Annotated in this window: 61 protein-coding genes and 1 pseudogene (2 of these 62 only partly in view); 35 read left to right on the top strand and 27 right to left on the bottom strand. The window is 72.6% G+C overall.

Annotated features, from left to right (window positions below):
- A protein-coding gene (locus M1D46_RS01280; protein WP_456286344.1) for a membrane protein crosses the window boundary here: on the bottom strand, nucleotides 1–642 show its 5' portion. It extends 153 nt beyond the left edge of the window; only the first 642 of its 795 coding nucleotides appear in the window; it begins with the start codon at nucleotides 640–642; its stop codon lies beyond the left edge, outside the window.
- A 341-nt stretch (nucleotides 643–983) separates the two neighbouring features.
- Here M1D46_RS01280 and rpsF point away from each other — a divergent pair, with 341 nt between their 5' ends.
- The 5 genes from rpsF to dnaB all read left to right on the top strand — a co-directional run bounded on the left by rpsF (nucleotide 984) and on the right by dnaB (nucleotide 4,460).
- Nucleotides 984–1,346 (top strand): 30S ribosomal protein S6, encoded by a 363-nt coding sequence (rpsF, locus tag M1D46_RS01275; RefSeq protein WP_271174091.1) that lies wholly within the window; start codon nucleotides 984–986, stop codon nucleotides 1,344–1,346.
- A 6-nt stretch (nucleotides 1,347–1,352) separates the two neighbouring features.
- The gene (locus tag M1D46_RS01270) at nucleotides 1,353–1,913 is read left to right on the top strand and encodes a single-stranded DNA-binding protein (protein WP_271174090.1); all 561 of its coding nucleotides are present in this window, start codon (nucleotides 1,353–1,355) and stop codon (nucleotides 1,911–1,913) included.
- A 30-nt stretch (nucleotides 1,914–1,943) separates the two neighbouring features.
- Complete coding sequence (gene rpsR / locus M1D46_RS01265; protein WP_029146075.1) at nucleotides 1,944–2,198, top strand: 30S ribosomal protein S18; 255 nt, start codon at nucleotides 1,944–1,946, stop codon at nucleotides 2,196–2,198.
- Between the two features lie 9 nt (nucleotides 2,199–2,207).
- Nucleotides 2,208–2,663, top strand: coding sequence for a 50S ribosomal protein L9 (gene rplI, locus M1D46_RS01260; RefSeq protein ID WP_271174089.1), 456 nt, complete (start codon nucleotides 2,208–2,210; stop codon nucleotides 2,661–2,663).
- A 414-nt stretch (nucleotides 2,664–3,077) separates the two neighbouring features.
- Complete coding sequence (gene dnaB / locus M1D46_RS01255) at nucleotides 3,078–4,460, top strand: replicative DNA helicase (protein ID WP_271174088.1); 1,383 nt, start codon at nucleotides 3,078–3,080, stop codon at nucleotides 4,458–4,460.
- Nucleotides 4,461–4,481: 21 nt separating this feature from the next.
- On the opposite strand, the gene M1D46_RS01250 is transcribed toward dnaB, so the two are convergent.
- From M1D46_RS01250 to M1D46_RS01235, 4 genes are all read right to left on the bottom strand, one after another.
- Nucleotides 4,482–4,775 (bottom strand): hypothetical protein, encoded by a 294-nt coding sequence (locus M1D46_RS01250; RefSeq protein WP_456286343.1) that lies wholly within the window; start codon nucleotides 4,773–4,775, stop codon nucleotides 4,482–4,484.
- Nucleotides 4,776–4,848: 73 nt separating this feature from the next.
- Complete coding sequence (locus tag M1D46_RS01245; RefSeq protein ID WP_271174087.1) at nucleotides 4,849–5,052, bottom strand: hypothetical protein; 204 nt, start codon at nucleotides 5,050–5,052, stop codon at nucleotides 4,849–4,851.
- A gap of 73 nt (nucleotides 5,053–5,125) precedes the next feature.
- On the bottom strand, nucleotides 5,126–6,010 hold the full coding sequence (locus tag M1D46_RS01240; RefSeq protein ID WP_456286342.1) for a J domain-containing protein: 885 nt from the start codon (nucleotides 6,008–6,010) through the stop codon (nucleotides 5,126–5,128).
- A gap of 28 nt (nucleotides 6,011–6,038) precedes the next feature.
- The gene (locus M1D46_RS01235; RefSeq protein ID WP_456284086.1) at nucleotides 6,039–6,563 is read right to left on the bottom strand and encodes a hypothetical protein; all 525 of its coding nucleotides are present in this window, start codon (nucleotides 6,561–6,563) and stop codon (nucleotides 6,039–6,041) included.
- Between the two features lie 106 nt (nucleotides 6,564–6,669).
- On the opposite strand from M1D46_RS01235, the gene M1D46_RS01230 reads away from it, so the two are divergent.
- Nucleotides 6,670–7,563 (top strand): hypothetical protein, encoded by an 894-nt coding sequence (locus M1D46_RS01230; RefSeq protein ID WP_456286341.1) that lies wholly within the window; start codon nucleotides 6,670–6,672, stop codon nucleotides 7,561–7,563.
- Here M1D46_RS01230 and M1D46_RS01225 read toward each other — a convergent pair.
- From M1D46_RS01225 to M1D46_RS01205, 5 genes and pseudogenes are all read right to left on the bottom strand, one after another.
- Nucleotides 7,458–9,218, bottom strand: coding sequence for a DUF222 domain-containing protein (locus M1D46_RS01225; RefSeq protein ID WP_456286340.1), 1,761 nt, complete (start codon nucleotides 9,216–9,218; stop codon nucleotides 7,458–7,460). The genes M1D46_RS01230 and M1D46_RS01225 overlap by 106 nt on opposite strands.
- Before the next feature lie 378 nt (nucleotides 9,219–9,596).
- Nucleotides 9,597–9,923 (bottom strand): annotated as a pseudogene (locus M1D46_RS01220) (substrate-binding domain-containing protein); the annotation flags it as partial.
- A gap of 216 nt (nucleotides 9,924–10,139) precedes the next feature.
- On the bottom strand, nucleotides 10,140–10,571 hold the full coding sequence (locus tag M1D46_RS01215; RefSeq protein WP_456286339.1) for an iron chaperone: 432 nt from the start codon (nucleotides 10,569–10,571) through the stop codon (nucleotides 10,140–10,142).
- A 99-nt stretch (nucleotides 10,572–10,670) separates the two neighbouring features.
- A complete protein-coding gene (locus M1D46_RS01210) occupies nucleotides 10,671–11,330 on the bottom strand; it encodes a FadR/GntR family transcriptional regulator (RefSeq protein WP_456286338.1) in 660 nt (219 codons plus the stop codon).
- Nucleotides 11,327–12,055: an SDR family oxidoreductase gene (locus M1D46_RS01205; RefSeq protein WP_456286337.1), complete on the bottom strand. Its 729-nt coding sequence runs from the start codon at nucleotides 12,053–12,055 to the stop codon at nucleotides 11,327–11,329. The genes M1D46_RS01210 and M1D46_RS01205 overlap by 4 nt, the downstream gene beginning before the upstream one ends.
- Nucleotides 12,056–12,083: 28 nt before the next feature.
- On the opposite strand from M1D46_RS01205, the gene M1D46_RS01200 reads away from it, so the two are divergent.
- The 6 genes from M1D46_RS01200 to M1D46_RS01175 all read left to right on the top strand — a co-directional run bounded on the left by M1D46_RS01200 (nucleotide 12,084) and on the right by M1D46_RS01175 (nucleotide 20,392).
- On the top strand, nucleotides 12,084–12,836 hold the full coding sequence (locus tag M1D46_RS01200; protein WP_456286336.1) for an SDR family NAD(P)-dependent oxidoreductase: 753 nt from the start codon (nucleotides 12,084–12,086) through the stop codon (nucleotides 12,834–12,836).
- Between the two features lie 68 nt (nucleotides 12,837–12,904).
- Nucleotides 12,905–14,113, top strand: coding sequence for a glycosyltransferase family protein (locus M1D46_RS01195; RefSeq protein ID WP_456286335.1), 1,209 nt, complete (start codon nucleotides 12,905–12,907; stop codon nucleotides 14,111–14,113).
- On the top strand, nucleotides 14,103–15,326 hold the full coding sequence (locus tag M1D46_RS01190) for a glycosyltransferase family 4 protein (RefSeq protein ID WP_456286334.1): 1,224 nt from the start codon (nucleotides 14,103–14,105) through the stop codon (nucleotides 15,324–15,326). The genes M1D46_RS01195 and M1D46_RS01190 overlap by 11 nt, the downstream gene beginning before the upstream one ends.
- On the top strand, nucleotides 15,326–16,519 hold the full coding sequence (locus tag M1D46_RS01185) for a glycosyltransferase family 4 protein (RefSeq protein ID WP_456286333.1): 1,194 nt from the start codon (nucleotides 15,326–15,328) through the stop codon (nucleotides 16,517–16,519). The genes M1D46_RS01190 and M1D46_RS01185 overlap by 1 nt, the downstream gene beginning before the upstream one ends.
- Nucleotides 16,516–18,294, top strand: coding sequence for an ABC transporter ATP-binding protein (locus tag M1D46_RS01180; protein WP_456286332.1), 1,779 nt, complete (start codon nucleotides 16,516–16,518; stop codon nucleotides 18,292–18,294). The genes M1D46_RS01185 and M1D46_RS01180 overlap by 4 nt, the downstream gene beginning before the upstream one ends.
- The gene (locus M1D46_RS01175; protein ID WP_456286331.1) at nucleotides 18,287–20,392 is read left to right on the top strand and encodes a phosphotransferase; all 2,106 of its coding nucleotides are present in this window, start codon (nucleotides 18,287–18,289) and stop codon (nucleotides 20,390–20,392) included. Before M1D46_RS01180 ends, M1D46_RS01175 begins: the two co-directional genes overlap by 8 nt.
- 60 nt (nucleotides 20,393–20,452) lie before the next feature.
- Here the strand turns inward: M1D46_RS01175 and M1D46_RS01170 are convergent, their stop codons facing one another.
- Nucleotides 20,453–20,830, bottom strand: coding sequence for a hypothetical protein (locus M1D46_RS01170; protein WP_456286330.1), 378 nt, complete (start codon nucleotides 20,828–20,830; stop codon nucleotides 20,453–20,455).
- A 127-nt stretch (nucleotides 20,831–20,957) separates the two neighbouring features.
- On the opposite strand from M1D46_RS01170, the gene M1D46_RS01165 reads away from it, so the two are divergent.
- Entirely contained in the window at nucleotides 20,958–22,451 is a 1,494-nt protein-coding gene (locus M1D46_RS01165) for a HAMP domain-containing sensor histidine kinase (RefSeq protein WP_456286329.1), read from the top strand.
- Nucleotides 22,426–23,091, top strand: coding sequence for a response regulator transcription factor (locus M1D46_RS01160; protein ID WP_271173050.1), 666 nt, complete (start codon nucleotides 22,426–22,428; stop codon nucleotides 23,089–23,091). The genes M1D46_RS01165 and M1D46_RS01160 overlap by 26 nt, the downstream gene beginning before the upstream one ends.
- A gap of 4 nt (nucleotides 23,092–23,095) precedes the next feature.
- Here the strand turns inward: M1D46_RS01160 and M1D46_RS01155 are convergent, their stop codons facing one another.
- The 3 genes from M1D46_RS01155 to M1D46_RS01145 all read right to left on the bottom strand — a co-directional run bounded on the left by M1D46_RS01155 (nucleotide 23,096) and on the right by M1D46_RS01145 (nucleotide 25,434).
- Nucleotides 23,096–24,352, bottom strand: coding sequence for a glycosyltransferase (locus M1D46_RS01155; RefSeq protein ID WP_456286328.1), 1,257 nt, complete (start codon nucleotides 24,350–24,352; stop codon nucleotides 23,096–23,098).
- A gap of 93 nt (nucleotides 24,353–24,445) precedes the next feature.
- Complete coding sequence (locus tag M1D46_RS01150) at nucleotides 24,446–25,105, bottom strand: cation transporter (RefSeq protein ID WP_324013597.1); 660 nt, start codon at nucleotides 25,103–25,105, stop codon at nucleotides 24,446–24,448.
- Nucleotides 25,105–25,434 carry an ArsR/SmtB family transcription factor gene (locus M1D46_RS01145; protein WP_324013598.1) on the bottom strand — a complete coding sequence of 110 codons (330 nt, stop codon included), beginning with the start codon at nucleotides 25,432–25,434 and terminating at the stop codon, nucleotides 25,105–25,107. The genes M1D46_RS01150 and M1D46_RS01145 overlap by 1 nt, the downstream gene beginning before the upstream one ends.
- A gap of 141 nt (nucleotides 25,435–25,575) precedes the next feature.
- On the opposite strand from M1D46_RS01145, the gene M1D46_RS01140 reads away from it, so the two are divergent.
- On the top strand, nucleotides 25,576–25,719 hold the full coding sequence (locus M1D46_RS01140; RefSeq protein ID WP_271173049.1) for a hypothetical protein: 144 nt from the start codon (nucleotides 25,576–25,578) through the stop codon (nucleotides 25,717–25,719).
- 17 nt (nucleotides 25,720–25,736) lie between these two features.
- Here the strand turns inward: M1D46_RS01140 and M1D46_RS01135 are convergent, their stop codons facing one another.
- A complete protein-coding gene (locus M1D46_RS01135) occupies nucleotides 25,737–26,363 on the bottom strand; it encodes an HD domain-containing protein (RefSeq protein ID WP_456286327.1) in 627 nt (208 codons plus the stop codon).
- A gap of 154 nt (nucleotides 26,364–26,517) precedes the next feature.
- On the opposite strand from M1D46_RS01135, the gene M1D46_RS01130 reads away from it, so the two are divergent.
- The 6 genes from M1D46_RS01130 to M1D46_RS01105 all read left to right on the top strand — a co-directional run bounded on the left by M1D46_RS01130 (nucleotide 26,518) and on the right by M1D46_RS01105 (nucleotide 33,658).
- A complete protein-coding gene (locus M1D46_RS01130) occupies nucleotides 26,518–27,267 on the top strand; it encodes a DeoR/GlpR family DNA-binding transcription regulator (RefSeq protein ID WP_421075083.1) in 750 nt (249 codons plus the stop codon).
- Between the two features lie 180 nt (nucleotides 27,268–27,447).
- Nucleotides 27,448–28,980, top strand: coding sequence for a sugar ABC transporter ATP-binding protein (locus M1D46_RS01125; protein WP_456286326.1), 1,533 nt, complete (start codon nucleotides 27,448–27,450; stop codon nucleotides 28,978–28,980).
- Complete coding sequence (locus tag M1D46_RS01120) at nucleotides 28,977–29,975, top strand: ABC transporter permease (protein WP_456286325.1); 999 nt, start codon at nucleotides 28,977–28,979, stop codon at nucleotides 29,973–29,975. The genes M1D46_RS01125 and M1D46_RS01120 overlap by 4 nt, the downstream gene beginning before the upstream one ends.
- Before the next feature lie 81 nt (nucleotides 29,976–30,056).
- Nucleotides 30,057–31,052, top strand: a complete 996-nt coding sequence (locus M1D46_RS01115) for a sugar ABC transporter substrate-binding protein (protein WP_456286324.1) — start codon at nucleotides 30,057–30,059, stop codon at nucleotides 31,050–31,052.
- A gap of 96 nt (nucleotides 31,053–31,148) precedes the next feature.
- A complete protein-coding gene (locus M1D46_RS01110; RefSeq protein WP_456286323.1) occupies nucleotides 31,149–32,213 on the top strand; it encodes a 2-hydroxyacid dehydrogenase in 1,065 nt (354 codons plus the stop codon).
- Nucleotides 32,210–33,658 carry a xylulokinase gene (locus M1D46_RS01105; protein WP_456286322.1) on the top strand — a complete coding sequence of 483 codons (1,449 nt, stop codon included), beginning with the start codon at nucleotides 32,210–32,212 and terminating at the stop codon, nucleotides 33,656–33,658. The genes M1D46_RS01110 and M1D46_RS01105 overlap by 4 nt, the downstream gene beginning before the upstream one ends.
- Here the strand turns inward: M1D46_RS01105 and M1D46_RS01100 are convergent, their stop codons facing one another.
- A complete protein-coding gene (locus tag M1D46_RS01100) occupies nucleotides 33,659–33,859 on the bottom strand; it encodes a hypothetical protein (RefSeq protein WP_282978900.1) in 201 nt (66 codons plus the stop codon).
- 248 nt (nucleotides 33,860–34,107) lie between these two features.
- Here M1D46_RS01100 and M1D46_RS01095 point away from each other — a divergent pair, with 248 nt between their 5' ends.
- Genes M1D46_RS01095 through M1D46_RS01085 form a run of 3 tightly spaced genes read left to right on the top strand, consistent with a single transcriptional unit; the run spans nucleotide 34,108 to nucleotide 35,205 of the window.
- Nucleotides 34,108–34,320, top strand: coding sequence for a multidrug transporter (locus M1D46_RS01095; RefSeq protein ID WP_456286321.1), 213 nt, complete (start codon nucleotides 34,108–34,110; stop codon nucleotides 34,318–34,320).
- 10 nt (nucleotides 34,321–34,330) lie between these two features.
- Nucleotides 34,331–34,825, top strand: a complete 495-nt coding sequence (locus tag M1D46_RS01090) for a SixA phosphatase family protein (RefSeq protein WP_456286320.1) — start codon at nucleotides 34,331–34,333, stop codon at nucleotides 34,823–34,825.
- Entirely contained in the window at nucleotides 34,825–35,205 is a 381-nt protein-coding gene (locus M1D46_RS01085) for a YciI family protein (RefSeq protein ID WP_324013606.1), read from the top strand. Before M1D46_RS01090 ends, M1D46_RS01085 begins: the two co-directional genes overlap by 1 nt.
- Nucleotides 35,206–35,209: 4 nt before the next feature.
- Here the strand turns inward: M1D46_RS01085 and M1D46_RS01080 are convergent, their stop codons facing one another.
- Both M1D46_RS01080 and M1D46_RS01075 read right to left on the bottom strand, forming a co-directional pair.
- Complete coding sequence (locus M1D46_RS01080) at nucleotides 35,210–35,764, bottom strand: Dps family protein (RefSeq protein ID WP_456286319.1); 555 nt, start codon at nucleotides 35,762–35,764, stop codon at nucleotides 35,210–35,212.
- Between the two features lie 98 nt (nucleotides 35,765–35,862).
- The gene (locus M1D46_RS01075; protein ID WP_282978894.1) at nucleotides 35,863–36,198 is read right to left on the bottom strand and encodes a winged helix-turn-helix transcriptional regulator; all 336 of its coding nucleotides are present in this window, start codon (nucleotides 36,196–36,198) and stop codon (nucleotides 35,863–35,865) included.
- A gap of 79 nt (nucleotides 36,199–36,277) precedes the next feature.
- On the opposite strand from M1D46_RS01075, the gene M1D46_RS01070 reads away from it, so the two are divergent.
- Complete coding sequence (locus M1D46_RS01070) at nucleotides 36,278–36,928, top strand: FMN-dependent NADH-azoreductase (protein WP_456286318.1); 651 nt, start codon at nucleotides 36,278–36,280, stop codon at nucleotides 36,926–36,928.
- Nucleotides 36,929–36,970: 42 nt separating this feature from the next.
- Here the strand turns inward: M1D46_RS01070 and M1D46_RS01065 are convergent, their stop codons facing one another.
- Nucleotides 36,971–37,855: a LysR family transcriptional regulator gene (locus M1D46_RS01065; RefSeq protein WP_456286317.1), complete on the bottom strand. Its 885-nt coding sequence runs from the start codon at nucleotides 37,853–37,855 to the stop codon at nucleotides 36,971–36,973.
- A gap of 113 nt (nucleotides 37,856–37,968) precedes the next feature.
- Between M1D46_RS01065 and M1D46_RS01060 the strand changes: the two genes are divergently transcribed.
- Nucleotides 37,969–38,904, top strand: coding sequence for an aldo/keto reductase (locus tag M1D46_RS01060; protein WP_456286316.1), 936 nt, complete (start codon nucleotides 37,969–37,971; stop codon nucleotides 38,902–38,904).
- A gap of 229 nt (nucleotides 38,905–39,133) precedes the next feature.
- Here M1D46_RS01060 and M1D46_RS01055 read toward each other — a convergent pair whose 3' ends face one another.
- The 4 genes from M1D46_RS01055 to M1D46_RS01040 form a co-directional block, all read right to left on the bottom strand.
- On the bottom strand, nucleotides 39,134–39,742 hold the full coding sequence (locus M1D46_RS01055; protein ID WP_456286315.1) for an ATP-binding cassette domain-containing protein: 609 nt from the start codon (nucleotides 39,740–39,742) through the stop codon (nucleotides 39,134–39,136).
- 113 nt (nucleotides 39,743–39,855) lie between these two features.
- The gene (locus tag M1D46_RS01050; RefSeq protein ID WP_456286314.1) at nucleotides 39,856–40,767 is read right to left on the bottom strand and encodes an ABC transporter permease; all 912 of its coding nucleotides are present in this window, start codon (nucleotides 40,765–40,767) and stop codon (nucleotides 39,856–39,858) included.
- A 3-nt stretch (nucleotides 40,768–40,770) separates the two neighbouring features.
- Nucleotides 40,771–41,520, bottom strand: coding sequence for a molybdate ABC transporter substrate-binding protein (modA, locus tag M1D46_RS01045; protein WP_456286313.1), 750 nt, complete (start codon nucleotides 41,518–41,520; stop codon nucleotides 40,771–40,773).
- Nucleotides 41,517–41,909 carry a TOBE domain-containing protein gene (locus M1D46_RS01040; protein ID WP_456286312.1) on the bottom strand — a complete coding sequence of 131 codons (393 nt, stop codon included), beginning with the start codon at nucleotides 41,907–41,909 and terminating at the stop codon, nucleotides 41,517–41,519. The genes modA and M1D46_RS01040 overlap by 4 nt, the downstream gene beginning before the upstream one ends.
- A gap of 95 nt (nucleotides 41,910–42,004) precedes the next feature.
- Here M1D46_RS01040 and M1D46_RS01035 point away from each other — a divergent pair, with 95 nt between their 5' ends.
- The 3 genes from M1D46_RS01035 (at nucleotide 42,005) to M1D46_RS01025 (ending at nucleotide 44,072) form a co-directional block, all read left to right on the top strand.
- Nucleotides 42,005–42,370: a hypothetical protein gene (locus M1D46_RS01035; protein ID WP_282978882.1), complete on the top strand. Its 366-nt coding sequence runs from the start codon at nucleotides 42,005–42,007 to the stop codon at nucleotides 42,368–42,370.
- Between the two features lie 69 nt (nucleotides 42,371–42,439).
- Complete coding sequence (locus M1D46_RS01030) at nucleotides 42,440–43,006, top strand: NYN domain-containing protein (protein WP_416383284.1); 567 nt, start codon at nucleotides 42,440–42,442, stop codon at nucleotides 43,004–43,006.
- 49 nt (nucleotides 43,007–43,055) lie between these two features.
- A complete protein-coding gene (locus M1D46_RS01025; RefSeq protein ID WP_456286311.1) occupies nucleotides 43,056–44,072 on the top strand; it encodes a glycoside hydrolase family 43 protein in 1,017 nt (338 codons plus the stop codon).
- Here M1D46_RS01025 and M1D46_RS01020 read toward each other — a convergent pair.
- Entirely contained in the window at nucleotides 44,059–44,976 is a 918-nt protein-coding gene (locus M1D46_RS01020; RefSeq protein WP_456286310.1) for an EamA family transporter, read from the bottom strand. The genes M1D46_RS01025 and M1D46_RS01020 overlap by 14 nt on opposite strands.
- Nucleotides 44,977–45,049: 73 nt before the next feature.
- Between M1D46_RS01020 and M1D46_RS01015 the strand changes: the two genes are divergently transcribed.
- Entirely contained in the window at nucleotides 45,050–45,985 is a 936-nt protein-coding gene (locus tag M1D46_RS01015; protein ID WP_456286309.1) for a LysR family transcriptional regulator, read from the top strand.
- A gap of 9 nt (nucleotides 45,986–45,994) precedes the next feature.
- Here the strand turns inward: M1D46_RS01015 and M1D46_RS01010 are convergent, their stop codons facing one another.
- Nucleotides 45,995–48,196 (bottom strand): beta-L-arabinofuranosidase domain-containing protein, encoded by a 2,202-nt coding sequence (locus M1D46_RS01010; protein WP_456286308.1) that lies wholly within the window; start codon nucleotides 48,194–48,196, stop codon nucleotides 45,995–45,997.
- Between the two features lie 139 nt (nucleotides 48,197–48,335).
- Here M1D46_RS01010 and M1D46_RS01005 point away from each other — a divergent pair, with 139 nt between their 5' ends.
- Nucleotides 48,336–49,346, top strand: coding sequence for a DNA topoisomerase IB (locus tag M1D46_RS01005; protein WP_456286307.1), 1,011 nt, complete (start codon nucleotides 48,336–48,338; stop codon nucleotides 49,344–49,346).
- Here M1D46_RS01005 and M1D46_RS01000 read toward each other — a convergent pair.
- The gene (locus M1D46_RS01000; RefSeq protein WP_456286306.1) at nucleotides 49,333–49,644 is read right to left on the bottom strand and encodes a hypothetical protein; all 312 of its coding nucleotides are present in this window, start codon (nucleotides 49,642–49,644) and stop codon (nucleotides 49,333–49,335) included. The genes M1D46_RS01005 and M1D46_RS01000 overlap by 14 nt on opposite strands.
- Before the next feature lie 89 nt (nucleotides 49,645–49,733).
- Between M1D46_RS01000 and M1D46_RS00995 the strand changes: the two genes are divergently transcribed.
- The 4 genes from M1D46_RS00995 (at nucleotide 49,734) to M1D46_RS00980 (ending at nucleotide 52,527) form a co-directional block, all read left to right on the top strand.
- Nucleotides 49,734–50,324, top strand: a complete 591-nt coding sequence (locus M1D46_RS00995; protein ID WP_456286305.1) for a TetR/AcrR family transcriptional regulator — start codon at nucleotides 49,734–49,736, stop codon at nucleotides 50,322–50,324.
- A 121-nt stretch (nucleotides 50,325–50,445) separates the two neighbouring features.
- Nucleotides 50,446–50,775 (top strand): hypothetical protein, encoded by a 330-nt coding sequence (locus tag M1D46_RS00990; RefSeq protein WP_456286304.1) that lies wholly within the window; start codon nucleotides 50,446–50,448, stop codon nucleotides 50,773–50,775.
- Nucleotides 50,772–51,290, top strand: a complete 519-nt coding sequence (locus M1D46_RS00985; protein ID WP_456286303.1) for a DUF1697 domain-containing protein — start codon at nucleotides 50,772–50,774, stop codon at nucleotides 51,288–51,290. The genes M1D46_RS00990 and M1D46_RS00985 overlap by 4 nt, the downstream gene beginning before the upstream one ends.
- 241 nt (nucleotides 51,291–51,531) lie before the next feature.
- On the top strand, nucleotides 51,532–52,527 hold the full coding sequence (locus tag M1D46_RS00980) for a PHP domain-containing protein (RefSeq protein ID WP_456286302.1): 996 nt from the start codon (nucleotides 51,532–51,534) through the stop codon (nucleotides 52,525–52,527).
- 7 nt (nucleotides 52,528–52,534) lie between these two features.
- Here M1D46_RS00980 and M1D46_RS00975 read toward each other — a convergent pair whose 3' ends face one another.
- Nucleotides 52,535–52,778 carry the final stretch of a GlxA family transcriptional regulator gene (locus M1D46_RS00975; RefSeq protein WP_374727777.1) on the bottom strand. 683 nt of this gene lie beyond the right edge of the window, so the window shows 244 of its 927 coding nt (coding positions 684–927); its start codon lies off the right edge, out of view; the stop codon is at nucleotides 52,535–52,537.

The raw sequence follows: 52,778 nt of genomic DNA, 5'->3' as shown, positions 1-52,778 counted from the left end.
GAGCCACTTCTCCCAGCGCGAGCGCATCGGGGCGATGAGCCCGCCGCCGATGCCGACGATCGCGATGCCGACGATGGCGGCGAGCACGGCGACGAGGATGGGCATGGTCACCGTGACGGCGATGCCGATCTGGTTGAGCGCGGCGATGACGCCCATGGCGATGATCGAGATGACGACGATCTTCGTGAGGATCGACCCGAAGCGGAACCTCGCGAGCGCGGGTCGCATGAGGTCGCCGACGAAGTTCGCGATCGCGGCGACGACGATGACGATCACGACCGCGACGAGCACGCGAGGCAGCCAGCTGATGATCTCGGTGACGATCCCGGACACGGGGTTGTCAGGGCCGAACGCGCCCAGCGCGAGCAGCAGCGCGATGAGGAGCACGAAGTAGTACACGAGCTTGACGACGAGCGTCAGCGGGTCGATGCCCGTCGGCGCGAGCAGCTTCGTGATGCCGGCCTTGTCGAGCAGCCGCTGGAATCCGATCCTCTTGAAGAGGTACTCGAGCGCCTTGGCGATGCTCTTCGCGATGAGCCATCCGATCAGCAGGATGACGAGGAAAACGATGAGCTGCAGGATGAAGCTCCCGACACCGGCGAGCATGTCGCCGATCCCTGCGGTGATTCCGGACCAGTCCATGGTCTGTACCTCCCCCTTCGTCGGCCCGAGCGAGACGATCCCGGACGGGCGTTCTGCCTCCGGTCTAGCGACGGGGCGCGCGCGGCGTCAACGGATGCCGTGGCATCCAGCGGTGTATCGAGCTCCTTCCCCGGGGCGAAGAGGCGGGAGTTCGCGGGAGGAAGTGCCCGGGGAGCGCGTCGGCGCAGGAAGGGGGCTTGGGTCTTCGCCCTCGGATCGGGTACGCTATGAAGGTTGTGCGACGGCAGCCCTGTCTGCGATCACGTCCGCACAACGTGCAACACACCCTCCTGGTGCCGGGAAATGCCCGGCATCCGTTCAAGTCCGAAGGAGGTGGGTAAGTGACGCACCAGTACGAACTCATGGTGATCATCCAGCCTGAGGTCGACGAGCGCCAGGTCCCCGCACACCTCGACAAGTTCCTGTCGGTCATCACCGAGCGCGGTGGATCGATCGAGAACGTCGACATCTGGGGCAAGCGCCGTCTGGCATACGAGATCCAGAAGAAGAACGAGGGCATCTACGCCGTCGTCAACTTCACCGCGACGAGCGAGGCGACGGTCGAGCTCGACCGCCAGCTCAAGCTCAACGAGCTGATCATGCGCACCAAGGTGCTGCGCGCCGAGGAGGCCATCGCCCTGGTGGCTGCCGAGGCGAAGCGCGCCGAGGAGAAGGCGGCTCGCAAGACGGCGGCGAAGGCCTAACGCACCATGGCTGGCGAAACCGTCATCACCGTCGTGGGGAACCTCACGGCTGACCCCGAGCTGCGCTACACGCAGAACGGCCTGCCCGTGGCGAACTTCACGATCGCCTCGACGCCGCGCAACTTCGATCGCGCGTCCGGCGAGTGGAAGGACGGCGAAGCCCTGTTCCTCCGTGCCAGCGTGTGGCGCGAGTTCGCCGAGCACGTCGCCGGATCGCTGACGAAGGGCATGCGCGTCATCGCGCAGGGCCGTCTGCGTCAGCGCTCCTACGAGACGAAGGAGGGCGAACGCCGCACCTCCATCGAGCTCGAGGTCGACGAGATCGGCCCCTCGCTGCGCTACGCGACGGCACAGGTGACCCGCGCCGCATCGAGCGGCGGCGGCAACTACGGCGGCGGGAACAACGCCGTCGGCGGGAACTACGGCGGCGGCAGCGCTGGCGGCGGCTACGGCCAGCAGCAGCGCCCGCAGCAGCAGGTCTCGGAGGAGCCCTGGGCGACACCCGGCCAGTCCGGCGCCGATGCATGGAGCACCCCGGGGTCGTTCTCGGACGACACCCCGTTCTGATTCAGAACTCACACTTTCAAAGGACCCAACATGGCTGGAAAGTCGAGCGGCGACCGCCGCAAGCCGCGGAAGGGCGCGAAGAACGCCGCTCCCGCGAAGTCGATCCGGGTCGGCGTCATTGACTACAAGGACGTCGCGACCCTTCGCAAGTTCATCTCGGAGCGCGGCAAGATCCGCGCCCGTCGTATCACCGGTGTCTCGGTGCAGGAGCAGCGTCTGATCGCCCGTGCGATCAAGAACGCGCGCGAGATGGCGCTCCTGCCCTACGCAGGCGCTGGCCGCTAAGGAGCACCCATGTCGAAGCTGATTCTCACGAACGAGGTCGACGGCCTGGGCAGCGCCGGAGACGTGGTCGAGGTCAAGGACGGCTACGCCCGTAACTACCTCATCCCCCAGGGCTTCGCGGTGGCGTGGAGCCGCGGTGGCGAGAAGCAGGTCGCGGACATCCGCGCGGCCCGCGAGGCTCGTGCCATCGCGACGCACGACGACGCCGTCGCCCTGAAGAACACCCTCGAGAACGCCCGCGTGCGCCTGTCGGTCAAGGCCGGCGCCGAGGGCCGTCTGTTCGGCTCGGTCAAGCCGGCCGACATCGCGAACGCGGTGGCGGAGGCCGGTCTCGGCCAGCTCGACAAGCGCACCATCACGGTGCCGTCGCCCATCAAGGCCGTCGGCGACCACGAGGCGCTCGTGCGTCTGCACGACGAGGTGACCGCGGTCATCTCGCTGCAGGTCGTCGCGCTCAAGAAGTAAGTTCTCGCGAACGCCGGAAGCGGCGCGGAGCCATCGGCTCCGCGCCGCTTCGTCGTGTTCGCGACGGGTCTCCTGGCCGTCATATCGGACTCTCGGAGGCGCGGTTGTACACAGTGCGAACGGCCTACCACAAACCTTCAAGTGCTCCTTTAATCACACATCCATCCACAGGGTGTGCGAAACAGGATGGCCAGGTCAGGCGGCGTTTCGGTGGAGAGATCTCCCGGGCGAGTCTTTTCTCTCCACAGGGCGATTCCACACCCTCCACGGCGTTTTGCGCAGGCCCTCCACAGAGTTATCCACAGGCCGCGTTGAAGGTGCGGGTGGCTGCCCATAGCCTCGTCGGGGCGGTGTCGGTGGTCGCTGGTGTCATGAAGCAGATCACCCCCGCGGGGGAACGGAAGAGGAGGGCGCGTGTCGATCGCTGAAATCGGGGAGGACCGTCTCGGGGGGCCTCGGGAACGCGACAGGACCCCGCCGCACGACGTCATCGCGGAGCAGAGCACGCTGGGCGGCATGCTCCTGTCGAAGGACGCGGTGGCCGATGTCATCGAGACCCTGCGCGGCCCCGACTTCTACGTGCCGAAGCACGAGGTGATCTTCGAGGCCATCCTCTCGCTCTACTCGCACGGCGAGCCGACCGACGTCGTCGCGGTGACCGACGAGCTCATCAAGACGGGCGACCTCCAGCGCGCGGGCGGGGCCGACTACCTGCACTCGCTGACGTCGATCGTGCCGACGGCGGCGAACGCGGGCTACTACGCGGGCATCGTGTCGGAGCGCGCCCTGCTGCGCCGACTCGTCGACGCGGGCACGAAGATCGCGCAGATGGGCTATCAGGGTCAGGGCGAGGCCGTGGAGCTCGTCAATGCGGCCCAGGCCGAGATCTACAACGTCACGGGCACCGAGCAGACCGAGGACTACGTGCCGCTCACGGTCGCGGTCGACGCGGCCGTCGACGAGATCGAGGCCGCACGAGGTCGCGACGGCCAGATGACCGGCATCCCGACCGGGTTCAGCGAGCTCGATCAGCTCACGAACGGCCTCCACGGCGGGCAGATGATCATCATCGCGGCGCGACCGGCGATGGGAAAGTCGACCCTCGCCCTCGACTTCGCGCGCGCGGCGGCGATCAAGAACGACATGCCGACGATCTTCTTCTCGCTCGAGATGGGGCGCAGCGAGATCGCGATGCGCCTGCTCAGCGCGGAAGGCGCCATCCCTCTGCAGTCGATGCGAAAGGGCACGCTCGACTCGCGCGACTGGACGACCGTCGCCGCGACGCGCGGACGCATCAACGACGCGCCGCTGTACATCGACGACAGCCCGAACATGACGCTCGTCGAGATCCGCGCGAAGTGCCGGCGGCTCAAGCAGCGGGCCGGGCTCAAGATGGTCATCATCGACTACCTCCAGCTCATGACGAGCGGCAAGAAGGTCGAGTCGCGTCAGCAGGAGGTGTCGGAGTTCTCACGTGCGCTCAAGCTGCTCGCGAAGGAGATCCAGGTGCCGGTCATCGCGCTGTCGCAGCTGAACCGAGGGCCCGAGCAGCGCCAGGACAAGCGGCCTCAGGTGAGCGACCTGCGCGAGTCGGGTTCGATCGAGCAGGACGCCGACATGGTCATGCTGCTGCACCGCCCGTCGGTGTACGACAAGAACGACAACCCGGGCGGCGCCGAGATCATCGTCGCGAAGCACCGCAACGGCCCGACCGCCAACATCGAGGTCGCGTTCCAGGGCCACTACTCGCGCTTCGCCGACATGGCGCCGGTGAGCGAGTTCGGCGGGGGCGACTGAGGCGACGCCTCCGGTCCGAGGTCAGCCCCGCTCGGCCGAGGGCCTGACGTCGTCCTCGGTCAGGTCAGGCAGGCCCGCCTCTCTGCGGCGGCGGATGATGTACGCCACTCGCGGCTCGGGGTTCTCGCTGCGGGAGCGGATGTTGCGGAACGTGTTCAGCCACCGCTGGTTCCACGTCCGTCCGTCGGACAGGACGTGTCCGCGCGCCTCCATGGCGATCATGCGGTCATAGTCCTCGAATGCGCCCTCGCGCTCCGCGTCCGTGTCCGCGATGCGGACGCGGCCGGCGTCATCCACCGTGATGTCGATCCCCATCCACCGCTTCGCCGCCCGGATCCGTCGCCGCGCCTCCCGCGAATCAGCGGCCGACCGCTCCTCGTCGGTCATGTCAGGTGCCGGCGTCCGGCCGCCATCCGGAGGGGATGCTGTCGGGCGTCTGGCCCGCGCTCAGACGGTCGATGTGGTACTCGGCCCATGAGACGATCATCCGCTCCGGCGTCGCGTGGTACAGCTCCGCGAGGGCGTCCAGCGCCCGCGCGCGGTCGACGTCGAGCTCGATGAGGAGCCTCCGCGAACGCGATCCGCCGGACACAGCGCCATCCTACTGAGCGCGCGACGGCCCATCCGTGCTCGAGCATGCGCGGGCGAGGCGCCGCGGTCCGAGGTCAGACGAACCGGATGGCGCTCTCGAGGCGCGTGCGGACGTCGAACAGCACGTTGCCCCCGACGATCTGCGCGCCGGGGATGCCGGCGCGGAGGACCGCACGCAGCGCGCTGCGGCGGACGGCGGCGACAGGCAGTCCCTTCACGGAGCCGAGCACGACGACCGGGTCGGCGAGGTCGTCGTCGGGGAGGACGAACACGGCGCCGCCGAAGCGGACGCGCGCGGCGCGCGAGACCGAGCGGATGCGCGCGAGCAGGTCGGCGACGGGGGTCGCCTCACCGATGACCTCGCCGCCGCGGAACGCGACCGGGCGGCCGAAGTCTTCGCTCGTCAGGCCGTAGAGGCCGGTCGGGCTGAGGACGACATGGTCGAGCTTGTCGTCCGCGTCCGCCGTCGTCGCGACGTCGTGCCAGGCCGTGAAGCCCATGCCGAGCTCATCGATCATCGCCGCGGTGTCCTCCTCGGCGAGGGCGTCGGCGAGCATCCGCCGCAGCTCCCGCGGCGCCGACCGGACGAAGGCGGGCGCGTACGGGTCGGCGACCTCTCCGGCCCACTCAGCCGCCATCGCGAGGTAGCGCCTGCGCCGCCAGGCTCCCGCGGCTCCGTGCGAGCGTGTCCGGGGTCGCGTGTCCCGTCGGCCCGTTGTGCGTCGCCCCGCCCACTGCAGCTGCGCGCCGTCATCGCGGTCGTACGCGGCGCGAGCCTCGGGTGTGCCGACGAGCTCCCACGCGCGCTGCACCTGGATGAACGCGGCGGCGTCGCCGCCCGTATCGGGATGGGTGCGCCGCAGCTGCAGGCGATACGCCCGGCGGAGCTCCTCGTCGTCGGCCGAGCGGAGAACGCCGAGCACCTCGTACGGCGACGCGGAGAGCGGGCTGTTGAACATCGCCGCCCAGGCTATCCCGGGGCGGCGGTCAGCGCCGCAGGGCCGCCGGGCGCGGCAAGCCGAGATCCTCGATGAGGTCGCCGAGTGCGCGGTCGAGCTCGGCTCCGCCCTGCGTCACCTTGTTGATCTCGAAGGAGCGCAGGCGCGCGCTCGGCACATCGAAGGTCAGGATGGTGCCGGGCTGCGCGGTCGTGTGCGCCTCGACGCGCACGTGGGCGGAGAGGATCGCGCCGGGATCGAGGCGGTGCAGTCGCGCGGCGATGCCGTGGTGCGCGATCGTCCAGACGACGCTCCGCGTCGTGCTTCCCGCGTGCTGCAGGAGATCGCTCGGGCGAGAGGTCGCAAGACGCACGAAGCCGCTCGGCGACTCCCACTGCAGGCCGCGGATGAATGCGGCCCAATCGCCGGAGAGCTGCGCACGGGCATCCGCCTCGGACAGGGAAGGCACCGCGGCCTCGAACGCGTCGACGAGCGCATCGAACTGCGCGTTCGCGGCGAGTCGAACTCGGCGGGCCGTGTACTCGAAGACCGTCTCGTCGACCTCGTAGCTCATGTGACCATCCTCTCGCCGCGTGCACAGGGTCTCGTCCGCCCGCGCGTCGTCCTCGGACCGTCCCTCGGCGCGGTGACCGGGTCGTTCGCCGCTTCACGATGAGGGGATGAGCGCGCTCAGCACCTCCGGGTTCCTGCCCGACCGACCTCCCCTCCATCTTCCGTACGTCGGCGAGGAGGAGCGCGACGTCGTGCTCGAGGAGATCACTGATCTGTTCGACGATCTTCCGACCCTCTGTCTCACGGTGGCGCAGAAGCACATCCGAGAGGATCAGCTCGACGTGCCGACGAATGAGCGCGTCTTCGCGGCTCTCGTGGCGCTCGTCGAGACGATGCTCGATGAGGATGGCCCCGAGATCAGCCCGGAGCAGCACGGGCAGCTGCTGTTTCTCACTCTCGTTCCGGGCGTCACGTTCGCGGTTGCTCTGCAGGTCGCCTTCGGCGTGGCGATGGCGGACGCGAACGTTCCGCGCTTCGCCGAGCTGACGGCGTGCCTCGAGCGGGTCGGACTCGACGCTGACGGCGACGTCGTCCTGCCCCAGCCGCCGCCGACGTTCGCGCCACTCGCAAGGGTGCTTCGCGGTGAGGCTCGGCGCGCCATCGACATCGCGCGCGTGCCGCGGCATCCAGGTGCTGCGCCTGACCGCAGCATTGGCGCCGGCTCTGTTCGATGTGCCGATCTTCTGCGTGCTCGCCTGGTTGCACTGGGCGCGCGGGCAGCGACCGCTCGCGATGGCGTACCTGGCCGCGGCCCAGACGGTCGATCCGGGCAGCCGAATGGTGACGCGACTGTCGGAGCTCTTCATGGTGCGTCTGCCTCTGTGGCTCTGCGAGTAGATGGCCGCGCGGTCGAGCAGCGGTCATGGTACGCGGTTCACTGCGGATCCCGCGGTTGTCAGCATCTGAGGTGTTGGGTGAGTTTGGCGTGGAGTCGGGTTCGGGAGGTGGGTGCTGGTCGGTGGCGGTGGTGTCGGTCGATCCAGTTGGGGGCGGCGATGTAGGGCACGCCGTGGTGCATGTGGATGTTCCAGCCGGAGGTGTCGAGGTGGTGGTGGTGCCACCAGCAGAGCAGGACGCCGTTGTCGGTTTCGGTGGGTCCGCCTCGGGCGTGGTCTTGGACGTGGTGGATCTCGCACCAGGCGGCGGGGATGGTGCAGCCGGGGATGATGCAGCCTCCGTCGCGCGCGACGATCGCTTTGCGCTGGGTGGGGGTGAAGCAGCGTTGGATGCTGCGCAGCTCGAGGATGCGTCCTTCGGGGCTGAAGACGGCGCGGAGGATGTCTCCGGTGCATCCGATCCGGCGGGCCACGGTCGCCGGGACGGGCGCGTCGACCCCGTCGAGGTGCGCGATGCCGCGCCGCGGGCGGGCGAACGCGGAACCCGGGCCGTGGGCCGCGGTGTCATGCACGCCGTCGCGGTCGCCGCTGGGGTCTGTGTCTGTGGTGGTGAGGTCGTCGGCGGTGATGTGGATCATGACGGTGGGGGCGGCGCCGCCGAGGGTGGGGGTCTCTGCGGCGCGTGAGGCGGCCTGGATCATCGCGAAGAACGCGTCGTGGCGCTTCTGCCCGGGGGTGCGGGGGTCGTGGATGATCTCGTCCGGTCCCCACGGGTCCGTGTCGTTGCGGGTCTCGGTGTCGATCCCGTCGAAGAACCCGCCATCGCCATCCGCGTCCGCGCCATCGCTCGCCGCTGCGCCTGCCGCGCAGTCTCCTGCGGCCGCGTCCGCACCGTCCGCACCGTTGTCGGCCTCGGCCGCACCGTGGGCGCCGTTGTCGGCGTCGGCCGCGCCGCTTTCGTCGTCGCGGTCTGTGGTGGGGGTGAAGGTGACGTGGCGGGCGGGGTTGGTGTGGGCGGAGAGGAGGTTCTGCAGGAGGGCGCCGGCTTCGGGGACGAGGGTGCCGTTGACGCGGAAGGCCCCGTCGGGCAGGGGGGTGAGGGTGAGGGTGCGGTTGCGGATGGGGCGTTCGGGGTCGGGCGGGAGCCCGTCCGCGGTGAGGACGTCCACCCACGCGTCCGCGTGGGCTTTCACGACGCTCCACGGCACGGCCGCGGCCGTGCCGTCCGGGTAGGCGGAGGTCATCTGCGCCGGGGGTGCGGCCTCGTCCAGGTCGGTCGCGATCGCGCCGGTGGCGATCCCGACGAGGTGACGCTCCATGACCTCGAGCTTGTCGGCCTCGGAGGCGGGCGCGCCGCGGCGGGCGGTGGCGACGGCCTTCACGATCAGCGCCGCCGGCTCGACCCCGAGCAGGCCCGCTTCCACCGCCGCGGCCACCGCCGGGTGCGCCGGCGGGACGGGGAGCCCGGTGGGGCCTTCCCGGTCCCGGGTGGCCTCATCCAGCCGCACCCGCGCGGACACCGCCGGCCCGGGGATCCCGGTGAGCCGCTCGAGCAGCTCCCGCCCGTCCCGACAGCCCAGCTCTCCCGCGAGGGGCCGTTCCAGGCCCCGCCGGGACCGCCACGCGACCTCCCCCGCCGCCCGCACCCGCAGCGCGTCCACGACCCGCCCCAGCTGCTCCAGCTGCGCGGTGAATCCCGCGAGATCGCCCGACGTCACCTCCCCCACCCGTGTGAACAGCCCGTCCAGCAGCCCGACCGCGGCGCACACCGCGCCGGCCGGATCATCCTGCCCCTCATCGGGCGCCCACGGGAAGGCCATACCCCATGATAGAACACAACTACGACCAGGTGCAAGACATTTCTCGAAGATTCTTCGAAGATTTCTTGCTCTCCGGGCCCTGTTGTGCCAGTGACTCCGTGGGAGAACCTTACCGTGAAGCACCGACATTGATCCGTGTAGGTAAGTGAAAAGCTTACCTATGGCCGCCGAGAGCGAGACATGCTCCGTTCGCGCGTGTCCTGCGTGCGCGCGGCCGTCTCGAGGCGGCGGCTCCCGGGATCGGCTTGCGGCGTTTCGTTTGCGCTCGCTGGCGCTCGCTCCGCTCAACGACCGAGAAGGGAACCTCGCTCCGCTCAACGACCGAGGGGGGTGAATCCCGACCCGCTCGCTCCGCTTAACGGCCGAGACAGTGAACCCTCACACCACGTCGCGCGCCGTGGACGCGCGGCGGCGGTAGGTCGACTGGAGCGCCCTCGGCGCTTCCTGCGGGCGCCCGGAGATGATGTCGTGCAGCATCTCGACGAGCGCGTTGCCGATCTCGCGGTGCGGATGCTCGAGGGCCGAGATCGCGGGGCGTCCGAACCGCGTCTGCGCCGAGTCGGATGCCGCGACGACCATCGTGTCGGCGGGAATCCGCAGGCCGGCTTCCAGCGATCCGGCCGCCGCACCGGCCGCATGTCGGCCGGTGAGCGCGACGATTGCGTCGACGGGACCCTCCTTGAGGATGGCCGGCACGAGCGCCCTCGCGCGAGCGGCCTGCTCGTCGTCTTCGGCGGCAACCCGACCGGTGTCGCGGTGTACTGCATCTTCACGTGCCTCGTGCTCGGGGTCTGCACGCTACTCCTCTGCGAGGGCGCGCACCGCAGCGTCGAGGAGCTCGAGGACACGGCGGCCCCGCGCGAAGCCCAGCCCGCGTGAGCGGAGGGAGGGCGGGCACGCCGCCCTCCCTCGCCACGGATGTCAGCTCGTCGCGCGGCGCACGAGCTCGGCGACCCGCTGCTCGACCTCCGGCGTCCAGGCGCGCACCGCGAACGCGGTCGCCCACATGTCGCCGTCGTCGAGAGCGGCACGGTCCTCGAAGCCGATCGTGGCGTACCGCGCCTTGAACTTCGCCGCCGGCTGCAGGAAGACGACGATCTTGCCCTCGGCGTTCGCGAAGCCCGGCATTCCGTAGTAGGTCTTCGGCACGAGGTGAGGCGCGACGTCGGACACCACGCGGAAGAAGCCCTCCGCGAGCGCCCTGTCGTCGTCCTCGAGCTTCGCGATGGCGTCGCGCACGGCCTTCTCGCCCGCCGCGCGGCTCTTGCCCGCCTTCTCCTGCTCGCGCAGCTCCTTCGCGCGCTGCTTGACGGCGTCGCGCTCCTCCTTGCTGAGGCCATCCGATGCGGTCATCCCTGCTCTCCTCTCGGTCGGGTTCGTCCCTGATGAACCCAGGCTAGGGATGGCCTCGGCCCGCGGCTTCTCGATTCCTGACCGATGCGCGGAGGGCGATCACGGGCCGTCGGCCGCCGCGATCGCGTGCGCCGCGGCCGCCGCGCGCTCGCCATCCCTGGCCGTGATCGCCTCGGCGAGCTCGAGATGGCGGCGGGCCGCCTCGAGCGAGATGTGCGCGGCGTCGGGCGCGCGCGGGGGAAGCGACTCGGCGAGGAGGCCGCCGAGCGCCCGGAAGAGGCTGTTGCCGGATGCCGCGAGCACGGCCGTGTGGAGGGCGCGGTCCTCGGCGACGAACGCCTCGCGGTCGGCTCCTGCCGCCGCCGACCAGAGGGCGCCGGCCCGCGCGGCGATCTCGGCGCGGTCCGACGCCGAGGCCGCCGAGGCGGCCGCGCGCGCGGCGGCTGGCTCGATGAGAGCGCGCAGCGCGGTGAGCTCGGCGGTCACGGCATCGCGAGCCGGCCCGGCGAGACGCCACCGCATGACCTCCGGCGCGAGCCGCTGCCACCGCTCCGGGTCGGCGACCTCGAAGCCGATCCGGCGCCGAGGGGCGACGAGCCCGAGCGTCGCGAGCGCGCTCATCGCCTCGCGCGCCGCCGGCCGCGAGACGCCCGTGCGCTCCTGCACGGCCTCGAGGGTGAGCGCGGTTCCGGGCGCGAGCCGCCCGGCGCAGATGTCCGCGCCGAGGGCGTCGACGACGCCCGCGACGAGCGAGGTCATCGCGCGACCGTGCCGAGCGGGCTGATCACGAGCTCGTCGATCCGCACGTGCGGCGGGCTGTCGAGGATGAACCGGATGGCCCGCGCCACGTCGGCGGGCGACAGCATGACCTCGAGGGCAGCTCCGCGCGGCGGATTCGGCCGCTGGTGCAGGAACTCCGTGTCGATGTCGCCCGGGCACACGATCGACGCGCGCACCCCGTGCGCGGCCTCCTGCTCGTTGAGCGAGTCCGAGAGCGCGCGGAGGCCGCGCTTGCTCGCGCGATACGCCACGCCTGCCCCCGGGGAGGTCTTCCAGGCCGCGATCGACGAGACGATCACGACCGTGCCCGACGCCGCCCGCAGGGCAGGCAGGGCCGCGTCGATCATCCGGGCGGGCGCCGTGAGGTTCGTCGCGACGATGGCCTCGAACTCGTCCATGCGCTGATCGGCCCACGCGCGGCGGGGCGCGTTGAGGCCCGCCGACAGCACGAGGTCGTCGACCGGCCCGATCTCGTCGAGCAGGGCGCGCGGGTCATCCGCCGTGACGTCGAAGGCGCGCGCCGTCACCGCGGCGCCGGCTGCGCGTGCGGCGTCCGCGGCCTCCGCGAGGCGGTCGGCACGGCGGCCGAGCAGCACGAGGTCGTGCGTCGACGCGAGCGCCTCCGCGACGGCGCGTCCGGTGCCTGAACCGGCACCCGTGACGAGCACGCGGCGCTTTGAAGTATGATCTGAACTCGTCACCATGCAATGAAGTATGACATGAGGAGATCGGATGTCCGAGAGCAGGACCGTCATCGTGACCGGCGCGGGCCGCGGCATCGGCGCCGTCATCGCCCAGCGCCTCGCCCGCGAGGGCGACACGGTGTTCGCCGTCGACCGCGATGTCGCCGAGGTCGGCGAGGGCATCACCGGCATCGCGTGCGACATCACCTCGGACGCAGACGTGGCCGCCGCCGTCGAGCGCGTGCTCGCGGCGACCGCGCGCATCGACGTCCTCGTCAACAACGCGGGCATCAACCTCACCGGCCCGCTCCAGACCGCCGATCTCGACGCCGTCCGCGCCTGCTTCGACGTGAACGTCGTGGGCCTCCTCCGGATGTGCCAGGCGGTGATCCCGACGATGAAGCGCGCAGGCGCCGGGCGCATCGTGAACGCCGCGTCCTTCGCGGCCATCGTGCCGGCGATCGGCGGCGGCGCCTACGCCGCGACCAAGTCGGCCGTCGTCCAGCTCACCCGCGTGCTCGCCGGCGAGCTCGGCCCGTGGGACATCACCGTCAACGCCTATGCGCCGGGCATGGTCCCGACCGCGATGAACGGCTTCGCGGACATGCCCGCCGCGCAGCAGGACGAGCTGCTCGACACGCTCACCCTCCGCCGCTGGGGGACGGCCGACGAGGTGGCCGACGTCGTCGCATTCCTCGCGAGCCCGGCGGCGCGCTACGTCACGGGCACGCTCATCGACGTGAGCGGCGGCAAGCTCGCCACCCAGATCCCCGCTCGCGCGCACCGCGCCGCGGAGGCCTGACGGGCGTCTAAGACTCTCCTCACGTTCCCATCACAGGCGCCTCATGGCGCAGCGCCATCGTGGAGTCCGTGAGAGACGAGACGAGACGCCGCACCCCGATCCGCGACACGACGGATGGCCAGGGCCGCCTGCGCGTCGCGCTCTATTCGCACGACGCACAGGGCCTGGGTCACATCCGCCGCAACCTCGCCATCGCGCATGCGCTGAGCGGGATGGACGAGGCGCCCGACCTCCTGCTCCTCACGAGCGCTCCCGACGCCGCGCACGCGGGACGGCCATCCGGATGCGACATCGTGTCGCTGCCCGCGCTCGCCAAGGACGGCGCGGGGAGGTACGGCGCGCGGCACCTCTCGGTCGACCCGGCGCAGCTCTCCGAGATGCGGACCGCCGTGCTGCACGCCGCCCTCGCCTCGTTCCGCCCCGACGTGCTCATCGTCGACAAGCACCCGCGCGGCTTCCGCGGCGAGCTCGAGCCCGCCCTCGACGCCGTCCGCGCGCACGGCGCGCGCGTCGTCCTCGGCATCCGCGACGTGCTCGACGACGCGCACACCGCGGCGCGCGAGTGGCGCGAGGCCGAGGGGGCAGTGGCGCTCGCGGCCTGGTACGACGAGGTGTGGGTCTACGGCGACCGCGACGTGCACGACCCCCTCGCCGGGCTCGAGACCCCCGCGCGCGTGCGGTACACGGGCTACCTCGCGCATGGGCGCCCGGCGCCGCGGATGCGCACGCGCGCCGACGAGCCGTTCGTGCTCGCGATGGTCGGCGCGGGGCAGGATGGCGCGCACGTCGCGCACGCCTTCGCCCGCTCGCGCCTGCCGGAGGGACATCGCGGTGTCGTCATCGCCGGCCCGCACATGCCCGACCCGGCGGTGCACGCGCTGCGCGCGATCGCGGCCGAGCGCGACGATCTGCGCGTGGTGCGCTCCGCGCCGGACGCCGCGGGCCTCATCGCGCGCGCCGCCGCCGTCGTCGGGATGGGCGGCTACAACACGGTGTGCGAGGCGCTGGCCGCGAGAGCGCCGCTGCTCGTCGTGCCGCGCGTCGAGCCGCGCCTCGAGCAGCTCGTGCGCGCCGAGGCGCTCGCGCGGCGCGGCGCCCTCGACGTCGTGCTCCCGGACGACCTCTCGCCCGACGCGATCTCCGCGTGGACCGCGCGCGCCATCCGCCGCGCGCCGCGACCGGCGCCGCCCATCGACCTCGACGGCCTCAGCCGTCTGCCCCGCCTGTTCGCCGACCTCGTCGGCACGCGCACCGAGGAGAGCCGCCATGTCGCATGAGCGCACCGCCGAGCGGATCGGCTACGTCGTGAAGATGTACCCGCGTTTCTCGGAGACCTTCATCGTGTCGGAGATCATCGCGCGAGAGGAGCGCGGCGCCGACCTGCGCATCTTCTCCCTGCGCCCCACGGTCGACGTCCGCTTCCACGACACCCTCGCGCGCGTCGCGGCGCCGGTCGAGCAGATCCCCCGGCCGACGCGCGTGTCCGAGCTGTGGGAGCTCCTGGGCGAGGCGCACGGCGTGCTGCCGCGCGTGCCGCACGTGCTCGAGGAGCTGCTCGCGGCCGACGTCGCGGACGCGGCCCAGGCCATCCGGCTCGCGATCGCGGTCGAGCGCGAGGGCATCACGGCGCTGCACGCGCACTTCGCGAGCCTCGCGACGACCGTCGCACGCCTGGCCTCCCTCCTCACCGGGGTGCCGTACTCGTTCACGGCGCATGCGAAGGACCTCTTCCACGAGAGCGTCGATCCGCAGGACGTCGATCGGAAGATCGCCGACGCGTCGCATGTCGTGACCGTGTCGGACTTCAACCTGCGGCACCTGCGCGAGCGCTACCCCGCGGCGGCTCGCACGTCCATCCACCGCGTCTACAACGGCCTCGACCTCGACCGCTTCCCGTACGCGCCGGGCCGACCCGCCTCGCCCTCGATCGTCGCCGTGGGGCGGCTCGTCGAGAAGAAGGGCTTCGCCGACCTCATCGCCGCCGTGCACCTTCTCCGCGAGGGCGGGCGCGCCGTGCCGTGCCGCATCGTCGGGGCCGGCGAGCGCGAGGGAGAGCTGCGCGCGCTCGTCGGCGCGCTCGGCCTCGACGACCTCGTCACGTTCACGGGCCCGCTGCCGCAGGGCGAGGTGCGGGCCGAGGTCGCGCGCGCGAGCGTGTTCGCGGCGCCGTGCGTCGTCGGGTCGGACGGCAACGCCGACGGCCTGCCGACCGTGCTCCTCGAGGCGATGGCCCTCGGCACGCCCTGCATCTCGACCGACGTCACGGGCATCACGGAGGCGGTGCGACACGGCGAGACCGGCCTCGTCGTGCCGCAGCACGCTCCCGCGGCGCTCGCGGCGGCGATCGCGCGCGTCCTCGACGCCCCCGCGCTCGCCGAGACCCTCGCACGGCGGGCCAGGGCGCTCGTCGAGAGCACGTTCGACGTGCGGCGCCAGGCGCGCGAGCTCGACGAGATCGCCCGCGCCCGCTCGCTGCAGGAGGTGGCCTGATGCGCATCGCCTACGTCTGCGGCGACCCCGGCATCCCCGTGTTCGGCGCGAAGGGCGCGTCCGTCCACGTGCAGGAGGTGCTGCGCGTGCTCCTCGCCGCCGGCCACGAGGTCGACCTCCACTGCCGACGGGCGGGCGGCGAGCCTCGCGGCGCCCTCGCCCGCGCGCACGACGACGGACGCCTCCGCGTGCACCCTGCTCCCGTCGCGGGGGAATCGGACGTGCGCCAGCGCGAGCGGATGCTCATGGCCGCGGAGGAGGGCACCCGTCGCGCTCTCCTCGCCGCGCACGCCGATCGGCCGTTCGACCTCGTGTACGAGCGGTACGCGCTCTTCGCGATCGCGGGCACGTCGTTCGCGCGCGAGGCCGCCATCCCCTCGATCCTGGAGGTCAACGCGCCCCTTCCGATCGAGCAGGCGCGGCACCGCTCCCTCGTGCACGCCGACACCGCCGACGCGGTCGCGCGCGCCGTGATCTCCGATGCCTCGCTCGTCACGTGCGTCTCGGAGCCGGTCGCGGCGTGGGCGCGCACGCAGGCGCCCGCCGCCCGGATCGTCGTCGAGCCCAACGGCGTCGACGCCGACCGCTTCGCGACCGCTCCGCGACCCGCTGGCCGGCCGTTCACGGTCGGCTTCGTCGGCACTCTCAAGCCGTGGCACGGCACGGAGCATCTCGTCGACGCCTTCGCCCTGCTCACGCGGAGGCGCCCGGATGCGCACCTCGTGATCGTCGGCGACGGGCCGGAGCGCGCCGCCCTCGAGCGGCGGGCGGTCGAGCGCGGCATCGCCGACCGCACGGTGTTCACGGGGGCCGTCGATCCCGCCGACGTGCCCGAGCAGCTCGCCGCCCTCGACGCTGCCGTCGCGCCGTACCCCGCGCACGGAGACCCGTACTTCTCTCCGCTCAAGGTGCTCGAGTACCTCGCCTCGGGCGCGGTCGTGGTCGCATCGCGGGTCGGCCAGCTCCCCGAGCTCGTCGCGGATGGCCGCACGGGCCTGCTCGTGCCGCCCTCCGATCCCGAGGCGCTCGCGGCGGCCCTCGACCGCCTCGCCGCCGACCCGGGGCTGCGCCGCGCTCTCGCCGACGCCGCGCGAGACGACGTGGCGCAGACCCGGACGTGGCGGCACGTCGTGCGCCGGACCCTCGGCGCGGCCGGCCTCCCTCTCGACCCGGACGAGGAGGCGGCGGCGTGAGCCGTCGGCGCGGCGACGCCGAGGCGGGGCGCGGGCGGCGCCTCGGCCGCTTCCTCCGGCCGTACCTCCGCCCGCAGGCCGGGCTCGTCGCGGGCGGGTTCGTCGCCATGCTCGCGGAGGTGGCCTTCCGGCTGCTCGAGCCGTGGCCGCTCAAGGTCGTGATCGACGCCGTGATCGCGCCGGGTGCGGCGCAGGAGCCGGGCATCTTCACCCTGCTCCTCGTGTGCGCACTCGCCGTCGTCGCGGCGGCCGGCCTGCGCGCGCTCGCGTCGTACCTCATGACGGTGTGCTTCGCCCTCGCCGGCACGCGGGCCATGAACGCCGTGCGCGCAGACGTCTTCGCGCATGCGCTGCGCCTGCCCCTGCGCTTCCACACCGGAACCCGCTCGGGCGACCTCATCAACCGGCTCGTCTCCGACATCGGCAAGCTCCGCGATGTCGCCGTCACCGCCGCGATGCCGCTCGTGGGCAACGTCGTCACGCTCGTCGCGATGCTCGCGGTCATGCTCGTCCTCGACTGGCGCCTGGGTCTCGTCGTCGCCGCCGCCCTCCCCGTCTTCCTCCTGCACTCGCGCCGCGCGTCGCGCCGGATCACCGACGCCGCGCGCGTGCAGCGGCGCCGCGAGGGCGAGATCGCGGGCACGGCGGGAGAGTCGTTCGGAGCCATCAAGGTCGTGCAGGCCTACACGCTCGAGGGCACGCTCGAGCGCGACTTCGCGCGGTCGAACGAGCGGGAGCTCTCCGAGGGCGTCCGCGCGACCCGGCTGTCGGCCGGGCTCGAGCGCGCGACCGATCTGCTCGTGGGCGTCGCGACCGCCGCCGTCCTGCTCGTCGGCGGCTGGAGCGTGCTCGAGGGCCACCTCACCCCGGGTGAGCTCGTCGTGTTCGTGCAGTACCTCAAGGGCGCGTTCAAGCCCATGCGCGACCTCGCGAAGTACACCGGCCGCATCGCGAAGGCAGCGGCCTCGGGCGAGCGCATCCTCGACCTCGTCGGGACGCGCAGCGACCTGGCCGACCTGCCCGGTGCCCACCGCATGGGAAGCGTGGCGGGTGCGGTGACCTTCCACCGCGTGTCCGCCTCGTACGGCGACGGCGAGCCGGCCCTGCACGAGGTCGACCTCGACATCGCCGCCGGCGAGCGGGTCGCGATCGTCGGGCACTCGGGGTCGGGCAAGTCGACCCTCGCGTCGCTGCTGCTGCGCCTCCAGGACCCCGTCCGCGGGTCGGTCATGATCGACGGCCGCGACCTGCGCGCCTACACGCTCGCCTCCCTGCGCAGCGGCATCGCGATTGTCCTGCAGGAGTCGGTGCTGTTCACGGGCTCGATCCGCGAGAACATCCGGATGGGCCGCCCCGACGCGACCGATGCGCAGGTCGAGCGGGCCGCTCGCGCGGCGGGCGTCGACGAGTTCGCGGCGCGGATGCCCGAGGGCCTCGACACGCTCGTCGGCGAGCGCGGCGACACCCTCTCGGGCGGCCAGCGCCAGCGCATCGCGATCGCGCGAGCCGTGCTCCGCGACGCGCGCATCGTCATCCTCGACGAGGCCGCGACAGGGCTGGACGCCGCGAGCGGCGCGGCCGTGCGGGCCGCGCTCGATCGGCTGAGCGAGGGGCGGACGACGCTCGTCATCACGCACGCGCTCGAGGACGCCCTCGCGTGCGATCGCATCGTCGTGCTCGAGCGCGGCAGGATCGTCGAGCAGGGGCGTCCGGACGAGCTGCTGGCCCGCGCGGGGTCGCGGCTGGCGATCCTCAACGAGGCCGCCCGTGCGTGACCCGATCCCGCACCTCGCGCCCGCCGATGCGGCGCTCGCCGCGCGCGAGACCGCGCTGCCGGGGCTTCCCCTCGTGCTCGATGCGGCCACGCTGCACCGCGCTCTCGAGGCCGCGGGGGTCCCCGTTCAGCGCGTCGAGACCACGTACCTGCGCTTCAAGCCGGGCACCTCGGCGGTCGCGGGCGTGCGCATCGAGACCCCGAGCCGGTCGATCCGGGCGCAGGCGGTCGCGTATCCCGTCGGCGTCCACCGGAAGCTCGAGCGGATGGCCGCGCACGCGGGCGACGGCCTCCTCCTGCTCGATGCCGAGCGGGGGATCGCGGTGGTCGACGCGGCCGCCGACCGCGCGCTCCCGGGCATCCGCGTCGCGCTTGAGCGGCACCCGGACGCGGAGGTGCTCGTCTACAAGCCCGGCCGTCGCTGGGTCGCGCGCTGCGCAGGCTGCCGCGTCATCGTCAAGGTGCACGCGCCCGATCGCGCGGCGTCGGCCATCCGGGCGCAGCATCGTGTCGAGATGTTCGTGCCGACCGCCGCGCTCGTCCGCGCCGACGCGGTCGTCGGGCTCGTCGAGACCCACCTGCTCGCCGGAACGCCGCTGCCGGAGATCGCGGATCCGGAGGCGGAGCGTCGCGTGGGCGGAATGCTCGCGCGGCTGCACACGGCACCGGCCCGAGAGGGCATGGCGGCGGATGGCGCGCGTCCGCCGGGGATCGAGCGCGCTCTCGCGCGCGCACTCGACGCCGCGGCGTCGGGGGTCGCGCCCGTGCTGCCCGCCCTCGAGGATCGCGCGCTCCGCGCGGCCGCCGCCATCCGCTCGCTGCTCGAGGAGCGGCGCGTCCGCACCCTCGTGCACGGCGACTGCTCGATCGACCAGGTCATCGTGGGCCCCGACGGCCGCCCGTGGCTGATCGACCTCGATCGGGCGGGGGAGGGCGACCCGCTGTCCGACCTGGGCTCGTGGGCCGCCGATGCGATCGCCCGGGGCGAGAGCGCGTGCCGCGCGGGCACCGCGCTCGTCGCGGGGTATCGGGAAGCGGGCGGCGCTGTCGACGAGGCGGCCCTGCTCGCCCACACGGCCGCCGGTCTGCTGCGGCGCGCCGTGGAGCCGTTCCGGGCGAGGATCGCCGACTGGGACGCGGAGGTCGCGCACCTCGTCGCCGAGAGCGAGCGCCTCGTCGGGCTCGCGGCGCTCCGTGCGGACGCGGCGCTTCCCGGGGCCGCGGCGGTCGAACCGTTCGCGTCGGCGCGCGTCATCGCGCATCGGCCGGGGCGGCGCGCCGTCCTCCGCCGAGCGGACGGCGACTTCGTGAAGCTCGTCCGGCCTGCACGGTTCGCCGAGGTGGCGGAGCGCGCCGAGCGCGTCTCGGGCCTGCGCACGCTCCGGTCGCCCCAGGTGGTCGCGCGCGACGACGCGGCCGGTGTCCTCCGCCTCGCGAGCGTCGGCGAGCGGACCCTCCTCGACGCCGGGGCCGACCCGTCCGTCTCCGACGACGCGCTCGTCGCCGTGTGGACGCGCGTCGGTGCGGGGCTCGCCGAGCTGCATGCGCTCGACCCCGCGGGGCTCCCGCGCCACGGCGTCGCGGACGAGATGCGCGCCATCCGCCGTGCCCTGGCGTCCGTCGGCGGCGCGCTCGATGGGGACGATGTCGCCGACGCGCTCGCCGCGGTCGAGGCGGCGCTCGCGGCGGATCCGCCGGAACGCGTCGACGGCGTCCTCCATCGCGACCTCCACGACAAGCAGCTGCTCGTGCCATCCGGCTCGTTCACCGCGCGGGACGTCGCGGCGGGGCGCACGCGCGTCGGCCTCATCGACGTCGACACCCTCGCGATCGGCGAACGCGCGCTCGATGTGGCGAACCTGCTCGTGCACCTGGAGCTGCGGGTGCTGCAGGGGCTGCTGCCGACCACGCGGGCCGACGCTGCCGGCCAGGCCTTCCGCCGCGGCGTCGGCGACGGCCCGCTCTGGGCACGCGTGCCGGCGTACTCCGCTGCGGCGCGGCTGCGGCTCGCCGGTGTCTACGCACAGCGCGACGGATGGCACGATGTCGCGCGCGCCCTTCTGCGGCGAGTCGGGAGCCCCGTCACGGCAGGGCGGTGAGGCCGAGGCTGCGGGGGTTCGCCGCGAAGTGCGGCGAACGCCCGAGGCGGGCCCGGTGGCTCAGTCGTCGTCGACGTCGTCCAGGTCGTCGTCCACGTCCACGTCCGTGTCGTCATCGACGTCGGTGTCGGGATCGTCATCGACCTCGACGGGGGGAGCCGGCGGCAGGTGCTCGGGCTCGGTCTGGGCCGGCGGCGCGGTCTGCTCGGGCGGTGCGGTCGTCGGCGTCGGCGTGGGCGTGGGCGTCGCTCCGCGCTGGTCCGAGCGGAGGTCGCGGCCGACGGCCCCGCCCGTGTAGTCGCCCGTGACCGCACCGCCGTCGAGGATCTGTCCGCCATCCGTTCGCTGCTCGAGCGCCTCCGACGCGACCACGATGCCGCCGGTGAGGGCGAGCAGGCCGATGCCGCCGATGACGGTGTACGCGATCGCCTTCCGCATCGTGGCTCCTCCCTCTCCCCTCCAGGATGCGCGCCTCGCCTAAACGGGTCGACAGCCGCACATGAGACAACCCTTATGGTCGCCGGATCCGAGCGGTCGCGCGCGCCCCGGCGACGATACTGGGACCGTGGCGGACGGGAACGGCGGACCGAGGCGGCGGCGCGTCGTCTCGGTGCGCGTGCGCCTCATCGCCGTCATCACCATCGTCGCGGCGCTCGGGATGGCCGCGGTCGGCCTCTCCGTGTACATCGTCGAGCAGGCCACGATCATGGCTCAGATCGACGACCGCCTCCGCGCGAACCTCGACTCCGCCCGCTTCATCGTGGCAGGGACACCGGAGGAGCCGCAGGCCTGGGAGTCGTCGCGCGAAGCCGCTGAGGACATCGTGCGGCGGATGAGCCCCGACGACAACACGGGGGTCGCGGGTGTCGTGGACGGCAAGGCGGCGTTCGTGCCCGGGGTGCCGCTCGACGTCGACCTCCGCAGCGCGCCCGGATTCATCCCGTTCGCGGTGCGGACGACCGCCGGGCGCGAGCCCGTGCTCGGGACGTACGCCGAGGAGGGCGTCGTCTGGCGCTTCCTCGCCACGCCTGTCGAGGTGCCCGGCGCCCCCGATGCCGAGAGCGTGCTCTTCGTCATGGCCTACGACGTCGAGGCCGAGCTGTCGGAGATCAACGGCCCGGCTCGGGTGTTCTTCGTCGCGGGCGGCATCGTGCTCGTCGTCATCGCGGGGGTCGGCACGGTCGCGGCCGGTCGTCTGCTGCGCCCGCTGCGGCGCATGCGCGAGACGGCGGAGCGCGTGTCGGCCCAGTCGCGCTCGGAGCGCCTGCCGATCGAGGGGCGTGACGACGTGTCGGAGCTCGCGGCGACGATGAACGCCATGCTGGATCGACTCGACGATGCGCTCGACTCGCAGCGGCAGCTGCTCAGCGATGTCGGCCACGAGCTGAAGACCCCGCTCACGATCGTGCGCGGGCACGTCGAGCTGATGGATCCCGCCGACCCCGACGACGTGCGCGAGACGCAGCAGCTCGCGGTCGACGAGCTCGACCGGATGAGCCGACTCGTGCAGGATCTGTCGTCCGCGGCGGCGCTCCACGGGCCATCCCCCGTCGCCCCCGAGCCGACCGACGCGGCGGATCTCGTCGCGCAGATCGTGCGCAAGGCCCAGGCGATCGAGGGCGCGGATGTCGCCGCCGGGCCGATCGCGGATGTCGTCGCACCGCTCGACGCGGCCCGCATCACCCAGGCCGTGCTCCAGCTGGCGCAGAACGCCGTGACGCACGGCGGAGGGCGCTTCGTGATCGGCAGCAATGTCGAGGAGGGCCGCCTCGCCCTGTGGGTGCGCGATTACGGCCCTGGCGTCCCGGACGACGAGAAGAAGGCCGTGTTCGAGCGCTTCCGACGCGGACGCGGACGCGAGCGCGCGGCAGGGAGCGGCCTCGGCCTCAACATCGTGCAGGTCATCGCGCGCGCCCACGGCGGCCGAGCTCGCGTGACGGACGCCCCGGGCGGCGGCGCGCTGTTCGCGATCCTCGTGCCGCTCGCGCCCGACGACGAGGACACACCGCCGCACTCGGACGGAAGGAGCCACCGTGGCATCGATTCTCATCGCCGATGACGAGCAGCGCATCGCGGGGTTCATCGAGAAGGGCCTGCGCGCCGCCGGCTTCGCGACCCGCGTCGCCGCCGACGGCGTCGAGGCGCTCGAGCTCGCGCAGACCGGCGAGTTCGACCTGCTCGTCCTCGACGTGAACATGCCGCGCATGAACGGCTTCGACGTGCTCGAGAACCTGCGCGGCTCGGGCTCGCGCATGCCGATCATCATGCTCACCGCGCGCACCGATCTGGGTGACACCGTCGCAGGGCTCGAGGGCGGGGCCGACGACTACATCGGCAAGCCGTTCCGCTTCGACGAGCTGCTCGCGCGCATCCGCCTCCGCATGCGCCGCGACGAGGAGGTCGCTCCCGCGGCGGGCGCCCTGCGTCATCGAGACCTCACACTCGATGTCCGCACCCGCCGCGCCGTCATCGACGGCGGGCCGTCCGTCGACCTCTCCGCGCGCGAGTACGCCCTCGCGGAGGAGCTCATCCGGCACGCCGGCCAGGTGCTGAGCCGCGAGCAGCTGCTGAGCCGGGTGTGGGGCTTCGACTTCGACCCCGGGTCGAACGTCGCCGACGTCTACATCGGCTACCTGCGCCAGAAGCTCGGGGCCGACCGCATCGAGACGGTCCGCGGTGCGGGCTACCGGCTCGTGTGAGCTCTCATCTCAGGGCCCGCTCCGCGGTGATCTCCTCGAGAGCGAGGATGGCGGCGCCGGTTCCGTCCTCTGCACGGATGAGCTCGCCGATCGCCTCTGCGCGGCTCGCCACCGCCGGCGAGCCGATGAGCTCCGCGAGGCGCGCCGCGAGCGCCTCTCCGGTGACCTTCCGCAGCGGAAGCGGCCGCGGGCCGAGTCCGAGCTGGTGGATGCGCGCGCCCCAGAACGGCTGGTCTCCGAGCACCGGGCAGACGAGCGTGGGGCGCCCCGCGCGCAGGCCGGCCGCGGTCGTTCCGGAGCCGCCGTGGTGGACGACCGCCGTCACACGGGGGAAGAGCCACGCATGCGGCACATCCTCGATCACCATGATGTCCTCCGACGCGCCGACCTCCACGCCGCCCCATCCGGTCGCGACGACCGCGCGGACGCCCACGCGGCGCACGGCGTCGAGCACGACGCGACCTCGTTCGGGCGCGTGGCGCCCGAAGCCCATGCTCCCGAACCCGATATAGACGACCGGGCCATCCGCTGCGAGGAACTCCTCGAGCTCCGGCGGCGGGGTCCCATCGCGATTGCGGTCGAACCACCATCCCGTGACGTGGGCCGAATCGGGGTAGTCGCGCGGGACAGGGACGACGTGCCGGCTGAACGGATAGAGCACGGGCACGGGGCGGCCGTCCGCCCCGTGGAGGTAGTCGCTGGTTCGGCTCATGCGACCGAGGCCCAGCTCCTCGGTGCGGAATCGGTTGATCATCCCGCCGTACGCGATGCCGGTGAAGCGGTTGAACGCGTAGGTCGCCCGGTTGAGCGCGGGCGGAAGGCCGCGCGACAGGAACGGGATGGGGAAGTCGCGCGTCGGGGTGAGAAACGGAAGCGGCAGCGAGGCGACGAAGGGGACGCCGAGACGCTCCGCGATGTGAAGCCCCCCGAGTGCCTTCGGATGCGACACCATCACGGTGGGCGCCGCCTCCTGTGCGGCCGTCCACTGCTCGCTCAGCGAGGTGCGCATCGCCGCCGACATGCGCCGTGCCAGGCCGAGCGCCTCGCGCGGGCCGCCGATCCCGGACATCCCCTCCCGCATGACCTCGTGCATCGCCGTGCACACGGGGGCGAACTCCGCTCCAGTACCTTCGACGGTCGGACGGTAGGCCTCGGGCGCCGCGAGCACGGCCGAATGGCCCTCGGCCACGAGCCTCCTGGCGAGTGCGACGTACGGCTCGACGTCGCCGCGGGTGCCGTATGTCGAGATGAGCGCTCGCATGTCGCTGCCTTCCGGGACGAACGGTATCGATCGCCGACCAGGCTTCCACTCCGGGGGAAACCGTACTCGGTTCCGAGGCGCGATGCCAGGCCCTCACCCGTCGTGTTCGTCGTGCTCGAGGACCATCCCGACCGCGGTCGCGCACGCGTCTCCGCGCCAGGCCTCGACGCCCTCCCGGATGGCGAAGGCCGCGATGACGAGACCGGCAGCCGCATCGGCCCACCACCATCCGAGGAGGCTGTTCAGAAGCAGGCCCGCCAGCACGGACGCCGACAGGCAGGCGCAGATGAGGGTCTGGCGCGAGTCCGCGACCGCGGTCGCCGAGCCGAGCTCCCGCCCAGCGCGGCGCTCGGCCGCGGAGAGGAGCGGCATCGTCACCGCGCTCGCGGCCGTCAGGACGATGCCCACCGGACTGTGGTCGGGGACATCGCCGTTCGCGAGCGCGAGCGTCGCGCTCGCTGCGACGTAGATCGCGAGCGCGAAGAACGCGATGGCGATCACGCGCAGCGTCGGCTTCTCCCAGCGGTCCGGGTCGCGTCGCGTGAACTGCCAGGCGACGGCCGCCGCGGAGAGCACCTCGATCGTCGAGTCGAGCCCGAAGCCGATGAGCGCCGCCGAGGACGCGGCGCCTCCGGCGATCAGCGCGATGACGGCCTCGACGAGGTTGTAGGCGATGGTCGCGGCGACGATCATTCGGATGCGTCGGTGCAGGACGGCGCGCCGCGCGGCCCCCGTGGCCGGCGTACCCGGCATCAGCAGGTGCACCCCTCGCTCGCGCAGCAGTCCGGTTCCACGACGAGCGCGACGCGGAGGAGCTCGTCGAGCGCGGGAGCGAGGTGCGGATCGGCGAGACGGTAGAGGCTGCGGCGCCCATCCGGCGTCGATTCGACGAGCCCGCAGCCGCGCAGGCAGGCGAGGTGGTTCGACATCGCCTGCTTCGAGACGCCGAGCGATTCCGCGAGATCTCCCGGGTGCGCGGACGCGGTGCGCAGTGCGAGGAGGACGCCCGCCCGCGTCGGGTCGGACAGCGCGTGCCCGAGGCGAGCGAGTGCCGCGGTATGTGTCAGGGTCGCGGTGAGCATGGGGCGATAGTACAGGAAACGGTGTACTATCGCCTCCCCGTCGCGTGCGCTCCGGCTGTCAACCCCTCGCCCCGGGGTCGCGGTCGGCGTACCGTGGCGCGCAGCCGGACGCGATCCGGGGAGATGTCGCGGAGGAATCCCATGAGCGATGGCGGACAGCACAACACGCAAGGCGTTCCCGACGAGAACGCCGAAGCCGACACGGCATCGGGCGGCGCGCCCGAGGAGCCGGACGAAGGCGACGACTTCTCCGAGGCCTCCGACGAGGAGCCCTCGGGCGAGTGATCGACCTGGTCGCGCCGCTACGCGGAGCCGTTCGGCGCGACCAGGCGCTCCCACGTGCGAGCGCCGGCGTCGATCCGACCTGACGCGTCGAGTCTGCGCGCCGACGAGGTCGGCTTCCGCTCGGCCTGATCGTGGATGCGCTGCGCGAAGTCCGTCGAGAAGGCGCCTCGCGGCAGGTGCGACTCCACCGCGACGAGCAGCGCGGCATCCCACTTCTCCGGGGCGACGCCCGAGACGTCGAGGCTCGTGGCGACCTCGAGGAGGTGCGATTCGGCGTCCTCGTCCGGATCGACCGCCGTCCACATGTGCCGCACGATGATCTCCTGGACGCGGTCCCTGCGGGCGCGCGGCCATCCTGCGCCGGCGGCGAAGGCCCATCCCGCCGCTCCGCCCGCCGCCTCGAACGGGACGACGTCGGCGTCGAACTCCGCGACGAGCCCGAGGTCGTGCAGCATCGTCGCGACGTACAGCAGCTCGGCGTCGTAGGTCAGGCCCAGCGCGTCGCCGAGCATCGATGCCCACACCCATGAGCGCAGGCAGTGCCGCACGAGCTCGGGCGGCGACCAGGCCTCGAGCACCTCGCGGGCACGTGCGGCGACGGGAGTGGGCGGCGCGATGAGCGCGTCGATCTGTGCGGGCGACATGGGGTCCTCTCGGTCTCGCCTCCACTCTCGCGAGCGGATGACGCGGCTCGTGAGGCGATTCCGGTCAGCATCCGGAGGAATCGCGTCAGCAACGGCGCGACGCGATCTCACAGGTTCTCACATGCTCGCGCATCCTCCTGCCTAGAATGAGCGCATGAGCTCCCTGGCCGCAGAAGAGCGCCGCAGCTGGCTGCTGGCGCAGCTGCGCGCCACCAAGACGGTGTCCCTCGTCGAGGCGTCGTCCGCGCTCGAGGTCAGCGAGATGACCGTGCGGCGTGACCTGGACCACCTCGAGCGGTCAGGCCTCGTGCGCCGCGTGCGCGGCGGCGCGGTCTACAGCGGGCCGGTGAGCTTCCAGGGGCGCGAGCGGTCGTACGCCGAGGAGAAGCGGATCATCGCCGAGAAGCTCCTCCCGCTCGTTCCCGAGCGCGGCGTCGTCGCGTTCGACTCGTCCACGACCATCCACCGCCTCGCCCAGATGCTCCCCGAGCCCGAGGATCTCACGGTCGTCACGAACGGCCTGCTGACCTTCCAGGTGCTCCAGGATCGTCCCGGCGTGACGGCCATCCTGACGGGCGGCGCCGCGGACCGCCGATCGGACTCGCTCGTCGGGCCGGTCGCGACGGCCTGCCTGGAGGGCATGCGGTTCCAGGGCTTCTTCGCGTCGGCCGCCGCGGTCGACGAGCTCGCCTGCTACGAGGACACCCTCGAGGAGGCCGACGTCAAGCGCGCGTTCGCGCGGTCGTCGGCCCGCGTGTTCATCGGCGCGAACCTCGCCAAGCTCGGCGGGAACGCGACCGCCGCCGCGGTCACGCTCGATCGCGTGAGCGTCTTCGCGACCGAGCTCGACCCCGCGGACGTCCGCGTGGCCGGCTATCGCGGGGTCGTCTCCGAGCTCCGCTGAGCCCCGGCGCTCCCGCGCCTCCGGTCGACCGGCTCCCGCGTCTGCCGTTCCACGCGCCGCAGTGCCGGTGATGCATGTCTCGGCCAGGTAACAAGATCTCCCAACTCTTGACAAGATCTAACATCCTCGAACAGGATGTATCCGATTCACCCGATCAGTCACGAAGGAGTGGTGGTCACCATGACCGACGCCGATCTCGCAGCGCCGCGCGGCGCCCAGGAGCGCGACACGGCCTTCCTGCGCGCCACGGGCATCCGCAAGCACTACCCCGGCGTCGCCGCGCTCGACGGGGTGGACCTCGAGCTGCGTCGCGGCGAGGTGCACGCGATCGTCGGCGAGAACGGCGCCGGTAAGTCGACGCTCATCAAGATCCTCGCGGGGGCCGTCGAGCCGACGGAGGGCACGATCGCCGTCGACGGCGAGACCCACACGCGGCTCACCCCTGCGCTGGCCCGCGAGCTCGGCGTCGCCGTGATCTACCAGGAGTTCACGCTCGTCCCGACACTGAGCGCGGCCGACAACGTCTTCCTCGGCGAGTACCTCACCCGAGGCCCCGTCCTCGACCGCAAGCGCATGGACGCCCGCGCGGCCGAGCTCTTCGCTCGCCTGGGGGTCCGCATCTCGCCCCGTGCGCTCGTCGAGACCCTCACGACCGGGTACCAGCAGGTCGTCGAGATCGCCAAGGCGCTCTCGAAGGACGCGCGCCTGCTCATCATGGACGAGCCGTCGGCGCCCCTGACCTCCGCGGAGGTCGAGGCGATGTACCGCGTGGTCGACGCGCTCAAGGCGCAGGGCATGACGATCGTCTACATCTCGCACCGCATGGACGAGATCTTCCGCCTCTCCGACCGCGTCACGGTGCTCCGCGACGGCAAGCACGTCGCGACGCTCGACACGGCGGAGACATCCCGGCGCGAGCTCATCACCCTCATGGTCGGGCGAGAGCTCAGCGAGGCGTACCCCGACCGCGACGTCGAGCCCGGCGAGGTGTCGCTCACGGTGCAGGGCCTGACCGGCAACGGCGTCCGCGACATCTCGTTCGAGGCCCGCCGCGGCGAGGTGCTCGGGTTCGCGGGCCTCATCGGCGCGGGGCGGACCGAGCTCATGGAGCTCATCTTCGGAAGCGTCCGCGCGCACGGAGGCTCGGTCCGACTGCACGGGAGGGCCGCCGAGGCGAAGACGCCGATCGCCGCCATCCGGAACGGCTTCGCGCTCGTCCCCGAGGATCGCAAGCGCCACGGCGTGGTGCTCGACTTCACGATCAAGGAGAACATCTCGCTGCCCGTCCTCAAGGGGATGTCGCGGTTCGGCGTCATCCCGCGAGCGCGCGAGGCGAAGCTGGCGGCGACCTACATGGAGAGCCTGCGCATCAAGGCGCCGAGCTCGCGCGAGCGCGTCGGCAACCTCAGCGGCGGCAACCAGCAGAAGGTCGTGCTCGCGAAGTGGCTCGCCACCGAGCCGGAGGTGCTCATCTTCGACGAGCCCACGCGCGGCATCGACGTGGGCGCCCGCCACGAGATCTACCAGATCATGAACCGCCTCGCGGCGGAGGGGAAGACCATCCTCATGATCTCGTCCGACATGGAGGAGCTCATCGGGATGTCCGATCGGGTCGTCGTCCTCCAGGAGGGCGTCCAGCAGGGGACCCTCCGCCGTCACGAGATCACCCAGGAAGCGATCATGGCCCTCGCGGCCGAAGGAGAAGCAGCATGATGAGCAGATTCATCCCGCGGGTGAAGGACCTCGGCATCGTCCTCGTCCTCGTCGTCCTCGTCATCGCCTTCAGCGTGATGGCGCCGTCGTTCCTCGACCCCTCGAACCTCTTCAACATCGCGCGACAGATCGCCACACTCGGCATCTGCGCGGTCGGGTTCGCCTTCGTCCTCATCACGGGCGGCATCGACCTCTCGGTCGGCTACCAGATCTCGCTCTACGTCGTCGTATGCGGGATGCTCATGGCCGAATCCGGGCTGCCCTGGTACCTCGCGGTGCTCGTGGTCCTCGTCCTCGGGACGTGCATCGGCGTCCTCAACGGACTCATCATCACGCTCACGGGCGTCGCGCCCCTGATCGTCACGCTGTCGATGATGACCGTGCTCAACGGCGCCAGCTACCTCCTGTCGCGGGGCCTGCCGATCTTCGGCTTCCCCGCCGACTTCGCGATCCTCGGACAGGGGGCCGTGCTGGGCGTTCCGGTCTCGCTCATCGTGCTCATCGCCGTGTGGGCGGTCGGCATCTTCATCCTCAACAAGACCTACGTCGGCCGCTACTTCTACGCGATCGGCAACAACCCCGAGGCCGCACGTCTCTCGGGCGTCAACACCAAGGCCACGCTCATCCTCGTGTACGCCCTGTGCGGGTTCTTCACGGCGATCGGCGCGGTGCTGCTGCTCTCCCGCCTGAGCTCCGCCCAGTCGGCGACGGGCGCAGGCTTCGAGTTCAGCGTGCTCACCGCGTGCGTGCTCGGCGGCGTGAGCGTCATGGGCGGCCGCGGCTCGCTCTTCGGGGCGTTCGTCGGCGTGCTCATCGTGGGCGTGCTCGACAACGGCCTCGTCCTGCTGAACGTGAGCGAGTACATCCAGCTCGTCATCAAGGGCGTCATCCTCCTCGCCGCCGTGATCTACGACGCGATGTCGAAGACCTCCGGCGGCCGCAGGAAGCAGATCGGCGGCGTCGCCATCGCTCCGGCCGGGCAGAACGCCGGCTGATCCCTCCGCCGGGGAGCGCCCCGGCCATCCGACCCTTCGCCGACGACGCGGACGTCGCCGGCAGCACCCGAAAGGAACCCCATGAAGAAGACCCGCGCACTGGCCGCGATCGGCGCCGTCGGCGCCGTCGCCCTCTCGCTCGCCGCCTGCACGACGGTCGGCCCCGACGGCACCCCGGCGGCGGACGGCGACGACGGCAGCTACACGGTCGGCGTCACCTTCTCCGACCTCAGCAACCCGGTCTGGGCCGAGCTCGTCGAGGAGGCGACCGCGTACGGCTCCGAGCAGGGCCTGAGCGTCAACTACGTCGATGCACGCGGCGACTCCGCGCAGCAGGTCACGCAGATCGAGAACTTCATCCAGCAGGGCGTCGACGCGATCATCATCTGCGCCGTCGAGTCGAACGCGCTGTCGGCTGTCACCGCCCGCGCCCAGGAGGCCGGCATCAAGGTCGTCGGCTACACGCAGGTGCTCGAGAACTACGACGCGCAGTACCTCGTCGACGCCTACAAGACCGGCTACGCCAACGGCGAGGCCGCGGCCGAGTGGATCAACGAGAACTACGGCGACGAGCCCGTCGTCGAGTGGGCGCTCATGGATCTGCCGATGTTCCCCGAGATCATCGACCGCGCCAACGGCATCAAGGACGCCATCGCCGAGCTGGCTCCGCAGGCCGAGCTCGTGGCGACGGCACCCGCTCTGACGGCGGAGGAGGGCGTCGCGAACGCCGAGAACTTCCTGCAGGCGAACCCTGACCTCAAGGTCATCGCGACGATCGGCGGCGGCGGCGCGGTCGGCGGCAACGAGGGCGTGAAGTCGGCCGGTGTGACCGACTACGACGCGTTCGGACTCTTCGGCATCGACGCGACCGAGAACGAGATCCAGAACATCATCAACGGCGACCCGCAGAAGGCGTCGGTCAGTCTCGGCGGCGGGAAGGCGCACGGCCGGACGCTCGTCGACATCACGGTCGACCTGCTCGAGGGCGAGGACGTCGAGAAGGACCAGTACATGCCGATCGAGGTCATCGACTCCTCGAACGCGCAGGAGTACTACGACGAGATCTTCGGCGACTGATGCCCCTCGGGGAGGTGCGGCGCGCGGCGCCGCACCTCCCCGCACAGACCGCGCGACGGGCCGGATGGCCGCGGTGCGCGCACGGAAGGACGAGACATGACCCGCATTCTTGCCGCCGGCGACCGGTTCATCCGGTCCGCGCGACTCCGCGACGCCGTCGCCCGCGTCGTGCCGGACGATGTGGACATCCGCGAGATCGAGTTCCCCTGGCCGGATGAGCCGTTCGGCTCGGTCGCGGAGGTCGACGAGGCGTCGGGCACCGAGGACGAGCTCATCCAGGCGCTCGAGGGCGTCACAGCGATCGTGACCCAGCTCGCGCCCCTCACCGACCGCGTGCTGCGGGCTCGGCCCGAGCTGCGGCTCATCGCGGTCTCGCGCGGCGGACCCACGAACGTGAACCTCGACGCCGCGCGCGAGCTCGGCGTTCGCGTGGCCAACGTCCCGGGTCGCAACGGCATCGCGACGGCCGAGATGACGCTCGGGCTCTCATTCGCGCTCCTGCGGCGCATCCCCCTTGCCCACGACAGCATGCTCGCGGGCGAGTGGCGGGGCGACCTTTACCGCTCCGACGCGATCGGGGGCGAGATCTCAGGCGCGACGATCGGGCTCCTCGGCGCGGGGATGGTCGGCGGCCACGTCGCGAAGGTCTTCCACGCGATGGGCGCGCGCGTGCTCGTGTTCGACCCCTACCTCCGCGCGTCGGCGCTGGATGGCATCATCGAGCGCGTGGACGACGCCGACGAGCTCTTTCGCCGCAGCGATCTCGTCTCGGTGCACGCCCGTCTCACCCCGGAGACCCGGCACCTGGTCGACGAGCGTCGCATCGGACTCATGCGGCAGGGCGCTCTGCTCGTGAACGCCGCCCGCGGCGGCCTCGTCGACTACGACGCCGTCGCCCGTGCGATCGACAGCGGCCATCTCGGCGGCGCCGCGTTCGACGTGTACCCCGAGGAGCCGGTCGACTTCGGGCACCGCCTGTTCGCACTCGCTCGCGAGGGGCGCGATCTCGTGCTCACGCCGCACATCGCGGGCGCGAGCCGTGAGACCGCCGAGCGCGCCGCGACGGGCGTCGCGGAGGAGGTCCGCCGCTTCCTCGCCGGCGAGCCCGCCCTCCATCCGCTCGTCGAGGGCGAGGCGCCGTTCGCGCGGAGCGCGCCGTGACCGGAGCGCTCGTCGGGATCGACGTCGGGACGAGCTCGGTCAAGGTCGTCGTGATCGACGCCGCCGGTCGCCGGGTCGCCGACACGGCGGTGCGATACCCGACCTCGACCCACGGGACGGGCGCCGAGCAGGACGCGGCGACGTGGTGGAGGGCGGTCGGAGAGGCGGCCCGGCACGCGGTGGCCGGCGCTCCTGTCCTCGCGGTCGCGGTGACCTCGCAGGCGCCGACCCTCGTTCCCGTCGACGAGAACGGCGCCCCCACGGCGCCGGCCCTCACGTGGCTCGATCGACGCGCCGTCGACGAGGCCGCCCGCATCGCGGACATCGTCCCCGAGTCCCGCAACGGGAAGGACCCGTTCTTCGGCACCGCCAAGCTGCCCTGGATGGCCGCTCACCGGGCTTCGGCCCTCGAGCGCTCACAGCACGTGCTCTCGGCCAACGGCTTCGTCGTGCGGCAGCTGACGGGGCGCGCCGTCCTCGACGACACGACCGCGTCCCTCATGCAGGGGTTCGACGACGCGTCGAGCCGCTTCCCCGACGCGCTCCTCGCGGCGGAGCCGTCGCTCCGGCTGCTCCCGGAGATCGTGCCCGCGCTGTCGGTCGTCGGCACGGTCACCGCGTCGGCCGCGGCCGCGACGAGCATCCCGGAGGGGACCCCGGTCGTCGCCGGCGGGATCGACGCCATCGGCTCGGCACTGGAGGCGGGGTGCCTCGCTCCGGGCGACCCGCTCGTCGACATGACCGGGTTCTCGAGCGTGACGATCCTCGCCGTCCCGCGCGGCACGCGCGTTCCCGGATTCATCCACTCGCGGCACTGCGTGGCCGACGTGGACCTGCTCATCACCGCTCAGGTGACCGCCGGCGCCACGATCGACTGGGTCAACGGGCTCGACGGGGCGCGCGATCTGCGCGACGAGACCGCGCTGCTCGCTCGGCCCCGTCCTGGCCGCCTGACGATGGTTCCGAGCCTCGCGGGGGAGCGCACCCCGCGCTGGAATCCCGAGGCCCGCGGCATCATCGACGGCATCGACCTCGCGACCGACGGCACCGATCTCATGCTCGCCGCGATGGAGGGCAACGCCCTCGCCATGGCGCAGGACGTCCAGGTCCTGCGCGACCACGGGTTCTCCGTCGACCGCGTGATCAGCACGGGCGGCGGCGCCGCATCGCTCGCATGGCTCACGATCAAGGCCGATGTGCTCGGCGTGCCGGTCGTGCGCCCCGACAGCGGTCACGGCGCGGCGCAGGGCGCCGCGGCGATGGCGGGATGGGCCGTCGGCCACTTCGCGACGGCGGACGAGGTCCGCGCGCTGAGCGGCTCGGCCGACGTCACGGTGCAGCCCGATCCCGCGCACACGGAGGCGTACACGGTCGCGGCGACCCGCTACGCGCGACTCGTCGAGCTCAACGCCGACCGCCCGCGGATCGCATCCCCCGACGTGTGATCACCCCCGGTCGACCGCGGCCATCGCCTCCGCGAGCTCGGAGAACGCGCCGACGCGCTCGGAATGAGCGTCGAAGGCGACGAAGCGGCCATCCGGCCCCTTCTCCACGAAGCCCATGAACATTCCGTCTCGATTCGCGACGTGGAGTCCCTTCTGGACGCGGCTCCAGGTCGTGTGCGTGCCGTGATCGGCGATGGTCATCGCTGTGTCTCCTTCTCTCACCGGTGCGCACGGAGAGTGCTCCGGCAACGCGGTCGTCGTTGACCGCCTCACGACTCTATGCGCGACCTCCGACAGGCGGAGGAGGGTTGTGGACGCGCGGCCGGGGTGGTATTCACACGCTCCCGCGCCTGCTCGAGAGCGAGGCGGTCGCACCCGCGCAAGGGGGAGACAGCGGGCGGTCTCATCGCCTAGCGTCGGCGGAGCAGGCCACGATCGGAGGAGGCGCCATGGGACAGGACGAGATGACCGATGAGGAGAAGCGCCGCGACCAGCTCACGTCGGCGCCCGACGCGACCGAGGAGGACGCGAAGCCGCGCATCGAGGTCACCCGTCGCGAGGGCGTGACCCGCATCGACGTCGCGGAGGACGCCGCCGTGCGCCCCGGCTTCGGCGAGCCGGGCGAGGCGACGGACGCGCAGGAGGGCGGCGACCGCGCGTAGCATGCCGAGCATGCTGCGCCTCCTGCTCCTGCGCCACGCGAAGTCCGACTGGCCCGAGGGGGTCGACGACGTCGACCGCCCGCTGACGCCGCGCGGCGCAGCCCAGGCGCGCGACGTCGGCGCGTACATGCAGGAGTACGGGCTCATCCCTGACCGCGCGGTGGTCTCGATCGCCCAGCGCACGCGCGAGACGTGGGCGGGCGTCGCGTCGCCGTGGCAGGAGGCGCCGCCCGTGCAGTTCGACGACGACGTCTACGCGGCGTCCGCGCGGCGGCTGCTCCAGGTCGTCCGCGAGCAGGGCGGCGACGCGCGCTCGCTCCTGCTCGTCGGGCACAATCCGGGCGTCCACGATCTCGTCGCGACGCTCGCGGCAGAGCGCGACCGCGTCCCGCTCGCGTACCCCACCGCGACGCTCGCGGTGCTCGAGCTGCCGGTCGACGGATGGCCCGAGGTCGACGCCGGGACGGCGCGCGTCGAGCGCGTCGTGGTCAAGGGCTCGGACTGATGTCGGACCCGAACATCCCTGACGCGTTCGACGTCTTCACCGTGGTTCTCCTGCGGCGCCCCGCGGATGCGCCGGAGATGACCGAGGACGAACTCGACGCACTGCAGGCCCGCCACCTCGCCTACCGGGCACAGCTCGCACGCGACGGCGCGACGGTCGCGAACGGCCCGTTCCTCGCGCAGAGCGACGAGACCCTGCGCGGGATGTCGGTCTTCGCGCGCTCGCCGGAGGAGGCCGCGCGGCTGTCCGCCGCCGATCCGTCCGTCATCGCGGGGCGGCTGTCGTTCGAGGTCGTCGAATGGTGGGTCGCCGCAGGCTCGATCGCGTTCCCGAACGCGACCGAGCCCGTCGGCGACCGGAGGCCTCTGCCCGCCGACTGATCCGTCAGCTCGCGCGCGGCGTGCGGTTCTCGGCGCTGACCATCCAGGACAGCTGCTCGAGCCGCTCGAGCACGGCGTGGAGGATGTCGGCAGTCGTCGGGTCCTCCTCGTCGACCGCGTCGTGCACCTCGCGGCACGTCTGGCAGACGGCGTCGAGGCGCTCCGTGATGAGGTCGATGACCTCGGTCGTGGCGATCTCGCCCTGCGGGAACTCCGGGAGCGACGTCCTCTCGGCGACGGTGTCGCTGCGGCCGTCGGGGAGCGCGTGCAGCGCGCGCATGCGCTCGGCGATCGTGTCGGCGAACTCGCGCGCCGCGGCGATGATCTCGTCGAGCTGGAGGTGGGTGTCGCGGAAGTTGGTGCCGACGACGTTCCAGTGCGCCTGCTTGCCCTGCAGCGACAGCTCGATGAGGTCGACGAGCACGGACTGCATGTGCCCGCTGAGCTGCTCGGACGCGGTGAACCCCTTCTCGGCGTTCTGCTCATCCGTCAGCTCGGCTCCCGAGCGGGCGGGGCGGCGGCGGTTCTTCGGGGCGGACTGCTGCTTCTTCTCGGCCATCGTGTTCCCTTCCGTGTGCCTGGGCCCAGGCTACGGAGCGCACGGCGGGCTGTCGCGGCCTTGTCGGGGGCGCCCGCTCGTGTTACCGGTGCGGTGGGTCACGGTGCGGCGCGCAGATGCGCGGAGGCCCACTCGCCGAGCTGCTCGAGCACCGGGATGAGCGCCTCGCCGGCCGGTGTCAGCGTGTAGACGACCGAAACCGGAGGGCCGGCATGCACCTCGCGCGAGACGAGGTCGACCGCAGCGAGCTCGGCGAGGCGGTCGGAGAGGACGGCGTCGCTGATGCCCGCCACTCCGCGCCGCAGCGCCACGAAGGAGAGGGGGCCGCTGCTGAGCGTGTCGACGATCATGCCGTTCCAGCGCTTGCCGAGCACCGAGAACGCGAGCGAGACGGCGGCGTCGCACGCCGGTCCGCCGTGCTCGATCTCCGCCATGCAGCCATCCTACCTGTGCTAATGTCCCGATAGCCGCTCTGCTTTTCAGAGTGCCTCATCGAACCTGATCGGAGCACCCATGACCCTCTTCCGCCTGGATGCGAGCATCCTCCCCGCAACCTCCGCCAGCCGCTCCCTCGGCGATCTCGTCGAGTCCGAGTGGAAGGCGGCGCACCCCGATGACGTCGTCGTGCGCCGCGACCTCGCCGCCGAGCCCGTCTCGTCCACCGTGTGGCAGAACGCCGTGACCGCGGGCTTCGCGCCCGAGGCCGATCGCACCGAGGAGCAGCGCGCAGCGCAGGCGCTCGCCCGCGCCTTCGCCGACGAGCTCATCGACGCCGACGCGCTGCTCTTCACCGTGCCGCTCTACAACTACGGCGTCTCGCAGCACTTCAAGACCTGGTTCGACGTCGCATACACCGACCCGCGCATCGACCCGCAGGGCACGGCGCTGCAGGGCAAGCCCGCGACGCTCGTGACCGTGCTGGGCGGCAACTACGCGCCCGGGACGCCCAAGGAGGGCTGGGACCACTCGACGGCGTGGCTGCGCCGCGTGCTCGAGGATGTCTGGGGCCTGGACCTCCGGGTCGTCCAGCGGCCGTTCACGCTCGTGGGCGTGAACCCCGCGCTCGACGCCTTCGCCGACGTCGCGGCGGACCTGCGGGCAGCGGCAGAGGACGCCGCCCGCGTCGCCGGTCGGGAGCTCGCGGAGTCCCTCCAGGCGGCGTGAGGTCGTGAGGAGGGGCGCCGTCGGGCGTCCCTCCTCACCGCGTCACCGCGCGGGTGCCGCCTGGGTCCGCACGAGCTCGAGCGCGAGGGCGGTGGCCGGCTCAGACGGACGCCGTGCGATCGCCGAGACGACCCACGGCGGCGCATCCGCGGGCATCGGCCGCACCGTGAGCGCCGCGGCCTCGGGCTTCGCCCCGACGTGCGCGGGCACGATCGCCGCGCCGAGGCCTCGGCGCACGAGGTCGATGAGCGTGTGGACGTCGCCGGTCGCGCACCGCACGCGCCGCGCGACGCCGCGCGCGCCGCAGACCGCGTCGTTGAGCGAGCGCACGGCCCACGACCCCTGGAAGTCCACGAAGTCGACGTCGTCGAGGTCGGCCCACGAGATGGGCTCCACGCCCGAGAGCGGATGGCCGGGCGGCGTCAGCAGGACGAGCGGCAGGCGACCGAGCTCCTCCCGGTGAAGCGAGCCGAGGTGCTCCGTCGCCGCGACGAGACCGAGGTCGAGGTCGCCCTCGCGGACCCGCGCGGCGAGCTCGTGCGACCCGGCCTGCGCGAACTCGAGCTCGACGAGGGGATGGCGCAGGTGGACCTGCTCGAGCAGGCCCGAGACATCCACGAGGCCGAGGCACTGCTCGGCGCCGATGCGCAGCCTCCCGGTCAGTTCCTCCGTTGCTCGCGCGACGGCGCCGCGCGCTGCGGACGCCTGCGCGAGCATCGAGCGCGCGTGCGGCAGGAGCGCGCGGCCGGCCGGCGTCGTCTCCACCCCGCGGGGCGAGCGCGTGAAGAGGTCCGTGCCGAGCTCGGCTTCGAGCGCCCGGATGGCCGCCGACAGGCCCGACTGCGAGATGCCGCAGACGGCGGCCGCGCGCGTGAACTGCTGCTCGTCGGCGAGGGTGACGAGGTACTCCATCTGGCGCAGATCCATCAGCACTTCTCCTTCTGGCGGGCATCTGCTCCAGTTGTTGGATTTCTGCCGCACCGCTCCCTATCGTAGGAGCGCCCGCGGCGCCGTCGCCGGGCGGCACCGGAAGGACACCCATGAAGACCGTCTCCCTCGGCCCCGGAGGCCAGCAGGCTCCCAACGTCATCGCGGGGCTCATGCGCATCTCCGACAAGACCGACGCGCAGATCCGCGAGCTCGTCGACACCGCCCGCGAGGCCGGCATCGACTTCTTCGACCACGCGGACATCTACGGCACCGAGCTGCACCAGTGCGAGCGCCGCTTCGCCGAGGCGATGCGCCTCACGCCGTCTGAGCGCGCCGAGCTCACGATCCAGACCAAGTGCGGCATCGTGCGCGAGGGGCCGTACTTCGACTTCTCGTACGAGCACATCGTCACGTCGGTCGAGGAGTCGCTGCGAGCTCTCGACACCGACTACATCGACGTGCTCCTCCTGCACCGCCCGGATGCGCTCGTCGAGCCCGACGAGGTCGCCCGCGCGTTCGACGAGCTCGAGGCTGCGGGCAAGGTGCGCGCGTTCGGCGTCTCGAACCACACGCCCCGTCAGATCGACCTGCTCAAGACGGCCGTGCGCCAGCCCATCGTCGCCAACCAGGTGCAGCTCTCGATCACGCATGCGCCGATCATCACGCAGGGCATCGCGGCCAACATGCTCGGCGTCGAGCAGTCGCAGGTGCTCGACGGCGGAGGGCTCGTCGAGTACAGCCGCATCAACGGCATCACGCTGCAGGCGTGGTCGCCCTTCCAAGCCGGCTTCTTCACCGGCGTGTTCCTCGGCTCGGAGGCGCACTCCGAGCTGAACGCCGTGATCGACCGCCTCGCCGCGCAGTACGGCGTCGAGCCGATCGCGATCGCGACGGCGTGGATCACCCGCCACCCCGCGGGCATCCAGGTCGTCCTCGGCACGACGACGCCGGCCAGGGTCGCGGCGGCCGCGCAGGGCAGCGACATCCCGCTCACGCGCGCCGAGTGGTACGAGCTCACCCGCGCGGCGGGCCACGTCGTCCCGTAGGGGCGGCCCGGCGGGCCTGCCGGGAGGCCGGGCGGGCCTGCCGGGCGGCCCGTCGCCAGGAGGATCACGCTTTCCCAGGACGGATACGGCAGAACCGTCCTGGGAAAGCGTGATCCTCCTGCTTTCAGGGTCGCGGGGTCGACGTCGGACCGGAGGTGGCGGCCGGTGTGTGCGGGTGCGGGTCGACGCGCAGGGCAGGTGGTGCCCGACCGGCGTGCGCCGGCGCACGTCAGCCGACGACGCGGCCCTCGGCCATCCGGATGGTGCGGTGCGCGAGGGCCGCGACGTCGTCGGGATCGTGACTGACGAGGATGGCCGTGCGCCCGGCGAGGACGCGCGCGAGGACCGTGCGCAGCTCGGGCCGGGCCGTCGTGTCGAGCGCGGTCGTCGGCTCGTCGAGCGCGAGGACGGACGGCTCGGCCGCGAGGGCCCGAGCCAGGGCGACCCGCTGCGCCTGCCCTCCGGAGAGGTCGGATGCGCGGCGCTCGGCGAGGTGCCGCACGCCGGTCTCGAGCAGCCAGCGCTCCGCGGCGTCGCGCGCGGCGGACCGCGACAGGCCCGACGCGCGCGGACCGAACGCGACGTTGTCCCGAACGGTGAGGTGCGGGAAGAGCAGGGTCTGCTGCGTCATGAGGGCGATGCCGCGTCGATGCGGCGGAACCCAGCGGCGTCCGTCTGCCAGGGGCGCCCCTTCGAGCACGACGGCGCCCGCGTCGGGGCGGATGAGCCCCGCGACGAGCTCGAGCGCGGTCGACTTGCCCGCGCCGTTCGGCCCCACGATCGCGACGGTCTCCCCGCGCGCGACGTCGAGGTCGACGGCGACCCCGCGGCCCGTCACCCGTGCGTGCACCTCGAGGAAGCGAGCGGCGTCATCCCGGCTCTGCCGCGTTTCCGGGCGGCCCGGCGTCGGTTCGCCGTGTTTCGGGGCGAACCCGGTGGAATCCTCCTCGGTCACGGCTGCCCCCTCCGTGGACGGTACGCCAGCACGACGCCGCAGATGGCGAGCACGATGAGCACGAGCGACAGCGCCACGGCCGAGGCGCTGTCGCTCTCCCGGACGAGATACACCTCGAGGGGAAGTGTGCGGGTGACGCCCTGCAGGCTCCCGGCGAAGGCGAGGGTCGCGCCGAACTCCCCGAGCGCACGGGAGAAGGAGAGAATGGCCCCCGAGAGGATGCCCGGCGCGATGAGCGGGAGCGTCACGCGCCACAGCACCCGCCCCGGCGATGCCCCCAGCGTCGCCGCGACCGCGGCGTAGCGCGTGCCGGCGGAGCGCAGCGCCCCCTCCACGCTCATCACGAGGAACGGCAGGGCGACGAACGTCTGGGCCATGACGACCGCCACCTCGGTGAACGGGATCTGGATCCCGAACGGCGTGAGCGCCTGCCCGACGAGCCCGCGGCGCCCGAACGCGTACAGCAGCGCGATGCCTCCGACGACCGGCGGCAGCACGAGCGGCACGAGTGCGAGCGCGCGCAGCGCCTTCAGCCCGGGGAAGCGCCCCCGCGCGAACACGGCCGCCATCGGAACGCCGATGAGCAGGCACAGCGCGGTCGAGACGAGGGCCGTCCGCAGGCTCAGCGCGAGGGCGTCGCGCGCGGCCGCCCCGGCCAGCAGGTGCCAGAAGTCGCCCCACTCCGCGCGCAGCACGAGGGCGGCGAGGGGCACGAGGATGAGCGCGAGCCCCAGCGCGGCCGGAATCCACAGCCAGCGCGGCAGATCGGTGGCGATCGGCCGCGACGCCCGAGCGGATGGCCGCGCCGCCCGAGCGGGCCGCCCCGCCCGAGCGGATGGCCGCGCCGCCGCGACCTCGGGCGGTCGCGGGGCGCGGGCCGCCGCGTCTCTCTCCTCGTGCTCGACCATCCGCTAGTCCGCCGGGAGGAAGCCCGCGTCGGCGAGGACGCGCTGCGCGGGGTCGTCGAGGACGAAGTCGACGAACGCGCGAGCGAGCGCCGGGTCGGGGGCGCCGTCGAGCGCCGCGATGGGGTAGTCGTTCACGGCGGCATCGGGCGCGTCGACCGGCACGCCCTCGACCGCGTCGCCCGCACGGCGGACGTCGGTGGCGTAGACGACGCCCGCGTCCGCCTCGCCCGAGGTCACCTTGCCGAGCACATCCGTCACGGCGTTCTCCTCGCTCGCAGGGTCGACCGCGACGTCGAGCGCCCGCTCGACCTCGGCCGTCGCGCGCCCGCACGGGACGACGACCGCGCACACCACGACGACCACGTCGTCGCGCGCGAGATCCGCGAATCCCCGGATGTCGGCCGGATTGCCCGCGGGCACGGCGATCTCGAGGGCGTTGCGCGCGAACACTGCCGGCTCGTCGGCGGCGTGCTGCGCGACGGATTCCATGGTCGCCGTGTCGGCCGAGGCGAACACCGCGGCGGGCGCTCCCTCGGCGATCTGCGTCGCGAGACCCGCCGACCCGTCGAAGCTCAGGCTGACCGAGACGCCCGGATGCGCCTCCTCGAATGCGTCGGCGATCTCGGTGAAGACCTCGGTGAGCGACGCCGCGGCGAAGACGTGAAGCTCCTGACCCGCGGTCGGCGGCGCAGCGCAGCCGGACAGCGCGAGCGCGACCGCAGCCGCGACGGCTGCGCGCGCCCGCCGTCTCACGGCGTCTCCACGAGGACGGTCGTGGCCTTGACGACGGCCACCGCGATCGATCCCGGCTCGAGGCCGAGCTCGCGCACCGCCTCCGTGCTCATGAGCGACACGACGCGGTGCGGTCCGCACTGCAGCTCGACCTGGCTCATGACGGTGTCGCTCGTGACGGCCGTGACGAGTCCCGTGAAGCGGTTGCGGGCGGAGCGGCCCCCGGAGAGCGGATCTTCGGGGGCGTCGGCATGCGACCGCGCGAATGCGGCGAGCTCGGCTCGGTCGATGACCCGGCGGCCCGCGTCGTCGCGGTGCGCCGCGAGCGCGCCCGCCGCGATCCAGCGTCGGATGGTGTCGTCGCTCACGCCGAGCAGGTGGGCGGCGTCGCGGACGCGGATGTCGGGCATGCGCTTCTCGATTCGCAGATGCGGATGGTCTGGGTCGATTCTGCCGCAGATGCGGCATGCATGGGCGTCCAAGGTCGAGCGGCTACCGTCGTCGCATGCGCCGACTCGCCATCCTCCCGCTCCTCGCCGTGGGCCTGCTCGCCGGCTGCGCACAGGCCGCCGACATCGCCGGCGACGCCCTCGGCGTCCCGGTCGACGAGATCTGCACGACCGCCGACGCCGCCTACGCGCAGTACCAGGCGATCCTCGAGCAGGGCGACGTGACCGCGGAGCAGGCCGACGTCGCGCGCGACGACCTCGTCGCGACCCTCGAGCGGCTCGCGGATGACGTGGGCGGCCAGCCGGGGGAGCTCATCCGCGCGAACGCCGAGCAGCTGTCGCAGGTGAGCGATCTCACGGCGCCCGAGACGGTCGAGGCCGTCGAGCAGGCCAAGGGCGCGCTCGCGACCCTCTGCGGCTGAGCCGCCCCGCGCCCTCGTAGGATCGGACGAGGCCCCGCCACCTCGACGGCGCCGGATGGGGAGGCGCGCATGCGCGTGAGCGGTGAAGACGTGACCTGGGTGCTCGTCGACGGCGAGAACATCGACGCGACGCTGGGGACGTCGATCATCGGGCGACGGCCGCAGCCGGATGAGCGGCCTCGGTGGGACCGGCTCGTCTCGTTCGCGGCGCGGCAGTGGAACCAGCGCGCACGCGGCGTGTTCTTCATCAACGCCTCGTCCGTCATCCCGCAGAGCTTCGTCCAGGCGCTCAAGGCGATGGACTACGAGGTCGTGCTCCTCGCAGGCGCCCCCGACGAGAAGGTCGTCGACATCGCGATCCAGCGCACCCTGCGGGCCCTGGCTGACCGCGACGACGACGTGATGCTCGTGAGCCACGACGGGGACTTCCTCGACGACGTCGCTGCGCTCATCGGCGGCGATCGGCGCGTCGGGATCGTCGCGTTCAACGAGTTCCGCAACGCGGGGTATGCGACCCTGCCCGGCCTGCAGCGATTCGACCTCGAGTACGACGCCGCGGTGTTCGACGCGCAGCTCCCGCGCCTTCGCGTCATCCCGATCGACGAGTTCGACCCCGCGAGCTTCCTCGGCGCGTAGGGCCGAGCCCGGGGTCGCGGCGGTGGCCGTCCCTTGGTATCGTGCAGTTGTGCAACGTTGTAAATTCTCCTCGTACCTCTTCGTCCACTTCACGGGCGAAGACGACGATGCGGCCGAGCAGGTCCACTTCGCAGTGAGCGACGGCGCCTCCCTGAGCGACTGGGACCTGCTGGCGGACGGCGCGCCCGTGCTCACGTCGGAGCTCGGCACGCGGGGCGTGCGCGACCCGTTCCTGCTCCGCAAGGAGGACGGCGGGTTCGTGATCCTCGCGACCGATCTCAAGGTGCACGGGGCCGGCGGCTTCGGTGCGGGGCAGGAGAACGGCAGCACCGACATCCTCGTCTGGGAGTCGGATGACCTCGTGACCTGGACAGGCCCGCGTGCGGTCTCGGTGATGGGCGCCGAGGCCGGCAACGTGTGGGCCCCGGAGGCCGTCTGGAGCGCGGAGCACGGCGCCTACCTCGTCTACTGGGCCTCGAACCTCTACCCCGAGGGCGGCGAGCGCCGGGCCGCCGACAGCTACAACCGGATGATGATCGCGCAGACGGCCGACTTCGCGACCTTCTCGGAGCCGCGCGTGTGGATCGACGTGCGCCGGGGGCCCGGGTACGGGACGATCGACTCGACCCTCGCGCGCGACGGCGCCCACTGGTACCGCTTCACGAAGGACGAGGAGCCCGGCACCATGCACGTGTTCGCCGAGCGCGGCGACGACGTGCTGCGCCCGACCGAGGGGCGCATCGGCTCGGCGTGGGAGCTGCTCGCCGAGGGGATCGGCAGCGACGTCATCTCGCACGGCGAGGGGCCGATCATCGTCCGCTCGCTCGACGAGCGCTCGTGGCTGCTCTTCATCGACTGGCCGCCCTACGGCGGCGGCACGGGCTACCGCGTCTTCGAGAGCGCAGACCTCGCGGATGGCACGTGGACGCCGAGCGCGCACGCGGTTCCGCCGCGCTTCCGGCACGGCTCGGTCGTGCCGATCACGGCGGAGGAGCGGGAGCGCCTGCTCGCGGCCTGGCCGTCGCGTCGCGTCACGACGGCGGAGCCCGCGGTCAGTCGCGGATGACCGGGATCGCCCCGGTGAGGGCGGATCCGGGTGCGTCCTCGCTCGCCCGCCGCGCCGCGAGGGCGGTGCCGACGCTCGCGGCGACGACGAGCGCGATCGCGGCGATCCGCAGCGGGCTCATCGCCTGAGCGAGGAGCAGCCATCCGGCCGCCGTCGCGATGACGGGCTCGAGGCTCAGGAGCACTCCGAACACGCGCTGCGGAAGCCGCCGCAGCGCCATGAGCTCGAGCGCGTACGGGATGACCGAGGCGAGGAGCGCCGTCCCGACGGCGAGCACGAGGAGGTGCGGCTCCGCGACCACCTCGACCGCCGCCGGCACGCCGAAGGGCAGCAGCGCGGTCGAGGCGATGACGAGCGCGACCGCGAGCCCGCCCATCCCCGGGACGAGCTGGCCGACGCGCGCGCTCGTGCGGATGTAGAGGGCCCAGAACCCGGCGGCGACGAGCGCGAACACCACGCCGGCTCCATCCAGAGGGACGCCGATGGCGCTGTCGACACCCAGGAGCGCCATGCCGACGAGGGCGACGCCGACCCACGCGAAATCGAGGGCGCGTCGCGTGAGCACGGCCGCGAGCACGAGCGGGCCGAGGAACTCGATCGCGACCGCGGTGCCCAGCGGGATCCGCTCGAGCGAGGCGTAGAAGGAGCCGTTCATGGCCGCGAGGGAGAGGCCGTACGCGGCCACCCATCCCCACTGCTCGCGGGTCCAGGTGCGCACGCGCGGGCGCACCGCCGCGCACAGGATGAGCGCCGCGATCGAGAGGCGCAGCGCCGTCACGCCCCACGTCCCCAGCTCGGGGAAGAGCTGCACGGCGAGCGCCGCGCCGAACTGCAGCGACGTGCACGAGCCGATGACGAGGGCGATCGAGGCGGCCATCCCCCGAGGGCGGATCCGGGTGAGCATGCCTCCAGTCTCGCTGGAGGCCGCTGGTCAATCCAGCAACCGTTTCTTAGCAAAAAGCGTAAGGTGACCTGATGTGTTGAACGTCGCGCGCCTCCGCCTTCTGAGCGAGCTCAGCCGCCGCGGAACGATTGCCGAGACGGCGCGGGCGCTCGCATACACGCCGTCGGCGGTGTCGCAGCAGCTCGCTCAGCTCGAGCGGGAGACTGGCGTGCAGCTGCTCGAGCGCGTCGGGCGCGGCGTGCGGCTGACCGGCGATGCGCTCGCCCTCGTGGCGCATGCGGATGCCGTCTTCGCGCGGCTCGAGGAGGCCGAGGCCGAGCTGACCGCCGCGCAGAGCACGCTGCGGGGGCGGCTGCGCGTGGCCTCGTTCCAGAGCATCGTGCTCGCGCTCGCGCCGATGGCGCTCGAGCTGCTCGCCGGGCGCCATCCCGAACTCGATGTCGCCATCGCCCAGCGCGACCACGGCCCGGCCTACGACGCGCTGCTCTCGCACGAGTTCGACGTCATCATCGGCGAGGAGTACCCCGGCATCCCCGAGGTGGTCCGCGACGGCGTCGATCGCGCCGAGCTCCTCGTCGACCCGCTCGGCCTCGCCCTGCCGGCGGAAGGGCGGCTCTCGCGGAGGCCGCGTCGCCTCGCGGAGCTCCGAGACGCGCCGTGGGTGCTCGATCCGGCCGACACCCCGACCGGCGCCTGGGGCAGGGCGCAGTGCCGCGGCGCCGGCTTCGAGCCCGTCGTGCGCTTCGAGAGCACGGACCCGCTTCTGCACGCGCACGTCGTCCGGATGGGGCAGGCCGTCGGGTTCCTCCCCGCGCTGCTCGGCGAGCCGCACCTCGCCGGCACGCAGCTCGTGAGCCTGCCCGGCGAGCCGCACCGCGTGCTCTACACCGCCGTCCGCTCGGGTCGCGCGGGGCATCCCGCCGTGCGCGCGTTCCGGTCGGCCCTCGTCGACGCGCTCGCGGCGCGGCACCCCGCCGCTCCCGTCTGGAGCGCGGCGCTGGCCGAGTAGGACCCGGGCTCAGCGCAGGAGGCGCGCCGAGACCACGCCCGGGGCGGGAGCACCGTCGACGGGAGAGAGGCTGATCCGCGTGCCGGGCGACGGCGGCGCCATGACGACCTCGAGCGATGTCGCGCCGGGCGCGAGGCGCTCCTCGACGGCGAGCTGCTCGCCGACGCGCACCGCGATCGCCGTCGCCTCGGCGGATGGCCGCAGCTCGAGGCGCAGGCGACGCGACTGCCACGCGGGGTCGCGGAGCTCGATCGAGACGCCGGTTCCGAGCTCGCGCCAGTGCGCGTCGCCCTCGACGCCGACGGTCGAGCCGTCGCCCGAGAAGGCGTGGTCGGACTCGGGCTGCTGCTCGCCAAACGCCACGGCATCGACGGTCGCCGCGTCGATCGCGAGCCGACCGTCCTGGGCGAGGAGCTCGTCCCTGCGGCCGGGGCCGTCGGCGACCGGCCAGTAGACGGTGTACCGGCTGTCGTGGATGCCCGCGAACGGCTCGAGGTCGACGGCGCCCGCCGGGTCGTCCGTCTCGAGCCGGAAGCGCAGCGGGCCGACCTGGGCGACCGCGTCGGCGCCCTCCGCGACGAGCGGCAGGTCGGCGAACGGGAGCAGCGGGCCCGACGCGATGTGGCCCATCCGGCTGTCGTCGGCGACGAGCCCGTCGAGCCCGTCCTCCCCCGCGCGCGCGGCGAGGACGACGGGCCCCGCGAGGTAGGCCTGCCACGGCGACCCGTCGGGCAGGCGCTCCGCACGCAGGGCGAGGGGCACGCGGAAGACGATCTCGTCGCCGTCCGCCCAGGTCCGCGTGATCCGCACGGCGCCGTCCTCCGCGGTCGCCTCCGCGTCATCGCCGTTCACGCGGAGGTCGCGGAGTCCGTCGCTCCAGCCCGGCACGCGCAGGCGCAGCGCGAACGCGCGCGCGCCATCCGCCTCCACCGCGATCCGCACCTGCTCGTCGGCGGGGAAGTCCGTCGTCATGCGCAGCCGGACGCCGAACTCGGATGCGTCGAGGTCGGCGGGTGCGAAGAGGTTGACGGCGAGCGCGTCGCCCTCCTGTCCGAAGATCCACTCGCCGTACCGGGCCTGCATCTCCATGCCCGTGCCGACGCAGCACCAGAAGCATTGGTCGGGCTGCGAGTAGACGCGGTAGTGGCGGGGGCGCATCGGCGTGAAGTAGACGAACCCGCCGCGCTCGGGATGCTGCGCCGAGAGCACGTGGTTGAAGAGCGCGCGCTCGGCGAAGTCGAGGTGGGCGGGATCGAGCTCGGCCTCGGCGAGGGCGCGCGTGAGCTTCAGCATGTTGTAGGTGTTGCAGGTCTCCGGCCCCTCGCGGTCCTCGATCATCGGCGCGAAGTCGTCCGGCGCGTGGAAGTGCTCGCGCACGCTGTTGCCGCCGATCGCGACCGTGCGCCGCTCGACGACCGTGCGCCAGAACGCGGCGGCCGCCGCGCGCTCGCCGGCGACCGCGTAGCCCACGGCCTTCGGGATCTGCGTGTTCGCGTGGCGCCCGGTCAGATCGTCTCGCCCCTCGCGGAGGGGGTCGAGGATGGCGCGGTGCGCGAAGCGACGGGCCATCGCCGCGAGGTCGTCGCGTCCGGTGAGCGCCGCGAGCTCCGCGAAGGCCTCGTTCATGCCGCCGAACTCGGTGTCGAGCATGGCCTCGAAGGCCGCGTCGTCGATGCCGTCGGCGATGTCGAGCCACCAGTCCGCGAGTCGGACGGCGATGTCGAGCGCGCGCTCGTCGCCGCCGACGACGTGTGCGTCGATGAGCCCCTGGAACGTCTTGTGGAGGTTGTACCAGGGCACCCAGTGCCCGCTCGATGCGAGCGCCCGGGCCGCCGCCACGCCGCCGTCGCGGAGCCCCGCGAAGAGCTGCTCGCCGCCGGGCACGCCGCCGACCCACCCCGTGCCGCGCGCCTCCTGCGCACGCGCGAGCTCGCCCACGACGTAGCGGAGTCGGCGAAGGGCCTCGGGATGGCCCGTCGCCGCGTGCAGGTGGGCGAGGGCCGAGAGCCAGTGCCCCGCGGTGTGCCCGTCGAGCCCTGCATCCTCCCAGTTGCCGTACGAGCGGTCGCGCGGCTCGAGGCCCGCCTCGCGCAGGAAGGGCGCGAGCAGCCGGTCGGCGTCGAGCGAGAGCACGTAGTCGAGGTCGACGCGCAGCGCGTCGGCGAACGGGCCGGCGGTCACGCGCACCGCGCGGGCAGGGAAGAACTTCATCGTGGCTCCCGGGAGGCAGAAAGGGCGTCGAGTGTCGAGCGTAGGGCTACGACGTTGGAAAGCCCAACATCCGCGACCCTCTCCGGAGGCGCTGTCAAGGCCTGACGGGCGGCGGATGCCGTCGGGCAGACTCGACCGCATGCCCCGGCTCCGACGCACCTCTCCCCAGGAGCCGGGTTGGACGCGGCGCCGCTCCGGCCGCGGATTCGTCTACCTCGATGCCGACGGCGAGCGGCTGCCCGCGGAGGAGGTCGCCCGCATCCGCGCGCTGGCCATCCCGCCCGCATGGCGCGACGTCTGGATCACGCCCCACCCCAACGGGCACCTGCAGGCCGTCGGCACCGACGACGCGGGGCGCCGGCAGTACCTGTACCACCCGCAGTGGCGTGCGCGCCGCGATGCCCAGAAGTTCGACCGCGTGCTCGACTTCGGCGTCGCGCTGGGCCGTGCGCGCCCGGCCATCCTCGGCGAGCTCGGGCTCGACGGCATGCCGCTCGAGCGCGCGTGCGCGACCGCCGTGCGGCTGCTCGACCTGGGCTGCTTCCGGATCGGCGACGACGTGTACGCCGACCGGCACGGCAGCTTCGGGCTCACGACCCTCGAGCGCGCGCATGTGCGGCGGACCGGCGACGCCCTCGTCTTCCGCTTCATGGGCAAGTCGGGCGTCGCGCACCGCATCGAGATCGCGGATGCCCCCGTCGTCGCGGCGATCGAGAGCATGAGGCGGCGACGCGACGGCGAGCCCGCGCTCCTGGCGTACCGGGAGGCGGGCGGATGGCGGCGCCTCACGCCCGCGATCGTCAACGACTACGTGCGCGCGTCGACGGGGGCCGACGCGACCGCGAAGGACTTCCGCACATGGCACGCGACGGTGCTCGCGGCCGCGCGCCTCGCCGAGCGCGGGCTCGACCTCGACGAGGGCGCGAGCGCGACGAAGCGCCGCCGCGCGGTGACCGCGACCATGCGCGATGTCGCCGAGTTCCTCGGCAACACCCCGACGATGGCGCGGACCTCGTACGTCGATCCGCGCGTCGTCTCGGCGTTCGACGAGGGGCGCACGATCGCGGCGGCCGTGCGTCGGCGCCATGCCGACGCCGACGCGCGGCAGGTCGCGCTCGAGCGCGCGACGCTCCGGCTCATCCGCGGCTGACGACCTCGGGGGACGTCGCGGGAGCGGTGGCCGGTGCGGCCGGTGCGGCCTGGGCGGTCGGGTCCGCCGTCGCGGCGCGGCGCGCGCTGATCGCCATCCAGGCGCGCATCAGCTGCGGGACGACGAGGTACACCGCGAGCGGCACGACGACGACCGTGAGTGCGAGCGAGCGGAGGACGGGCGGCCAGGTCTCGCTGAACGGCGCGATGGCGTAGAGGCCGATCGTGACGAGCGGGAAGATCGCGAGCCACGTGATGACGGCGCGGACGTGGACGGAGGGCGGGGTGGGCGCGGGCATGGCATCTCACTTTCCAACTGACTGGTTGGGAACAGTGAACCACGTTCCGACGCCGAAGGCAACTGTTCGGTTGGGAATAGGATGGGCGGATGGCCTACACCCCGGAGGAGACGCGGCGACGCCTGCTCGAGGCGGCCGTCGACGAGTTCAGCGCGCACGGTCTCGCCGGGGCGCGCGTGGACCGGATCGCACGTGCCGCCGGGGTGAACAAGGAGCGCATCTACGCGCACTTCGGCGACAAGGAGGCGCTCTTCGGCGCGGCGCTCGAGAGCGAGCTGCTCGCGGTCATCCACGCCGTCCCGATCGAGGGCGAGGGCGCCGAGGCGGTGCTGCGGTATGTCGAGGCCGTCTTCGACTACCACGCCGCGCATCCCCAGCTCTCGCGCCTGCTCGCGTGGGAGGGCCTCGAGCGCGAGACTCCGGTCGCGTTCGAGGCGCGCTCCGAGGCCCACCGGCGCAAGGTCGCTCAGCTGCGCAGGACCCTTCCCGCCCTCGACGACGCGGCCGCCGCCGAGCTGCTCCTCACGATCGTGACCCTCGCCGACGGCTGGCAGGTGTTCCGCTCGGTGGACCGGCTGTACGTGGGCGATGCCGCCGACCGCCCCGAGCGCGTCGCGGCGCGACGCGCCTTCGTCGTCCGCACGGTGGGCGCGCTTCTGGAGTCGCTCGTCGGCTCATAGGGTCGCGGCTCGTGCACAGGCCACGCCTCGCGTGTGGCGACGCCGACGACCTCCGCAGGTGCGGCTCCCGATCGCCGCTCGTGACAATGTCGTCGGGCCGGTTCAGACTGGAGGAGTGCAGATGAGCGAGCCGCAGGTGTGGGTCTTCATGGCCCTCTTCGCGACGTTCGCGTTCGCGACGCTCGGGATCATCTCGACGAACTTCACCCGCATCCTGCGCGCCGAGATCGGCGGCCTGCGCGGTGAGATCGACGGTCTGCGCGGCGAGATGAACGCGCGGTTCGACGCGTCGAACGCGCGCCTCGACGCGACCAACGCTCGGCTGAACGCCGAGTTCGCCGGTCTGCGGGCGGAGATGAACGCGCGGTTCGACGCCGTCCACACGAAGATCGACCATCTCGACTCGGACGTCACGGCCCTCACCCGCCGGGTGATGGGCGAGGCGGGATGACCGACTTCGTCGCCCTGCTCCGCGGCGTCAACGTGGGCGGGATCACCGTGCGCTCGGCCGACCTGCGCGCGCTGTTCGTCGAGCTGGGCTTCGCCGATGCGCGCACGTTCCTCGCAAGCGGCAACGTGCGCTTCACCGCCGAGGAGGACCGCGCGACCCTCAAGCGGCGGATCGAGCGGGCGCTCGGGGAGAGGTTCGGCTACGAGGCGTGGATCGTGCTGGCCACCTGCGATGAGCTGCGAGCCGCCCTCGCCGCCTTCCCGTTCGATGCGTCCGACCCCGATCGCCAGCCGTACATCGTCTTCGGCGCCGACGCCGAGGCGCGCGACGCCGTGCTCGCGCTCGCGGCGGAGGCCCCCGACGACCCGGTGGCGGAGGGCCCCGGCGTCGTCTACTGGAACCCGCCGAAGGGCGCGAGCGTGTCGACGGCGTTCGCGAAGGAGCTCGCCAGGCCGCGCTGGAAGGCCGTGACGACGACGCGGAACATCCGGACGGTCGAGAAGATCGTCGCCTGAGCCGCCGCCCGCGAGCCGGGCCCGGAAACAGCCGAACGGGCCCGCTGTGCGTCAGGCCCGTTCGGAAGGTATGGCGGACGAGGTGGCGGTGCGAGCGTCAGCCCCGTCGAATACCCTCACAGCGTCTCCCGGATGGCGCGCGGGCGACAGCGGCGTGATGGACAGCGTCCGCAAGGATCTCGCCATCCCTGCTCGTCGTGCGGCCGTGCCGTCGTCGATCCCGCGCGGCAGACTGGCAGCCATGGACCCGCTCGACGCGCTCGCCGAGATCGCCTACCTGCTCGAGCGCGAGCGGTCGTCGCGCTACAAGTCGAAGGCGTTCCGCACCGCGGCCGATGTCGTGGCGGGTCTCTCGCCCGAGGAGCTGCGCGATGCGGCGCGGCTGCGGCGTCGGCAGGGGATCGGCGAGTCGACCTTCCGCGTCATCCAGGAAGCGCTCGCGGGCGAGGTGCCGGCATACCTCGCCGATCTGCGCGAGCGCACAGGGGGCGCCGGCCGCAGCGCCCTCCGCGGCCTCCTGCGCGGCGACCTCCACAGCCACTCCGACTGGTCGGATGGCCTCACCCCGATCGACCTCATGGTCGCGGCGGCCCGGCGGCTGGGCCACGAGTACCTCGCGCTCACCGACCACTCGCCCCGCCTCACGGTGGCGAACGGGCTCTCGGCCGAGCGGCTCGAGCGGCAGCTCGAGGTCGTCGCGACGCTCTCGGACGAGGGGTTCACGCTCCTGAGCGGCATCGAGGTCGACATCCTCGACGACGGCGCGCTCGATCAGGACGACGCCCTGCTCGCGCGCCTCGACGTCGTCGTGGCGAGCGTGCACTCGAGACTGCGGATGGACGCCGCGAGCATGACCCGCCGCATGCTCGGCGCCATCCGCAACCCCCGCACGCGCGTGCTCGGCCATTGCACGGGGCGGCTCGTCGAGGGCGCACGCGGCACGAGGCCGCCCTCCGCGTTCGACGCGCACGCGGTCTTCGCGGCATGCGCCGAGCACGACGTCGCGGTCGAGATCAACGCGCGCCCCGAGCGCCAGGATCCGCCGGACGAGCTCATCGCCCTCGCGCTCGAGCAGGGATGCCTGTTCTCGATCGACAGCGACGCGCACGCCCCCGGGCAGCTCTCGCTGCTCGACTACGGAGCAGAACGGGCCGAGCGCGCGGGCGTCCCGCCCGAGCGCATCGTCACGACGTGGCCCCTCGAGCGGCTGCGGGCGTGGCTCGAGCGCACCGCGTGAGCGCGGGCTACTCGCCCTGCGTGAACGTCCGCCGGTAGTCGGTCGGGGTCGTCCCGAGGATCCGCTGGAAGTGCAGGCGCAGGTTCGCTCCCGTGCCGAGCCCGACATCCGCCGCGATCTGCTCGACGCTCCGCTCGGATCTCTCCAGCAGCTCGCGCGCGAGGTCGATCCGCGCGCGCATGATCCACTGCATCGGCGTGTAGCCGGTGTCCTCGACGAACCGGCGCGAGAAGGTCCGCGGCGAGACCGCG

The sequence above is a fragment of the Microbacterium sp. JZ70 genome, from assembly GCF_053903225.1.
This window is presented reverse-complemented; position numbering and strand designations above follow the sequence as displayed.

Excerpts from the sequence above, each read along its gene's own strand:
- M1D46_RS01000 (WP_456286306.1), bottom strand. The coding sequence starts at position 49,644 with ATGCCCGCGCCCACCCCGCCCTCCGTCCACGTCCGCGCCGTCATCACG.
- rplI (WP_271174089.1), top strand. The coding sequence starts at position 2,208 with ATGTCGAAGCTGATTCTCACGAACGAGGTCGACGGCCTGGGCAGCGCC.
- M1D46_RS01020 (WP_456286310.1), bottom strand. The coding sequence starts at position 44,976 with ATGCTCACCCGGATCCGCCCTCGGGGGATGGCCGCCTCGATCGCCCTC.
- rpsR (WP_029146075.1), top strand. The coding sequence starts at position 1,944 with ATGGCTGGAAAGTCGAGCGGCGACCGCCGCAAGCCGCGGAAGGGCGCG.
- M1D46_RS01225 (WP_456286340.1), bottom strand. The coding sequence starts at position 9,218 with ATGGCCTTCCCGTGGGCGCCCGATGAGGGGCAGGATGATCCGGCCGGC.
- M1D46_RS01110 (WP_456286323.1), top strand. The coding sequence starts at position 31,149 with ATGACCCGCATTCTTGCCGCCGGCGACCGGTTCATCCGGTCCGCGCGA.
- M1D46_RS01155 (WP_456286328.1), bottom strand. The coding sequence starts at position 24,352 with ATGCGAGCGCTCATCTCGACATACGGCACCCGCGGCGACGTCGAGCCG.
- M1D46_RS01235 (WP_456284086.1), bottom strand. The coding sequence starts at position 6,563 with ATGAGCTACGAGGTCGACGAGACGGTCTTCGAGTACACGGCCCGCCGA.
- M1D46_RS01035 (WP_282978882.1), top strand. The coding sequence starts at position 42,005 with ATGCGCCGACTCGCCATCCTCCCGCTCCTCGCCGTGGGCCTGCTCGCC.
- M1D46_RS00985 (WP_456286303.1), top strand. The coding sequence starts at position 50,772 with ATGACCGACTTCGTCGCCCTGCTCCGCGGCGTCAACGTGGGCGGGATC.
- M1D46_RS01030 (WP_416383284.1), top strand. The coding sequence starts at position 42,440 with ATGCGCGTGAGCGGTGAAGACGTGACCTGGGTGCTCGTCGACGGCGAG.
- M1D46_RS01270 (WP_271174090.1), top strand. The coding sequence starts at position 1,353 with ATGGCTGGCGAAACCGTCATCACCGTCGTGGGGAACCTCACGGCTGAC.
- M1D46_RS00990 (WP_456286304.1), top strand. The coding sequence starts at position 50,446 with ATGAGCGAGCCGCAGGTGTGGGTCTTCATGGCCCTCTTCGCGACGTTC.
- M1D46_RS01050 (WP_456286314.1), bottom strand. The coding sequence starts at position 40,767 with ATGGTCGAGCACGAGGAGAGAGACGCGGCGGCCCGCGCCCCGCGACCG.
- M1D46_RS01040 (WP_456286312.1), bottom strand. The coding sequence starts at position 41,909 with ATGCCCGACATCCGCGTCCGCGACGCCGCCCACCTGCTCGGCGTGAGC.
- M1D46_RS01210 (WP_456286338.1), bottom strand. The coding sequence starts at position 11,330 with ATGACCTCGCTCGTCGCGGGCGTCGTCGACGCCCTCGGCGCGGACATC.
- M1D46_RS01080 (WP_456286319.1), bottom strand. The coding sequence starts at position 35,764 with ATGGCCGAGAAGAAGCAGCAGTCCGCCCCGAAGAACCGCCGCCGCCCC.
- M1D46_RS01205 (WP_456286337.1), bottom strand. The coding sequence starts at position 12,055 with ATGGTGACGAGTTCAGATCATACTTCAAAGCGCCGCGTGCTCGTCACG.
- M1D46_RS01075 (WP_282978894.1), bottom strand. The coding sequence starts at position 36,198 with ATGGCGGAGATCGAGCACGGCGGACCGGCGTGCGACGCCGCCGTCTCG.
- M1D46_RS01060 (WP_456286316.1), top strand. The coding sequence starts at position 37,969 with ATGAAGACCGTCTCCCTCGGCCCCGGAGGCCAGCAGGCTCCCAACGTC.
- M1D46_RS01085 (WP_324013606.1), top strand. The coding sequence starts at position 34,825 with ATGTCGGACCCGAACATCCCTGACGCGTTCGACGTCTTCACCGTGGTT.
- M1D46_RS01125 (WP_456286326.1), top strand. The coding sequence starts at position 27,448 with ATGACCGACGCCGATCTCGCAGCGCCGCGCGGCGCCCAGGAGCGCGAC.
- M1D46_RS01190 (WP_456286334.1), top strand. The coding sequence starts at position 14,103 with ATGTCGCATGAGCGCACCGCCGAGCGGATCGGCTACGTCGTGAAGATG.
- M1D46_RS01100 (WP_282978900.1), bottom strand. The coding sequence starts at position 33,859 with ATGACCATCGCCGATCACGGCACGCACACGACCTGGAGCCGCGTCCAG.
- M1D46_RS01250 (WP_456286343.1), bottom strand. The coding sequence starts at position 4,775 with ATGGGGATCGACATCACGGTGGATGACGCCGGCCGCGTCCGCATCGCG.
- M1D46_RS01115 (WP_456286324.1), top strand. The coding sequence starts at position 30,057 with ATGAAGAAGACCCGCGCACTGGCCGCGATCGGCGCCGTCGGCGCCGTC.
- M1D46_RS01240 (WP_456286342.1), bottom strand. The coding sequence starts at position 6,010 with ATGTTCAACAGCCCGCTCTCCGCGTCGCCGTACGAGGTGCTCGGCGTT.
- M1D46_RS01090 (WP_456286320.1), top strand. The coding sequence starts at position 34,331 with ATGCTGCGCCTCCTGCTCCTGCGCCACGCGAAGTCCGACTGGCCCGAG.
- M1D46_RS01135 (WP_456286327.1), bottom strand. The coding sequence starts at position 26,363 with ATGTCGCCCGCACAGATCGACGCGCTCATCGCGCCGCCCACTCCCGTC.
- M1D46_RS01185 (WP_456286333.1), top strand. The coding sequence starts at position 15,326 with ATGCGCATCGCCTACGTCTGCGGCGACCCCGGCATCCCCGTGTTCGGC.
- M1D46_RS01150 (WP_324013597.1), bottom strand. The coding sequence starts at position 25,105 with ATGCCGGGTACGCCGGCCACGGGGGCCGCGCGGCGCGCCGTCCTGCAC.
- M1D46_RS01070 (WP_456286318.1), top strand. The coding sequence starts at position 36,278 with ATGACCCTCTTCCGCCTGGATGCGAGCATCCTCCCCGCAACCTCCGCC.
- M1D46_RS01215 (WP_456286339.1), bottom strand. The coding sequence starts at position 10,571 with ATGACCGCATCGGATGGCCTCAGCAAGGAGGAGCGCGACGCCGTCAAG.
- M1D46_RS01140 (WP_271173049.1), top strand. The coding sequence starts at position 25,576 with ATGAGCGATGGCGGACAGCACAACACGCAAGGCGTTCCCGACGAGAAC.
- M1D46_RS01095 (WP_456286321.1), top strand. The coding sequence starts at position 34,108 with ATGGGACAGGACGAGATGACCGATGAGGAGAAGCGCCGCGACCAGCTC.
- M1D46_RS00995 (WP_456286305.1), top strand. The coding sequence starts at position 49,734 with ATGGCCTACACCCCGGAGGAGACGCGGCGACGCCTGCTCGAGGCGGCC.
- M1D46_RS00980 (WP_456286302.1), top strand. The coding sequence starts at position 51,532 with ATGGACCCGCTCGACGCGCTCGCCGAGATCGCCTACCTGCTCGAGCGC.
- M1D46_RS01120 (WP_456286325.1), top strand. The coding sequence starts at position 28,977 with ATGATGAGCAGATTCATCCCGCGGGTGAAGGACCTCGGCATCGTCCTC.
- M1D46_RS01005 (WP_456286307.1), top strand. The coding sequence starts at position 48,336 with ATGCCCCGGCTCCGACGCACCTCTCCCCAGGAGCCGGGTTGGACGCGG.
- M1D46_RS01170 (WP_456286330.1), bottom strand. The coding sequence starts at position 20,830 with ATGCGGAAGGCGATCGCGTACACCGTCATCGGCGGCATCGGCCTGCTC.
- M1D46_RS01010 (WP_456286308.1), bottom strand. The coding sequence starts at position 48,196 with ATGAAGTTCTTCCCTGCCCGCGCGGTGCGCGTGACCGCCGGCCCGTTC.
- M1D46_RS01145 (WP_324013598.1), bottom strand. The coding sequence starts at position 25,434 with ATGCTCACCGCGACCCTGACACATACCGCGGCACTCGCTCGCCTCGGG.
- M1D46_RS01230 (WP_456286341.1), top strand. The coding sequence starts at position 6,670 with ATGAGCGCGCTCAGCACCTCCGGGTTCCTGCCCGACCGACCTCCCCTC.
- M1D46_RS01200 (WP_456286336.1), top strand. The coding sequence starts at position 12,084 with ATGTCCGAGAGCAGGACCGTCATCGTGACCGGCGCGGGCCGCGGCATC.
- M1D46_RS01065 (WP_456286317.1), bottom strand. The coding sequence starts at position 37,855 with ATGGATCTGCGCCAGATGGAGTACCTCGTCACCCTCGCCGACGAGCAG.
- M1D46_RS01130 (WP_421075083.1), top strand. The coding sequence starts at position 26,518 with ATGAGCTCCCTGGCCGCAGAAGAGCGCCGCAGCTGGCTGCTGGCGCAG.